Genomic DNA, 57,377 nt, shown 5'->3' on the forward strand with positions numbered 1-57,377 from the left:
GGGGGGTTTTTTTCTCTTTTGGCGGGGGGGCCGGGGAAATCCCCCGACCCCGCGTCGGGCCACGGCCGGGGGGCGTGCCGGGCCCCCCCCCGGGCCGTCGGTCGTCGATCGTCAGGGGCGGCCCATGCCGCGGTACTCCCAGCCGGCCTGCGTCCACAGTGCCGAATCCAGGCAGTTGCGGCCGTCGACCACCTTGCGTCCGGCGGCCAGCTCGCCGAGGGCCACCGGGTCGGCGTTGCGGAAGTCGGCCCACTCGGTGAGTACGCAGACCAGGTCCGCCCCGGTCACGGCCTCGTTGATGCCGGGCTCGTAGACCAGCTCGGGTGCCACGGCGCGCGCCCGCTCCATGCCCTGCGGGTCGTAGACGTGCACGTCGGCGCCCGCCTTGCGCAGCAGCGAGGCGACGGAGAGCGCCGGCGCGTCGCGTACGTCGTCGGTGTTGGGCTTGAAGGTCGCGCCGAGCACGGCCACGCGCGTGCCGGAGAGGTCCGGACCGGCGGGCCCGGAGCGGCGGCCGAGCAGCTCGGCGGCGAGCTGGACCACCCGGGTCCGGCGGCGCAGGTTGATCAGGTCGACCTCGTGCAAAAAGCGCAGCGCCTCCCCGGCGCCCAGCTCCTGGGCGCGGGCCTGGAACGCGCGGATGTCCTTGGGCAGGCAGGCGCCGCCGAAGCCGAGCCCGGCCTGGAGGAACCGGTTGCCGATGCGCGGGTCGAAGCCGATGGCCCGGGCGAGGTGGGTGACGTCGCCGCCGGAGGCCTCGCAGACCTCGGCCATCGCGTTGATGAAGGAGATCTTGGTGGCGAGGAAGGCGTTCGCGGCGACCTTGACCAGCTCGGCGGTGGCGAAGTCGGTGACCACCAGCGGCACCTCGCGGTCCTCGGTGGCGGCCAGGTCGAAGACGCCCTTGTGGGCGGCGTAGAGCATGCCGTTGGCCCACTCGCTCTTGACGCCGACGACGATCCGGTTGGGCCGCAGCACGTCGTCGACGGCGAAGCCCTCCTGGAGGAACTCGGGGCTCCACGCCACCTCGACGCCCAGGTCGGCGGGGCTGTGCTTGCTGACCAGCTGCTCCACCCACTCGGCGGTGCCGACCGGCACTGTCGACTTGCCGACGATCAGCGCCTTGCGGGTCAGGTGCTGGGCCAGGCTGGTGACCGACGCCTCGACGTACGACAGGTCGGCGCCCATCCCGTCGGCGCGCTGCGGCGTGCCGACGCAGATGAAGTGCACGTCACCGAAGTCGGCGACCTCGGAGATGTCCGTGCTGAACCGCAGCCGCCCGGCCGCCAGGTTGCGCTTGAGCAGCTCGTCGAGCCCGGGCTCGTGGATCGGCACCTCGCCCGCGTTGAGCATGGCGATCTTGTCGGCGTCGACGTCGAAGCCGAGGACCTCGTAGCCGAGTTCCGCGTAGCAGATGGCGTAGGTCGCGCCGAGATAGCCGGTGCCCAGGAAGGTCACCCGCGGTCGCTGCGCGCCGGAGGGGGGCGTCACCGCGGCGATGGCGGGCATCGGCTGGGTGTTGGGGTACGGGATCGTCACGCCTGTCTTCTCCGCTCGCGCTGGCGTCGCGTCGTCGCGTCGCGTTCTGCTGCGGCGCCTGGGCGGGCACCGGAGGGACTCTAACGTCTGCCTGTTCCTTCGTCGCTGGGCGGCGTCGGCGCTCCGCCACGTCCAAGGCTACGCGGCGGTAACATGACCCCGAACCGGGCCGCTATCCTTCAGTCTGCGCCGTCGGCGGTCAGGAGACGCTACAGACTGCGCATGATAGCGGTGAAGGGGAGGGGCCGACATGGCCGCAGAGCAGTCGTTCGACGTCTACCGGTTGCCCGAGGAACACGAGGCGATCCGGGAGGCGGTCCGTGAGGTCTGTGCGGCCAAGGTGGCGCCGCACGCCGCCGAGGCGGACGAGACCGGCGAGTTCCCGAAGGCGTCATACGACGCGCTGCGGGCCGCCGACTTCCACGCACCGCACGTCCCCGTCGAGTACGGCGGCGCGGGCGCGGACGCCCTGGCCACGGCCATCGTGATCGAGGAGGTGGCGCGGGCCTGCGCCTCGTCCTCGCTGATCCCGGCGGTCAACAAGCTCGGCACCATGCCGCTGCTGCTGGCCGGTTCCGAGGAGCTCAAGCAGCGCTACCTGACCCCGGTGGCGGCGGGCGAGGCGATGTTCTCGTACTGCCTCTCCGAGCCGGAGGCCGGCAGCGACGCGGCGTCGATGACCACCCGCGCGGTGCGTGACGGCGATCACTGGGTGCTCAACGGCGTGAAGCGCTGGATCACCAACGCCGGGGTGTCGGAGTTCTACACCGTCTTCGCGGTCACCGATCCGTCGGCCCGCTCCCGGGGCATCTCCGCCTTCGTGGTCGAGAAGTCCGACGCCGGGGTCAGCTTCGGCGCACCGGAGAAGAAGCTCGGCGTCAAGGGCTCGCCGACCCGCGAGGTCTACCTGGACAACGTCCGGATCCCCGCGGACCGCATGATCGGCGCCGAGGGCACCGGCTTCGGCACCGCGATGAAGACCCTGGACCACACCCGGGTCACCATCGCCGCGCAGGCCATCGGCATCGCCCAGGGCGCGCTCGACTACGCCAAGGGGTACGTCCAGGAGCGCAAGCAGTTCGGCAAGGCGGTCGCCGAGTTCCAGGGCGTGCAGTTCATGCTCGCCGACATGGGTATGAAGCTGGAGGCGGCCCGGCAGTTGACGTACGCCGCGGCCGGCAAGTCCGAGCGGGGCGACGCCGACCTGACCTACTTCGGCGCGGCGGCCAAGTGCTTCGCCTCGGACGCGGCCATGGAGATCACCACCGACGCCGTGCAGCTGCTCGGCGGCTACGGCTACACGCGGGACTACCCGGTCGAGCGGATGATGCGGGACGCCAAGATCACGCAGATCTACGAGGGCACCAACCAGGTGCAGCGCATCGTGATGGCCCGTCAGCTCCTGAAGGGCCTGGCCTAGCGGGTCAGTACACCTAGCGGAGCTTCCACAGCGTGTAGCGGAACTCGACCCGGGCCGAGGCGGCGGACGGGGATCGCTGCACGGTGAGCATTGCCAGGTTCTCCTCCTGGGTGCGTACGCACACGTCGCGGCCCTGGCTGAGCAGCTCGCGCAGGTTGGTGTAGAGGCCGTCGACGTACTCCTCGGAGGCGAGGCAGCGGTCGACGGCGGCCTCGCCGGGCGTGTCGAGCACCGCCACCCGGGCCGGCCCCAGCGCGATCAGGCGGCTGGCGTCGTGGGAGAGGGCGAGGTCCATGCCCGGTAGGTTGCCCACGCCGTCGATGTCGTAGTCGGCGGTGTCCCCGGTCTCCAGGTCCAGGGTGCGCCAGTCCGCCAGCCGGACGCCGCTCCCGCTGCGGGCCGGCGCCCAGGTGCCGGTGCTCGTGTCGACCGGTTCGTCGGGTCCGTCGCCGCGCCGCACGACGGTGCTGACGCCCAGGTAGAGCAGGATCGCCACCGCAGCCACGGCCGCGGCGGAGAGGAACTGCGGGAGCCGGCGGGCGCGCTCCGGCCGCGAGGTGCCGGGGGCGCGCGCCGTGGACAGCGCCTGCTCGGTGGACGGGGCCCGCTCGGTGGACGCCGGGGCAGTGGTCCGCGTGTCTCCCTGGCCGTCGGCGACCCGGGGCGTACCGCCGACGGCCCGCGCCAGTGCCACCGCGAAGCCGGCGGCGTTCGCGGCGGCCCGGTGCTGCCAGCCCGCCGTGTCGGCGCGGCGCTTGCCGCCGTCGGCGGCGTCGCTGACGCCGCGGATCGTGATGACCTGGTGGAAGTCCGAGCGGTGGGCGGCCTCGGCCACGCCGGCGCTCTCCATGTCGATGGCGGTCGCGTCGCTGTAGTGCCGGGCGATCAGCCGGGCGACCGGGGCCTCCCGCGAGTCGAGCACCACGTCGCCGGAGACGATCGGCTTGAAGTGCACCCGGGGTGCGGGCGCGTCGCCGCACCACCCGCCGTCCCGGGCCACGGCGCGGGCGAGCTGTTCCAGGCCGTGCGAGACCGGCCAGCCCCGTGGCCGGGGCCGGAACCGCCTGGCCTCCTGCCGGCCGCCCTGGTAGGCATGGATCCGGGTGGCGACGACCACGTCGCCGAGCACCGCGTCGGAGGTGAGCCCACCGGCGACGCCGACGAGCAGGAGCGCCCGGGGCCGGAACCCGCGGATCGCCCGGCCGGCGAGCGCGGCCGCCGCGAGGTTTCCCTCGCCGACCAGCGCCAGCGCGACTGTCGTACGCGGCGCGGGGCCCCGTCCGGGCAGGTCGCCGAGGGTGTAGTGGGTGCCGTCGGAGTCGACGCGCGGCCGGGCGTCAACCAGGTGGGCGAGGAGCGCGTCGTGTTCGAGGCCGAGGGCCGTGAGGAACACCACGTCCACGCCGTGCCCGCCGGGGGAGTCGGGGCGCGACGGCATGACCCTGAAGATACAAGCTAGTCGCTGTCTGTGGTGATCCTCGCCCGGAGCATCGGCGGGTAGAGGGCCGTCGCGGGGCCACGCCGGTACACCGCCGCCGGTCGACCCGTCGCTGGCTGCCGCTTCTGGCCGGTCGGCACGACGAAGCCCTCGGTGCCGGTGACCTTCCGGTTGAAGTTGCGCGGGTCGAGGGGCATCCCCCACACCGTCTCGTAGACCCGGCGCAGCTCGCCGATTGTGAAGGTCTCCCCGCACAGGGCAGTGGCCAGGGTCGTGTACTCCAGCTTGCCGCGGACCCGTTCGAGCCCCGCCCGGAGGATCTCGTCGTGGTCGAAGGCGAGCTGTGCCGGCGTGACCGTGACCACGTCGACCGGTTCCCACCGGGCGTGCCGGGCGTCGGTGCCGGCGACCGGTGCCGGCAGGCTGGGCGCGATGGCCAGGTAGGCGACGGTGACCACCCGGCCGCGCGGGTCCCGGTCCGGCTCGCTGTAGGTGCCGAGCTGTTCGAGGTGCAGGCGGTCCGCGTCCAGGCCGGTCTCCTCCAGCAGCTCCCGTCTGGCGGCGTCGCGCAGGCTCTCCCGGTCGCGCAGGAAGCCGCCGGGTAGCGCCAGCCGCCCCCGGTGCGGCTCGTTTCCCCGCTCCACCAGCAGGACGTGCAGGGCGCCGTGGCGAACGGTCATGATCACCAGGTCGACGGTGATCTGGAGGGTCGCGTGCCGACGGTCGACGCGGGGCGCGATGTCCGGGCCGGCGGGTGCCATGGCCGCAGCCTAGCAAGAAAATGTCAGATTGACGCGAACTGTCGCCTCGCTTATCGTCGGTCTGACATGAAGTCACCCTTCGGTGAGCGGAGGCGGACGTGGAGATCCGGCTGCTCGGCCCGGTGGAGGCGTGCTGCGGCGGCGTCCGGCTCGAACTCGGGCCCCGCCAACAGCGTTTCCTGCTCGCGGTGCTCGCCCTGGAGACGAACCGGCTGGTCCCGACGGACCGGCTGATCGACCTCACCTGGCCCGCCGGGCCGCCGCGAACCGCCCGGCACGCGGTGCAGGTGAGCGTCTCCCGCCTGCGCGCGACGCTGCGCGCGGCCCCGACCGGCGGATCGGTCGAGGTGCTGAGCCGCGCGGACGGCTACCTGCTCGCCGCGCACCCGCACCTCGTCGACGCCCACCTGTTCCGGGCCCTGGTGCGGCAGGCGCACACCACCCCCGGCGGCGAGGCCCGGGCCCGGCTCCTGCGCCGGGCGCTGTCGCTGTGGCGGGGCCCGGCGCTGGCCGGAACGGGGCCGCCGGAGACGGTCGACGGGCTGGTGCGCGGGCTGACCGAGGAACGGCTGACCGCCCAGGAGGAACGCATGGACGCGGAGCTGGACGCCGGCAACCACATCCAGGTGCTGGGTGGCCTGCTGGAACTGGTGGCACGACACCCGTACCGGCAGCGCTTCGTGGCGCAACTGATGATCGCCCAGCACCGATGCGGGCTCACGGCGGACGCGCTGGCCACGTACCGGCGGACCCGGTCGGCGCTGGCGCGCGAGATGGGGCTCGACCCCGGTGTCCGGCTGCGCCGGCTCGAACAGGCCATCCTGCGCGGCGACCCGGAACTGGAACCCGCCACCCGCACAGCCGCCGTGCGGTAGGCCCTTCCTTACACCACCGCCCCCAACTCGTCGCGCTGGTACAGCCGGCGCGCCTCGGCCCGCCGCAGCTTGCCCGAGGTGGTCTTCGGCAGCCGACGCGGCGGCACGGCGCACACGTCCGCCGGGGTGACGCCGACCCGGTCGACGACGGCGGCCCGCACCGCGTGGCACAGCACCTCCGGCCGGGCGTCCGTGGTCTCCACCGCCACGACCAGGCGCTCGCCGCCCGGGGACGGTACGCCGAACGCGGCCACCCCGCCGGCCCGGACACCCGGCACCACCGCCGCCGCGGCCTCCACGTCGGCGGGATGGACGTTGCGTCCGGCCACGATGACCAGGTCCTTCTCCCGCCCACAGACCACCAGCTCGCCGTCGACGAGATAGCCCAGGTCACCGGTGCGCAGCCAGTCGCCGGGAGCCGCCGCCGGCTCACCCCAGTACCGCCCGACCACCGACGGCCCGGCGACCTCGACGTGGCCCACCCGGCGCTCGCCGAGCTCGGCGCCCGTACGCCGGTCCACGATCCGCACCGACGCCCCCGGAACCGGGCGGCCGAGGCGGACCAGCGCCCGCTGCCGGCCGCCCCCGGGCGCGGGCACGGCGACTCCCTGCTCCGCCAGCACGTCCGGATCCACCCGGTCCACCCGCAGCCCTCGCCCCCGGGGCGGGCAGGTCACGGCGAGGGTGGACTCGGCCAGCCCGTAAGCGGGCGTGAACACGCGCGGATCGAGACCGTGCAGCGCGGCCTCGTCCAGGAACGCGGCCACGGTCGACGCGTCGACCGGTTCGCCCCCCGACACCAGGTGCCGCAGCGAACCGAGATCCGTCTCCGGCGACCGGCGCAGCAGCCGGGTCAGTAGTCCGTACGCGAAGTTCGGTCCGCCGGACCAGGTCGGCCGGTAGGTCCGTACGGCGGCCAGCCACACCGCCGGCTGGCGGACGAACGCCGCCGGTGAGATCAGCACCGCGGCGCAGCCACACGTCATCGTCATCGTCAGCGCGCCGACCAGACCCATGTCGTGGTAGAGCGGCAACCAGCTCAGCAGCGGCCCCGGGTGGTCCCGCTCGTGGCCGGTGGCGTGCCGGATGGCCGTCAGGTTGGCCGCCAGGTGCGCGTGGCTGACGGGCACGCCGCGCGGCTGCCGGGTGGAGCCGCTCGTGTACTGCACGACGGCCAGATCGGCGGGGTCCGGACGGGTCACGGCCGCCGGTGCCGCGTCGGCCGCCCGGCGGATCAGGGTCGCCAGCGAGACCAGCGGCGTACCGGGTGGGACGGCTCCGGGAGGCAGCTCGTCGGCGGCCACCACGAGATGGAACCCGGCGTCCGCCGCCACGGCCCGGGTCAGCTCGTGCCGGCCGGGCCCGCCCCTCGGTGGCAGGGGCAGCACGGTCACCGCGCCGCCGATCAGCCACACCGCCTGGAGCGCCGCGACCAGCTCGACCCCGGTGTCCGCCAGCAGTCCCACCCGGCAGCCCGCGCCCAGCCCGTCCCGGCGCAGCACCCCGGCGATCCGGCGAGCCGACAGGTGCACCTCCGCCCAGGTCCGCCGCGTCGTCTCCCCGTTCGCGGCGAGCACGGTCAGGGTGCCGTCGCCGGGGCGGTCCACGATCGAGTCGACCACAGTCCTCATGCCCCGCACGCTGCCCGAGGCCGGTCAGCGGCGGATCAGAGGCGGCTCTGACAGTGGTGTGAGGCGGCGCTGACCGGCCGGGGCCAGCGTCTGCGGTGCACTCCGGGAGAAGGGACGCAGCAGATGACGGTCGACACCCTCGTTACCAACCGCCGGGAGGCGTACCGCGAACAGCTCGCTGACCTGCTCGACCGCGACGTCGCGGAACTCGCCGACGGCGCCCGACTGGCCGACCAGCTGCACCTCGACAGCCTGGCGATGATGAGCCTGCTGGCCTGGCTCGACGAACACGGCGTGGCGCTCGACGCCGGCCACCCGCCGGCCAGCGTGGGGGACGTGCTCACCCTGGTCGAGCGGGCCACCGGCTTTCCCGGCCTGTCGATCCAGGTCGTTGACGCGCGGGCGGCCGCCGCTGTCGGCGCGACGGCACCGGGACCGCCGCGCCCGCGACCGGCGGCCGACCCGCTGGTGCCGGTGCTCGCGGACCGGCTCGTCCGGCTGACCGCTGTCGTACCCGACGACATCGGCTTCCTCTACTCGCTGGCGACGACGCCGGAGACCTGCTTCCGGTGGCGTTACCGGGGCGCGCCGCCGTCGCTCGACCGGTTCGTCGAGGACCTGTGGCGGCAGGTGCTCGTGCAGTTCGTCGCGCGCCGCGCCGAGGACGGCCAGCCGATCGGCCAGGTCGTCGCCTACGCCGCCGACCCGGCCATGCGTCACCTCTACGTCGGTGCCGTCTTCCACCCGGGGCACACCGGGGCGGGGCTGGCCGCCCGGTCAGTCGAGCGTTTCGTGCGCTACCTGTTCCACACGTTCCCGCTGCACAAGATCTATTTCGAGGTTCCCGGCTTCAACTGGCCTCAGGTGAGCAGCGGCCAGGACCGGTTCTTCCGGGTGGAGGGCATGCTGCGCGACCACGACTACCACGCGGGCCGTCACTGGGACCAGTACCTCTGCGCCGTCTACCGCGACGAGCCCGGCGCCCCGGGCTCGTGACCGTGTCACCGGCAACACCGCACCACGCATAGCCCGGCACCATCCGTCAACAGATCGGAGCCCACCATGCACACCCAGTCCCGCCGTCGGACCCTGCTCGCCCTGGCCGGGGCGACCACCGGCCTCGCCGCCCTGCTCGCCCCGACGGCCGCGCACGCCGCACCCGCCCCCGAGCCGGTCGCCCCCGAGCGGACCGCGCCCGAGCGGGTCGCCCCGCAGCCCGGAGCGGCCGACGGTGACCTGGTGGCCACCGCCGCCGTCTGCCAGAGCTGGACGGACTACGTCACCGGGCCCGGCACCCCGTTCAACGTCGCCATCCCGAGCACCACCCGCAACGGCAACCAGCCGGGCTGCATCCTGGCCCAGGGCCACTCCACCGACGGCGTCTACAAACTCCAGGACGCGTTGATCCGCTGCTACGGCCAGAGCATCGGCAAGGACGGCATCTACGGCGCGCAGACCGCCGCAGCCGTACGGAACGCGCAGCGCATCCACGGGCTCAGCGCGGACGGCGTCTACGGGCCGAACACCCGGGCCGCGATGATCTGGCCGAAGTACTACAACGGGAACTTCAACCACTGCTGACGGGGGTAGGCCTCGGGCCCCCGCCCCGCCAGGGCGGGGGCCCGAGGTCCGTGCGGTCAACGCAGGTCGGTGGTGGTCTCCTCCGGTCGGTTGGTGCCACGCGGCGGCGCCGACCACGGCGATTCGCCAGCGGTGCGGCGCGGCAGCGGCTCCGTCGGCGTCGGGTCCGGGTAGCCGAGGCTCGGCGGGGCGGTGTCCCGGTCGGTCGGCTCGGCCGGCGGCCAGTCCGTCAGCGTGAAGTCGTTGCGCTCCGGCCCCTCGGCGGGCGCCGGCGTCGGCTCGACCGCCGGTCGGGGCCAGCGCCGCCAGCGCTGCCCGCTGAAGGTGGCCACGACCAGCAGCAGGCCGATCAGGAAGAGCGTGCCGTTCTCCACCGGCAGGTGCAGCGGCAGGGGGTCGCCGAAGACCTTCCAGCCGTCCGGGATGCGGTCCCGCACCTCGAAGGGCGCGACGAACATCGCCACGTACGGGGTGGCGAGCAGCAGCCCGGCCACGAGCGGGCCGAGCGGTGACGTGCGCAGCGTGCCGAGCAGGCCGAGCAGGACCCCGCCGACGGCGAGGTAGACGGCGGGCTCGATGAGATTGGCCGAGTTCGACGTGCCGATCTCGACCCAACGGTCGACGGTGCCCGCCGACCCGTCCTGCCCGAGGGTGACCAGCACCCACGTGACGGGCGCCACCACCAACCCCGCGAGGAAGCTCCAGAGATGTCGCATCCGCGCACCGTACCGTTTCCGACATGACCGAGCACCCCTCCACCGCGCCGGCCGGCAAGCCGACCTCCTACTCCCGGGTCACCCTGAGCCGGATCATGACCGCGGTCGACGTCAACCTCTACGGCACCGTGCACGGCGGGGTGCTCATGAAGTTCATCGACGACGTGGCGGGGGCCGCCGCGGCCCGGCACAGCGGCGGTACGGCGGTCACCGCGGCGATCGACGAGATCGTCTTCACCGAGGCGGTCCGGGTCGGTGACCTGCTGCACGCGCACGCCCAGGTGAACTGGACGGGGCAGACCTCGATGGAGGTCGGCGTCCGGGTGGTGGCCGAGCGGTGGGACTCGGCCGAGGACGAGCCGGTGCGGGTGGCCACGGCGTACCTCGTCTTCGTGGGCGTCGACCTCGGCGGCGCGCCACGGGCGGTCCGGCCGGTGCTGCCGGAGGGCCCGGAGGACGAGCGCCGGTTCCGGGAGGCGGAGATCCGCCGCGCCCACCGGCTGGCCCGCCGTCGCGCCATCCAGGCCCACCGCGCCGGCTGACCGGGTGTCAGGAAGGGCACCTTCCGCTACGAAAAACGTCAGGAAGGTGCCCTTCCTGACGCGGCACACACAGCACGGCGGTAGGGCATGTGGGCTCGGCACGTGCGCCGACGGAGGTCGGGTGCGGAGAATGGCGCTCTGAGGTAGGGCAAGATGGCGCCACGGCCCACTTCACAGTGTCGTGCGGGGCCAGGGAAGGGTGGAGCTGTGGGTGACGTGCTGTGGACGCCGCCGGCGGACGTACGCGAGCGGTCCCGGATCGGAAGCTACCTGCGCTGGCTGCGTGAGCACCGGGGGCTGGACTTCGCCGACTACGACGAGTTGTGGCGCTGGTCGGTCACGGACCTGGACGCGTTCTGGCGGTCGGTCTGGGACCACTTCGAGGTGGTCGCGCACACCCCGCCGACCGCCACGCTGAGCGGCCGGGGGATGCCCGGGACCAGGTGGTTCCCCGGCGCCACCCTCAACTACGCCGAGAACGTGCTGCGGATGCCGGGCCTGGCCGACGACGACCCGGTGGTCATCGCGCACGGCCAGACGCGGGCGCCGGTCACCCTCACCGCCGCCGAGCTGCGCGAGCAGGTCCGCCGGGTGGCCGCCGGGCTGCGCCGGCTCGGCGTCACCGCCGGCGACCGGGTCGCCGCCTACGCGCCCAACATCCCCGAGACGTACGTGCTGCTGCTCGCCACGAGCAGCCTGGGCGCGATCTTCTCCTCCTGCGCGCCGGAGTTCGGCACCCGCAGCGTCACCGACCGGTGGCAGCAGATCGAGCCGAAGGTCCTCGTCGCGGTGGACGGCTACCGCTACGGCGACAAGCCGGTCGACCGGCGCGGCGAGGTGGCCGCGATCCGGGCCGCCCTGCCGTCGGTGAAGCACACCGTCGGCATCGCCTACCTCGACCCGGCCGGGGACCCGGCCACCGCGCCGTCCGGCGACGCTCCGGACCGGCCGGCGGGCGCGTTCGAGGGCGCGCTGGCCTGGTCGGAGCTGGCCGCCGACACCGACGAGCCGCTGACCTTCACGCCGGTCCCCTTCGACCACCCGCTCTACGTGCTCTACTCCTCCGGCACCACGGGGCTGCCGAAGCCGATCGTGCACGGCCACGGCGGCATCCTGCTGGAGCACCTGAAGATGCTCGCCCTGCACCACGACCTGGGCCCGGCGGACCGGTTCTTCTGGTTCACCACCACCGGCTGGATGATGTGGAACTTCCTGGTCTCCGGGCCGGCGGTGGGTGCGGCGATCGTGCTCTTCGACGGCAACCCGGGCCACCCCGACCTGGGCGCCCTGTGGCGGCTGGCCGGGGAGACCGGCACCACGTACTTCGGCACGTCCGCGCCGTTCCTGCTGGCCTGCCGCAAGGCCGGGCTGGTGCCGAAGGAGACCGCCGACCTCTCCGCGCTGCGCGGGGTCGGCTCGACCGGCGCGCCGCTGCCCGCCGAGGGCTTCACCTGGGTGTACGAGACGGTCGGCGACGACCTCCAACTCCAGTCGCTCTCCGGCGGCACGGACGTCTGCACCGGCTTCGTCGGCGGCGTGCCGCTGCTGGCGGTGCACGCGGGTGAGATCACCTGCCGGGCGCTCGGCGCCAAGGTGGAGGCCCGTTCGGCCGACGGCACGCCAGTCGTCGGCGAGCTGGGCGAGCTGGTGATCACCGAGCCGATGCCGAGCATGCCGGTCGGCTTCTGGAACGACGCGGACGGCACCCGCTACCGCGAGGCGTACTTCGACCTCTACCCGGGCGTCTGGCGGCACGGCGACTGGATCACCATCAACGACCGGGGCGGCTGCGTGATCACGGGCCGCTCCGACGCCACCCTGAACCGGGGCGGCGTGCGGCTCGGCACCGCCGAGTTCTACTCGGTGGTCGAGGGGCTCGACGAGGTCGTCGACTCGGTGGTCGTGCACCTGGAGGACGACGAGGGCGGCGCCGGTGAGCTGCTGCTGTTCGTGGTGCTCGCCGAGGGCCTGGAGCTGGACGACGCGATGCGGAAGAAGATCTGCCGCGAGCTGCGTACGGCGCTGTCGCCCCGGCACGTCCCGGACGAGATCCACCAGGTGCGGGCCGTGCCGCGCACCCTGTCGGCCAAGAAGCTGGAGGTGCCGGTGAAGAAGATCCTCACGGGCACCCCGGTGGACTCGGCGGCGGCCAGGGGCGCCCTGGCCAACCCGGAGTCCCTCACGGCCTTCGCCACCCTCGCCCAGACCCGCACCCCCCGCCCCTGACCCGCACCCCTCCCACCCACTCCTCCCGCCCCTGACCGGCCGCGCGTGGCCGTCAGGGGAGGGGGCGGGTCACCCGTTCCGTGGTGGTGCGGGTGGGGAGGGTGGACGGGTCCAGGTTGGCGCAGAGGACCGTGGTGGCGGTGGCCGTCAACGGGGCGAGCAGCCAGTCGACCGGATCGGGATACCTCCCCGTGTCGATCAGGACCCGGTCGCCGGACGCGATGCCCAGTTCCGTGGCGCGGGCGGTCGCGCGGCCCAGCAGCGCCGCCTCGCCCGGGCCGCCGGGGGCGTACGGGCTGAAGTGGTCGCCGTGGGCGCGTACCTCCGACACGTAGTCGGCGAAGCCGGGCGGCACCTGGCGCATCGGCAGGGCGAACGGGTCGAGGGCGAGGACGTACCGCTCGCCCGCCGACCAGGCGTCCGCCTCGGCCACCCGGGTCGCGGCGGTGAAGAGCACGTCCACGTCGCCCGGCGTGTCGGCGACGGTCAGCCCCGCCGACCAGCAGCCGAGCAGCACCGCGGCGGTCTGCCAGTGCGGGGGCAGCGACACCCCGGCGACGTCGCCGGGGCCCACGGCCACCTCGTCGACGAGCAGGTTGGCCGTCTTGGCCACCCAGTTCGCCAGCGTGGCTCCGGAGAGCTCGGTCCGTTCGCCCGTGGCGTCGTCGTACCAGGTCAGCAGCGGTCGGGTCGGGTCGGTCGCGATCGCGTCGGCGAAGACCCGGGCAATGTTGTCGGCCATCGGCGCGAACGATACGCCCCCGGTGGCCGTAGTCGATGACAGCGAGAAGTCGGCGTACCGTCGGGTCGCAGTCAGCGTCCGCGCCGGGCTCCGGCGTAGGCTTGCCGGAGTGTTGTTCCCCACAGTTCCGTCAGTTCAAGGAGTCGCCCCGTGACCGCCGGCCGCCCGCCCCGCGTGCTCATCGACGCCACGAGTGTCCCCGTCGACCGTGGTGGTGTCGGTCGATACGTCGACGGCCTGCTCGGCGCCCTCGGCAAGGTGTGCGGATCGGGGGTGGAGTTGGCCGTCGTCTGCCTGCGTACCGACCTGGAGCGCTACACTCGGATGCTGCCCGGTGCGGAGATCGTCCCGGCCCCGGCGGCCGTCGCGCACCGCCCCGCCCGGCTCGCCTGGGAGCAGACCGGCCTGCCGCTGCTCGCCCAGCAGGTGGGCGCGCAGGTGCTGCACTCGCCCTTCTACACCTGTCCGCTGCGCGCCGGCTGCCCCGTCACGGTGACCGTGCACGACGCGACGTTCTTCACCGAGCCGGAGCACTACGACAAGTCGCGGCGCACCTTCTTCCGCAGCGCGATCAAGACGTCGCTGCGCCGCGCCAACCGGGTGATCGTGCCGAGCAAGGCCACCCGGGACGAGCTGATCCGGCTGCTCGACGCGGACCCCACCCGGATCGACGTGGCCTACCACGGCGTCGACCACGCGGCCTTCCACGCGCCCAGCGACGAGGAGAAGGCCCGGGTCCGGGCCCGGCTGGGGCTCGGCGGCACCAATTACGTGGCCTTCCTCGGGGCCAAGGAGCCGCGCAAGAACGTGCCGAACCTGATCCGCGGCTGGGCCCGCGCGGTGGCCGAGCGGGCGGATCCGCCGGCCCTGGTGATCGCCGGCGGCCAGGGGCACGACGACGACATCGACCGTGCGGTGGCGGAGGTCCCGTCGCACCTGCGGCTGCTCCGCCCCGGCTATCTCCGCTACGCGGACCTGCCCGGCTTCCTCGGCGGGGCGCTGGTGGCCGCCTACCCGTCCTACGGGGAGGGTTTCGGCCTGCCGATCCTGGAGGCGATGGCGTGCGCCGCCCCGGTGCTCACCACGCCCCGGCTGTCGCTGCCGGAGGTGGGCGGCGACGCGGTCGCGTACACCAGCGAGGCGCCCGACCAGATCGCCACGGACCTGGCCGCGCTGCTCGACGACGAGCAGCGGCGGTTGTCCCTGGCCAAGGCCGGGTTCGACCGGGCCAAGGAGTTCACCTGGGAGTCCAGCGCCGAGGTGCACATCGCCGCCTGGAGCCGGGCCCGGGCCTGACCGCCCTGGCGGGCGGCGCGAGAATGCGTCCCCGGTCAGGCGAATCGGGCATGATGTGCGGGTGATCTACGCCGTGATCCCGGCGGGTGGCAGTGGCACGAGATTGTGGCCACTGTCCCGCGCCGGCCATCCCAAGTTCCTCCACCCGCTGACCGGCTCCGCCGCCTCGCTGCTCCAGGCGACGGTGGACCGGCTGGGTCCGCTGACCACCGCCGAACGCACCCTGGTGGTCACCGGGACCGCGCACGTGACGGCGGTGGCGCGCCAGCTCGCCGGGCTGCCGGAAGAGAACATCCTGGTCGAGCCCTCGCCCCGGGACTCGTGCGCGGCGATCGCCCTGGCCGCCGCGGTCATCGCGCGGCGCGACCCGGAGGCGGTGATGGGTTCCTTCGCCGCGGACCACCTGATCGGTGACCCGGAGCGCTGGCGGGAGGTCGTCCGGGAGGCGGTACGCGGCGCCGAGCAGGGCCTGCTGATGACGGTCGGCATCACCCCGACCCGGGCCGAGACCGGCTACGGCTACCTCCAGACCGGCGACCCGGTCGACGGTGGCCCGCTGCGGCCGGTGGCCGAGTTCAAGGAGAAGCCGAGCGCCGAGGTGGCCGAGGCGTACCTCCGCTCCGGGCGGCACCTCTGGAACGCCAGCATGTTCGTCTGGCGGGTCGACGTGTTCCTCGCCGAGCTGGCCCGCCAGCAGCCCGCCCTGCACGCCGGGATCGTTGCGATCGCCGAGGCGTGGGGCACCGAGGAGCAGGACGACGTGCTCGGCACGGTCTGGCCGACGCTGCCGAAGATCTCCGTCGACTACGCGGTGATGGAGGGCGCGGCGACCGCCGGCCGGGTGGCGACCGTGCCGGGCGACTTCGGCTGGAACGACGTCGGCGACTTCCACACCCTGGGCGAGGTGCTGCCCGCCGACGCGGACGGCAACGTGGTGCTCGGTGCCGACGCCAAGCCGGGGGTGCTGCTGCGGGACAGCGCCGGACTGGTGGTGGTGCCCCACTCCGGGCGGCTGGTGGCTGCCGTCGGCGTGCGCGACCTGGTCATCGTCGACACCCCGGACGCGCTGCTGGTCTGCCCCCGCGACCGGGCGCAGGACGTGAAGAAGGTCGTCGACGAGCTCAAGGAACGGGGCGAAGAGGGGCTCGTCTGAGCGTCGCCAGGGCTGGGGCGACCAGGTGCGCCGTCCCGCCGGCCAGCGGCTCCGGCAGCCGGTCCGGCGGGAACCAGCCCAGCGCCTCGGACTCCTCGCTGACCCGCTCCACGGCCCCGGCCGGGGCGAGCACGGCGAAGCGCACGTCGTAATGCAGCGAGCCGCCCTGGCAGCTCACGGGGTGGATGTCGACGTCGATCGGGACGGGGTCGATCCGCAGGCCGGCGATGCCGGACTCCTCGCCGGCCTCGCGCAGGGCGGCGGCGGCGAGGGTCCGGTCGGCCGGCTCGCAGTGGCCGCCGAGCTGCACCCACCGCCGGAACTTGCCGTGCAGGCAGAGCAGCACCCGCGACCCGGTGGCGTCGAGCACCAGCGCGCTCGCCGTGACGTGCCCGGGCCGGTGCGCCCGGCTCATCGCCACCGGCCCGGCGGCCAGCAGCGCGACCGTACGGTCGCGGGCTTCGGCGGCGGCCGGGCCGGTCGGCTCCCACCGGCTCAGCGTCGCGACGGCGTCGGCGTGCAGGGCCGCGTACACCTCGGCGTGCCGCGCCTCGTCCGGCTCGGCGGGCGCGGCCGCGTGCGGCTCCGCGTCCGACGGTCGGGAGGCGGCGGTGGGGAAGTCGGCCATGTCGACACTGTACGAGCCGACGCTTCGTACCCTGGCGCGGTGACCCTGCGACTGTTGGAGTTCGTCGTGGCCGGCAACGAGGCCAGCGACCTGCTGCCGGTTCGCTCCGTGCCGCTGCTGCGGGCGCACGGTGCCCGGCGGGGCTTCTGGACCGTGCTCGACGAGGGGCCGGTGGAGCACTGCCTGGCCCTGCTGCTGGAGCTGGACGACGGCCGCTGGGTCGCCCACCACGTGGCCGCCGACGCCGGGGCCGAGAACGGCCGCACGGAGGACGGCGAGGCGCTCGCCCACCACGACGGCTGGGTGTACGTCTTCGGGTCCCACTTCGGTTCGAAGGCGGGGCCGCTGCGCCCGCGACGCGCCTTCGTGGCCCGGTTCCGCGAGGACGACGCGGCGGCGGGCCCCCTGCCGGTGCAGGTGGTCCGCAACCGGTTCCGGCTGCACCGGGCGGTCAACGACGCCCTGCTCGCGGCGGCGTTCACCCCGTTGCCGCCGGGCGAGCGGGTGCGGGCCCGGTTCATCGGGGAGACCGTCGCCCGGGGCACCGCCCGGTCGAAGGGCTGGGTCAGCCGGCTCGTCCCCGACGACCTGCCGCTGAACGTGGAGGCGGCGGCCTTCACGCCGGCCGGCGGGGTCCTGCTCGGACTGCGGTTCCCGGTCACCGCCGACGGCGAGCCGATCCTGGTCGAGCTGACCGGTGTGCCGGAGATGTTCGACCCGGCGCCCAGCTGGCCACGGGCGGCAGGGGCGTACGTCCTGACGGGGGTGACGCCGCCCGGCGCGCTGGCCGGCTTCCGGGCGATCACGCCCACGGACGACGGCGGCTACGCGGCGATCGTCGGGTCGATCGACGCGCTGGGCAAGGGTTCGGTGCTGCTCGACGACCATCCGGCCGGCGGCGAGGTCACCTCCCGGCACGTGCGGTTTCCCGCACCCGGCGACAAGCATCTGGTCCCCGGCGAGCTGGTGGCGGACCTGGCGCCGTTCCACCACGTGGAGGGGGTGGCCGAGTGGGACGGGCAGAGCTTCTACGTCACCGACGAGGACCATCGGGTGGCGCTCTGGGTCGCCTGAGCTGTGGTGGACCGGCGGCCGGACGACACCTCCGCGGAACACGGCCGCAGACCCTCGTGGTGCCGCCCGGTCGCCGGTCTCTCCCCGTCCCCCGGGTGCCCGTTTCCAGGCGCGTCGGGTGACGTGCCCGCCCCCGTGTACGGGCAGTGAGAGCATGCCGAACGGCCCCCGGAGGCGTCGAGGTCTTTCAGTCCACGCTTAAAGACGGAGATAAGTGCCGGCCAGGTACAGTGCAAACGGTTGCCAGGCATCCCCTCTGCCGGGCGACGCGGGAGCCGTCCATGCTGAAGATCTACTTTTCCGCCGAGGACATCCTCCGGACCCGGGTGGCTCCGGCGGCGGATCCGGTGTGGGAGCTGGTTCTCAGCCTGCACCTGCTGCCCGGCCGTGGCCGGGATCCGCTGCTGGCGGGCTGGCGGCGTAGCGTCACGCAGGGGCTGCGCGAGGTCAGTGACTCGGCGGGGCTGCGCCTCCTGCTGACGCTCAACCCGCCCCGCGGCTACTTCCCCGACTTCCTCACCCCGTACGAGAGCGTGTCGGGGTTCGACGCCGGCATGGAGGCGGTCCGCAGCACCCCCACGGCCCTGCTGCAACGCGACCTGGCGCTGCTCGCCGCCAACAGTGCCCTGCCCGTCGGCGCCGGGGCGCTGGCCCGGGGGGAGCCGGACATCCTGCGCGGTCTGACCGGCGCCATGGAGCGCTACCGGGGCCTGGCGATCGACCCGTACTGGACCCGGATCCAGGCCGCGGTGGAGGCCGACCGGGCCCGGCGGGCCCGCGCCCTGCTCGACGGCGGGGTGGAGGGGCTGCTGGCCAGCATGCGGCCCGCCATGCGCTGGGAGGACGGCGTGCTGGAGATCCGCGACTACCCGCACAGCCGGGAGCTGCACCTGGGCGGGCGCGGCCTGCTGCTGGTGCCGTCGTTCTTCTGCGCGGCCACGCCGGTCGCCCTCCTCGATCCGGCGCTGCGCCCGGTCCTCGTCTATCCGGTGGACCGGCTCGGCGGCCTGCTGACGGCCTCCGGCGAGGGCGGCGGCCCCGGTGCGTCGGATCCGGGGCGGGAGGCGTTGGCGGCGCTGCTCGGCCGGACCCGGGCCGCAGTGCTGGCGGCCAGCGACGACGGCTGCACCACCGGCGAGGTGGCCCGCCGGCTCAACATCTCGGCCGCCGCCGCGAGCCAGCACACCACCGTGCTGCGCAACGCCGGCCTGCTGGTCAGCCAGCGCGACCGCAACACCGTCCTGCACACCCTGACCCCGTTGGGGCGGGCGATGCTCAACTCCTGAGCGCGCCCGGTGCCGTCAGCCGGGTCCCGGTCGAGGGACGGCTTCCTGTCCGCCGGGGTGCCCTCAGAGGGCGAGCGCGGCGCTGGCGGTGGTGCCCGGGGGCGGGGGGAGCAGCAGGGAGGCGACACCCTCGGCCGCCAGGGCGGCGCGGAGGCGTTGCAGGTCGGCGCCGAAGCGGACCAGGTCGACCGGGCCGGCCGGGGTGGCCGGGGAACCGAGCACCAGCGTCGTCGCCTCCGCCGGCCAGCCGGGCACCCGGGAGGTCAGCCCGGCGCGGGCCTCCTCGTCGGAGACCAGGCTGAAGACCGTCCCGGGCGCGACCACGCCCGCGACCGTGCCGATCGCCCGGCGTACGGCCTCCGGGTCGGGCGGGCTCGGGTTGGGGCCGTCCGGCAGGGTGGCGGCGGCGGCCAGCCCGGCGGCCCTCGCCTCGGCGGTGCCCAGCGAGAAGAGGTCCATCGACGCGTCCCGGACCAGCGCCGACGCGCCGACGCCGTCGTCGGGCCGGGGCGCGGTGAGGTAGCCGCGCACCACCGCGACGGGCATCTGGTCACACTTGCCCTTGATCAGCTCGCCCGCGCCGGCCAGCTCGTCCACCACCGCCATCTGGGTGAGCTGGAGCTCGTTGCCGTACGGGTCGACCTCGCCCCGGTGGTCGCGGATCGCGTCCATCCCGGCGACGCCGAGCGCCACGTCGGTGAGCCCGTTGCGCCAGGGCCGGCCCATCGTGTCGCTGACGATCACCGCGACGTCCACGCCGTGGCGCTCGTGCAGGGCGGCGCGCAGCGCCCGGGCGGAGGCGTCCGGGTCCTCGGGGAGCAGCACCAGCCGGGTCTTGTCGACGTTCGAGGCGTCGATGCCGGCCGACGCCATCACGAAGCCGTGGTGGGTCTGCACGATCCGGGTCGCGCCCCGGGTGGCCACCACCCGCGCCGTCTCGGCGGCCAGCACCTCGTCCCGCGCGGCGAGCCGCTCGGGCCCGTCCGCCGGGACGTCGACGAGGCGCCCCTCCGCCTTCGAGACGATCTTGCTGGTCACCACCAGCACGTCGCCGTCGCGCAACCAGGGCGCGGCGGTGGCGATCAGGGCCGCCAGGTCGTCGCCCTCGGACACGTGGCCGATGCCCGGCACCGGCAGGATCTCAAGCCTCACGTCAGCTCCAGCGCGGCGCGGACCATGGCCGCCGTCGCCGCCTCGTCGGTCATCCGCAGCGGTGCCGCGCGGACCGTCACCTCCGGCACCACCGTGCCGGCGTCCTCCTCGGCGACCAGCCAGCCGTCGAGCAGCCCGCCGGCCGACCGGCCGCCGTAGAGCCGGCCCACGCCGGCCGCGCTGCACTCCACCCCGAGCACCGCCAGGCAGCGGTCGGCCATGCCGCGCACCGGCGCGCCGCCGATGATCGGCGACACGCCGACCACCGGCACGGGGCCGTCGGAGACCGCCTCGCGCAGCCCGGGCACGGCCAGGATCGGGGCGACGCTCACGACCGGGTTGCTCGGCGCGATCAGCACCACGTCGGCCCCGGCGACGGCCTCCAGCACGCCGGGCGCCGGCCGGGCGGCCTCCGCGCCGACGAAGACGAACCGGTGGGTGGGGACGTCGCCGCGGTGGCGTACCCACCACTCCTGGAAGTGGATCGCCCGCTGGCCGCCGTCGAGATCCACCACCACGTGCGTCTCCAGCCGGTCGTCGGTCGCCGGCAGCATGCGTACGCCGGGCTGCCAGCGGGCGGCGAGCGCCTCGGTGACGGCGTGCAGCGGGTAGCCGGCGTTGACCATCGTGGTCCGCACCAGGTGGGTGGCGATGTCCTTGTCGCCGAGCCCGAACCAGCTCGGCTCGGCGCCGTACGCGGCCAGTTCCTGCTTGACCGTCCAGCTCTCGCCGACGCGCCCCCAGCCCCGCTCCGGATCCGCGCCGCCACCCAGCGTGTACATCACGCTGTCCAGGTCGGGGCAGACCTTGAGCCCGTGCAGGAGCAGATCGTCGCCGACGTTGACCACGGCGGTCACCTCGGCACCGACCTCGCGGGCGTACGCCCGCACGCCGACCAGGAAGCGAGCACCTCCGATGCCGCCCGTCAGAACCACGATGCGCATGCGCCCATCCTCGCGTACGGGCCGCCTCCGGTCCGCGCGTGGGCCGGGAGACTAGGCTCACGTCGGCAACTGTCCGCATTCGCCCCGAGGGGGATCCCGTGACCAGCCCCGCCGAGCCCGCGTCCACCGACGCGACGCAGGCCAGCCAACTGACCAAGCCGCTGCGTGAACTCGCCGCGTTCGTGCTCCTCGGCGCGAACGCCGTGTTCCTCTTCGTCGGCCTGATCCGGCTGGTGACGCCCACCGAGTACAGCACGATCGGCGGGCGGGCGGGCAGCGCCTTCTTCGCCTTCGTCGGCGTGGAGTCGGTGTTCCTGCCGCTGCTGGCCGTGCTGCTCGCCACGCACGTGAAGCCCCCGGTGCCGAAGGCGAAGCTGATCACCCAGGTCGCCCTGGGCGAGTACGCCGTCAGCGCGCTGTTCGGCGGGCTGACCTTCCTCTTCTGGACGGTCGACCGGCTGGCCGAGGGCGAGATCCTCGACGCCTTCCTGGGCCTGCTGAGCCGCGTGGCCTGGCTGGCGCTGTTCGCCGTCGCCGCGTACGTCGTGTTCAAGGTCTGGCGCACCCTCTACTACGTGCCGAAGCCGAAGCCGCAGCCCGGCGTGTACGGCCAGCCGCAGCCCGGCTGGCCCCAGCAGCAGGGCGGCTACCCCGCCCCGGGCCAGCAGGCCCCGGGTCAGCAGGTTCCCGGTCAGCAGGTTCCCGGTCAGCAGGTTCCCGGGCAGCAGGGCGGCTGGCAGGCGCCGGGCCCCTACGGCGCCCCGTACGGTCAGCAGCCCGCGCCGTACGCCGGCGGCCCGCAGCCGGGCTCGCCGTTCGCCCCGGCCCCGCAGTCGGCGCCCCCGGCCCCGCAGTCCGCGCCCCCGTTCGGCCAGCCGCAGAGCGCCCCGCCGTTCGGCCAGCCGCCCTCGGCCGACCCCACGCAGGCGATCCCGCGCCAGCCCGTCGAGCCGGCGGAGCCCACCCAGGCGATTCCGCGTCCCGCCGCCGACGAGACCGACCGGACCCAGCACATCAACCCCGGCGAGAGCCCCGACGCCCCGCGCTGACCGCGACCCCGCCCCACCCGAGAGCCCCGACGCCCCGCACGGCTCCCCGTGCGGGGCGCTCGCCGTCCCACCCCGACTGCCCCCTCCCACCCCAACTGGGCGTGGGTAGGAGTGCGCTGGGTCACCGTGTGGGCCGGGTGGGTGAGGTGGGACGGGGCGGATGAGCGCCTAGGCTGGGCGGATGGTTGATCGCACCGTGCCCGGCCCGACCGATGCGAGCGTGCGGCGGGCACTGCACCGGGCCGCGAGTGGGCGGGCGCTCGACGTCGACGAGGCCGCCGCGCTGCTGGCCGCCCGGGGCGGGGCGCTGGACGAACTGCTCGACGTGGCGGGCGCCGTGCGCGACGCCGGGCTGCGCGAGGCCGGGCGGCCGGGCGTGGTCACGTACTCGAAGAAGGTCTTCATTCCTCTCACCCGGCTGTGCCGGGACCGGTGCCACTACTGCACCTTCGCGACCGTGCCGCACCGGCTGCCGGCGGCCTTCCTCGACCGGGACGAGGTCCTCGCCATCGCGCGGGCGGGCGCGGCGCAGGGCTGCAAGGAGGCCCTGTTCACGCTCGGCGACCGGCCGGAGGAGCGCTGGCCGGCGGCCCGGCAGTGGCTGGACGAGCGCGGCTACGACTCGACCCTCGACTACCTGCGCGCCTGCGCGGTGGCGGTGCTGGAGGAGACCGGGCTGCTGCCGCACCTGAACCCGGGCGTGCTCTCCTGGTCGGAGTTGCAGCGGCTCAAGCCCGTCGCGCCCAGCATGGGGATGATGCTGGAGACCACGGCGACGCGGCTGTGGTCGGAGCCGGGCGGCCCGCACTTCGGCTCCCCGGACAAGGAGCCGGCGGTACGGCTGCGGGTGCTCGACGACGCGGGCCGGGTCGGCGTGCCGTTCACCACCGGCATCCTGATCGGCATCGGCGAGACGCCCGCCGAGCGGGTCGACGCGATCTTCGCGATCCGCCGGGCGCACCGCGAGTACGGCCACCTCCAGGAGGTGATCGTGCAGAACTTCCGCGCGAAGCCGGACACGGCGATGCGCGGGATGCCCGACGCGGAGCTGCACGACCTGGCCGCCACGGTGGCGGTGGCCCGGGTGCTGCTCGGGCCGAAGGCCCGGATCCAGGCCCCGCCGAACCTCATCGCGGGCGAGTACGACCTGCTGCTGCGCGCCGGCATCGACGACTGGGGCGGGGTCTCGCCGCTGACGCCGGACCACGTGAACCCGGAGCGTCCCTGGCCGCAGATCGACGAGCTGGCCCGGCACACGGAGAAGTCCGGCTTCACCCTGCGCGAGCGGCTGACGATCTACCCCGAGTACGTGCGGGCCGGCGACCCGTGGCTGGATCCGCGCCTGCTGCCGCACGTCGGCGCGCTGGCCGACCCGGCGACGGGGCTGGCCGTGGAGGAGGCCCGACCGGTGGGCCGGCCCTGGCAGGAGCCCGACGAGACGTACGGCGGCCGGACCGACCTGCACGCCACCATCGACACCACCGGGCGCACCGGCGACCGGCGCGGCGACTTCGACCACGTCTACGGCGACTGGTCGGAGGTGGCCGGCAAGGTCACCGCCGGGGTCGGGGGCGGGACCGACGGCGACCTGCGGGCGGGGCTGCGGCTGGCGGCCGACGACCCGGCGGCGCTGCTGGAGCCCCGGCACGCCGACGCCGCGCTGGCGCTGTTCGCCGCCGACGGGCCGGCGCTCGACGAGCTGTGCCGGCTCGCCGACGACGTCCGCCGGGCGGCGGTCGGCGACGACGTGACGTACGTGGTCAACCGCAACATCAACTTCAGCAACGTCTGCTACGTCGGCTGCCGCTTCTGCGCCTTCGCCCAGCGGGAGCGCGACGCCGACGCGTACCGCCTCTCCGTCGACCAGGTCGCCGACCGGGCCGAGGAGGCGTGGGCGGCCGGCGCCAGCGAGGTCTGCCTCCAGGGCGGGATCGACCCGAAGCTGCCGGTGACCGTCTACGCCGACCTGGTCCGGGCGATCAAGGCGCGGGTGCCGGGGATGCACGTGCACGCATTCTCGCCGATGGAGATCGTCACCGCCGCCGCAAAGGCCGGCGTGTCGGTGCGGGAGTGGCTGACCGGGCTGCGTGAGGCCGGGCTGGACACCATCCCGGGCACCGCCGCCGAGATCCTCGACGACGACGTGCGCTGGGTGCTCACCAAGGGCAAACTGCCGGCCGCCGCCTGGGTCGACGTGGTCGGCACGGCCCACGAGCTCGGCATCCGGTCCAGCTCCACCATGATGTACGGCCACGTGGACCACCCCGGACAGTGGCTCGCGCACTTCCGGGTGCTGGCCGGGCTGCAGGACCGTACGGGCGGGTTCACCGAGTTCGTGGCGCTGCCGTTCGTGCACACGAACGCGCCGATCTACCTGGCCGGCATCGCCCGCCCGGGGCCGACGTGGCGGGAGAACCGGGTCGTGCACGCGATGGCCCGGCTGCTGCTGCACGGCCGGATCGACAACATCCAGTGCTCGTGGGTGAAGCTCGGCGACGAGGGCACGGCGGCGATGCTGCGGGGCGGCTGCAACGACCTGGGCGGCACGCTGATGGAGGAGACGATCTCCCGGATGGCCGGCTCCGGCAACGGCTCGGCCCGTACCGAGGAGCAGTTGATCGCCATCGCGACGGCCGCCGGACGGCCGGCCCGCAGGCGCACGACGGCGTACGGCAGCCCTCGTCCATAGCGGACGTCGTGCGGCACGCCGCCGGCCTGACTCGTCCGCCTCGCCTGTACCGCCTGGTGGGACGAACGGCCATCGGTGGGTGGGATTTCTGTCGCAAGTGGAGGGACGGCCGGATCCGTCCGGCACAGCAGCGTGTCGGCGGCCCGCCGCGATCCGCGGTACGCGGTCGCCCCGCCGCGCCGCGTCCACATCGTGGGCTCAGCGCCGTCGACGTTCCCGGCTCGACGGGCGGTCCGGGCCAACTCGGGTTAACCTGTGCCCCACCAAGATCAACGAATCGTGGTTGGTCACTTCCGAGGGTCCTCATCGGCCTTCCCAGTCGGGTCGGCGGGGAGGCGCCACGGGAGAAAACTCGGGCAACTCGCCGGAGAGGGCGTTACTCGGCCGGGGTCTGAATCGATAGGGCAGGTTGCGAGGCCGGGTGGCCGGGTGGCCGTCCGGAGTGTTGTCGGGAGGACGACTCCATTATCAAGTTCGGCTTGACGGCGCACGCATTACACGCGTGTAATTTGAATGGGGTTGTTCGCACGGAACGCAACAAATCGGGACCGTACGGACAAGCACGCCTTCCGCGTGGGGGGTTGCAGCGGCGATGACGCCGGTGCGCGACAAGGAGGCATCTGATGGACGGCCAGCTTGAGGTGGCCGACCTGCTCGGAAACGCGCCGGAGTGGCAGGAGCGGGCGCTTTGCTCCCAGACCGATCCGGAGGCGTTCTTTCCCGAGAAGGGCGGCTCGACCCGCGAGGCGAAGCGGATCTGCTCGCGCTGCGAGGTGAAGACGGAGTGCCTCGAATACGCTCTCGGCCACGACGAGCGGTTCGGGATCTGGGGCGGGCTCTCCGAGCGGGAGCGGCGCAAGCTCAAGCGGCGGGTCGCCTGAGCGTTGCCGGGCCGGGGCGGTGGGGGCCGCCCGGCTCAGGCCAACTCGTCGGGGTCCACCCCGAGCAGATTGGCCACCTGTTCGATGATCACGTCGTGCACGAGATCCGCGAGGTCCTCGCGATCCATTGCACGGAACTCCAGCGGCCGGCGGTAGAGCACGATCCGCGGGGGCACCTCCTGCCGGCCGGGGCGACCCGGCAGCAGCCGGGCGAGCGGCACCTCGCCGTCCTCCAGCACATCGGAGTCGTAGACGTTGAGGTCCGGCGGAACGTCCTCCACAGCGAACTCGACCCCGGCCAGTTCCTTGGCGAACCGCCGTTCGAGGGTCTCGACCGTGTCCAGCACCAGGTCGTCGAAGATCTCCGCCTTCGTACGCGCCAACGGCACCGTCGCCGGCACCAGCCGCCCGCGCAGGCCGCGCCCGTGCCGGTCGCGGTGGGCGCGCCGGCCGGGGCCGGGGCGGCGGTGTTCCGGGCTCGTCATGAGGAAAGGTTAGCGCCCGCACCGACCTGGCCTGCGGCAGCGCCGCTGGCGCGGCGCGGCGCGGTCGACATCCACCGGGTGGCGCCCGCCCGCCCGGCGGCCGGCCGGGGCGCAACCGGCCGAATTGTGATCACCGTGACGGGCGTGTCGCAACGCGAAGCAGTGCGCCGGACCCGGTAATGGAGATACCCTGCCGCCGTGAGGTCACCACGGCGCTGCTCCCGTAACGGCTGCCCCCGGCAAGCGGTCGCCACGCTGACCTATGTCTACAACGAGTCGACAGCGGTGGTCGGCCCCCTGGCGGCGTTCGCCGAGCCGCACACGTACGACCTCTGTGAACCGCACGCCCGGAGCCTGACGGCGCCGCGCGGCTGGGACGTGGTCCGGCACGAGGGTGAGTTCGAGCCCCCGCCGCCCACCACCGACGATCTGGTCGCCCTCGCCGAGGCCGTCCGCGAGGCCGCCCGCCCGGTGGCTCCGCGCCCGCCCGAGGACGACCAGACGGTCAACTCGACCCCCCAGACGGGCCGCCGGGGCCACCTCCGCGTCATCCCCCCGAACCACTGACCCGCCGCTCGGCACCCACCTCCTCCGCCTCGATGCGTCCGGCCGCAGCCGGAGATCGCGGCGGAAGCCGTGGGCGCCGGGGAGGGAACTCCGTGGACCTAGCGGTTTGCCCGGGGCCCGAGGGGCACGCCGGGCACTGTCGAGCTGAATCGTCTACGACATCGCGGCGCTCCGCTGAGGGCTGAGTCGTTCGCGACATCAGTTCGACAGCGCAGGCGAGGTGGTCGGGCGCGGCCGGCACGCGGCCCATCCGAGGTGCGATCCCGCTCGGTCTGGTGCCTGGCCCGACGCTGCGGCGGGGCATGTCCAGGGCCTTTTCCGGGCGGTCGTCGGCCACCTCGGATGCGCGAAACAGATCCCGCCGCGACACGCCGGCAGCGCCACGACAAGGGCACGCAGCGTGGCTACCGTGCGCCCCAGTGTGATCGCGGGCGCGGGAGGTCGGACGGTGAACGAGGTACTTCGGGTGGCGATGGCCGAGAAGGGCGAGACCGCCGAGTCGCTGGCGGAGAAGGTGGGCGTCGACCCGAAGACGGCGGGGCGGTGGCTCGCCTCGGGGCGGATCCCGCACCCCAGGACCCGGATCGCCGTCGCCGAGGTCCTCGGGCGCGACGCCGCCGAGCTGTGGCCCGAGCCGTTCCGCCGCCGCGACCTGCCATGGTTCCGTCCGTGGGCCGAGCTGGAGCAGGACGCCGTCTCGATCAGGTCCTACCAGCCATCGCTGGTGCCGGGCCTGCTCCAGACCGAGGGGTATCCCCGCCGGGACGCCGTGGCACACCGGTCTCGCCGGGCCGTTCGTGCTGATCCGCCTCCCCGACGGTGCCGAGACGGCCTATGTGGACAACCAGCTTCGCGGTCAGGTGGTGACCGAGAGTGCCGACGTTGCTAGCCTGGGCGCGAGATGGGAGAGCGTCGCGGGCGAGGCGCTGCCGCGACGGCAGTCGATCGAGCTGATCGGGGAAGTGGCGACGACATGGACATGACCGACGCCCGCTGGCGCACCGCGACCCGCAGCAGCAACAACGGTGGCGACTGCGTCGAGGTGGCCGACAACCTGCCCGGTCGGGTGCTCGTGCGGGACAGCAAGGACCGCGCCGGGGGCGTGCTCGCCTTCGCGCCGGACGCCTGGCGGGCGTTCGTCGGGTCGGCCGGCCGGCGCGGGCGCGCCGGCTGATCGGGGCGGTGCCCCAGGCGTACGCCTGCCGGCGCAGCGTGCGGCGGACGGACGCCGCACCGGCGGGACAGGGCCGCCACCGCGACGGTCCGCACCGCTGCCGCGACGGTCCGCACCGCTGCCGCGGTCGAGCGGGATGTGGTCGCGTCATCGCCCTTCGCGCACGCTGACACCCGCCGTCCGTCGTCGCCGTCGGCCCATGCCAATATCTGTCGTTCACCGCACCTGACGTTCCGTCGGCGCGCCACTCCCACCTGCCCGCCGACGATGACCCAGAGGAGTCGTCACATGCGAACTCCCCTCCGGCCCCTCACCCGGCGTGGGCTGCTGACCGGCGCCCTCGGCTCGGCGGCACTGCTGGCGGCGGGCGGCTCCCTGGCCGGCTGCGGCACCACGGCCGCCACCCAGACGGAGGCCGGCTGCGTCAGCGAGGACCTGTCCGGCACCGAGAAGACGCTCACGTTCTCCAACTGGCCGCAGTACATGGACGTGGACGACGCCGACACCGCCAAGCGGCCCACCCTGGACGCGTTCGTCAAGAAGAGCGGCATCCGGGTCACCTACACCGAGGACATCAACGACAACAGGGAGTTCTTCGGCAAGGTGCAGCACCAGCTCGCGGGGTGCCAGCCCACCGGGCGGGACATCATGGTCCTCAGCGACTGGCTCGCGGCGCGGATGGTCCGGCTCGGCTGGGTCCAGAAGCTGGACAAGTCGAAGCTGCCCAACGTCCAGGCCAACCTGCTGCCCTCGCTGCGCAACCGGCCCTTCGACCCCGCGGACCACGTCGCCGTCCCGTGGCAGTCCGGCCTGGCCGGCCTCGCCTACAACGGCCGGGTCGCCAAGGAGATCCGTACGGTCGACGAGCTGCTCACCCGCCCCGACCTCCGGGGCAGGGTGACCGCGCTGGCCGAGATGAACGACACCATGGGCCTGCTGCTCCAGTCGAACGGCCACGATCCGGCGTACTTCAGCGACGCCCAGTTCGACGAAGCGCTCGCCAAGCTGAAGAAGGCCGTGGACTCGGGCCAGATCCGCCGGTTCACCGGCAACGACTACGCACCGGCACTCGCCAAGGGCGACATCGCCGCCTGCATCGGCTGGTCCGGCGACGTCATCCAGCTCGGCTTGGAGGATGACAAGATCAAATTTGTGGTGCCCGAGTCCGGGGCGATGCTCTTTTCGGACAACATGCTGGTGCCGAACAGGGCCACCCACAAGGGCAACGCCGAGCAACTTATCGACTACTACTACCAACCGGCGGTGGCCGCCCGGCTCGCGGCGTACGTCAACTACATCTGCCCCGTCCAGGGCGCGCAGGCCGAGATGGAGAAGATCGACCCAGAGCTGGCCGCCAACCCGCTCATCTTCCCCGATGACGCCATGTTCGCCAGGACGGCGGTCTTCATGGCGCTGGACGAGAAGCAGGAACGCGAGTACGAGAGCAAGTTCCAGCGGGTCATCGGGGCGTGAGCGGGATGGGTGCGACGACTGCGGGACGCGGGACCCCGGCCGGCGACCTGCGGCTGGCGCACCTCACCAAGCGGTTCGGCGGCGTCACCGCGGTGGACGACCTCAGCCTGACCGTCCCGCAGGGCTCGTTCTTCGCACTGCTCGGCCCGTCCGGCTGCGGCAAGACCACCACGCTGCGGATGATCGCCGGCCTGGAGGAGCCAACCGGCGGGCAGGTGCTGCTGGGCGAACGGGACGTCACCCGGCTGCGCCCGTACAAGCGGCCGGTGAACACCGTCTTCCAGAGCTACGCGCTCTTCCCGCACCTGGACGTCTTCGAGAACGTGGCGTTCGGCCTGCGCCGGCGGGGCATCCGCTCCGTCGACGACGAGGTCATGGGCATGCTCGCGCTGGTGCAGCTCGACGACCACGGCCACCGCCGGCCCGCCGAGCTCTCCGGCGGGCAGCAGCAGCGGGTCGCGCTGGCCCGCGCCCTCGTCAACCGCCCGCAGGTGCTGCTGCTGGACGAGCCGCTCGGCGCCCTCGACCTGAAGCTGCGCCGGCGGATGCAGCTCGAACTCAAGCGGATCCAGACCGAGGTCGGCATCACGTTCGTGCACGTCACCCACGACCAGGAGGAGGCCATGACGATGGCCGACACCGTCGCGGTGCTGAACGCCGGGCGGATCGAGCAGCTCGGCGCCCCCGCCGACCTCTACGAGTACCCGGCCACGGCGTTCGTGGCGAACTTCCTCGGCCAGTCCAACCTGCTCGCCGGCGAGGCGGCCGGCGCGGCCGGGGACGAGGTGGCGGTGTCGGCGCACGGCCGTCGCTTCTCGGTGCCCGCCGGCCGTGCGCGGGTCGACCGGGGGCCGGTCCACCTGGGCGTACGCCCGGAAAAGCTGCACCTGGTCGACTCCGTCGACCAGGTCCCCGCCGGATGCCAGCACGTCACCGGGATCGTCACCGACGCCTCCTACGTGGGGGTGAGCACCCAGTACCTGCTGCGCACCGGCTGGGGCGGCGAGCTGACCGCGTTCGTGGCCAACAGCGGCACGGCCCGTCCGCTGCCGGTGGGCGCGGAGGCGGCGGCGTACTGGGAGCCACGGCACGCCTTCCTGCTGCCCCGGGAAGCCGGTGGGCAGGACCGGAGCGCTCCGGCGCGGGACGAGCCGGTCGGCGCACCCTCGTGAGCGCTCCCGCGCGCCTGCCCGCCGGTGCCGCCCAGCCGGCGGCTCCCGGGCCACCCCGCCCGCCCGGGCGGCACCCGCTCCTGCCCTACCTGCTGCTGCTGCCCGCGGCGGCGTGGCTGCTCGTCTTCTTCGCGGTGCCGCTGCTCCAACTCGCCGCCGCCAGCCTCTACGACCCCGCCGGCTCGCTCGCCACCGGGTACGCCATGACGTGGGCCTTCGGCAACTACCCGGACGCGCTCGCCGCGTACTGGCCGCAGTTCGGGCGGTCCTTCGGCTACGCGGGCGCCGCGCTGGTGCTGGCGCTGCTGGCCGGCTACCCCCTCGCGTACGCCATCGCGCGCAAGGCCGGTCGGTGGAGGAACCTGCTGCTGGTCTGCGTGGTCGCGCCGATGTTCACCAGCTTCCTGGTGCGCACGCTGGCGTGGAAGACCATCCTGTCGGACAACGGCTGGCTCGTCGGGCTGCTGCGCGACGTGCACCTGCTCGCCCCCGACGGCCGGCTGCTGGCCACCCCCGTCGCGGTGGTGCTCGGCCTGACGTACAACTTCCTGCCCTTCCTGGTGCTGCCCCTCTACGCGAGCCTGGAGCGGCTGGACCCCCGGCTGCTGGAGGCGGCCGGCGACCTCTACGCCGGCCCGCTGCGGACCTTCCACCGGGTCACCCTGCCGCTGTCCATGCCCGGCCTGGTCGCCGGCACGCTGCTGTTCTTCATCCCGGCCAGCGGCGACTACATCAACGCCGAACTGCTCGGCACCCCCAACGAGTACATGATCGGCAACGTCATCGACTCGGCGTTCCTGGTCCGGCTGGACTACCCGCAGGGCGCGGCGCTGTCGTTCCTCCTGATGGCGGCGATCCTCGCGGTGGTCTTCGGCTACCTGCGCCGGACGGGTCCGGAGACGGTCCTGTGAGTGCGAGGAGTGCAGCGCAGCGGAGCCCCGCAGTCGCGAACGAGAGGTTGGCACTGTGAGTGCGCGGATCTCCCGCTGGCTGGCCGATCGTTGGGTGGCGGGCGTGGCGCTGCTGGTGCTCGGCTACCTGCTCCTGCCGATCGCCGTGGTCGCCGCGCTCTCCTTCAACCGCCCCTCCAGCCGCCTGTCGTACGACTTCGACGAGTTCACCCTCGACAACTGGCGCAACCCGTGCGCCACCTCCGACATGTGCGACGCGGTGGTGCGCAGCGTCCAGATCGGCTTCATCGCGACCGTGGTCGCCACGGTGCTCGGCACCCTGATGGCGTTCGCGCTGGCGCGGCACCGCTTCCGTGGCCGTTCCGCGATCGACGTGCTGATCTTCCTGCCGATGGCCACCCCCGAACTGGTGATGGGCACCTCGCTGCTGGCCCTCTTCGTCTCCGCCGGGGTGCCGCAGGGCTTCTGGACCGTCGTCGTCGCGCACGTCATGTTCTGCCTGTCGTTCGTGGTGGTCACCGTCAGGGCGCGGCTGGCCGGAATGGACCCCCGGCTGGAGGAGGCCGCGATGGACCTCTACGCGAGCGAGTGGCAGACCTTCCGGCGGGTCACCCTGCCGCTGGCGCTGCCCGGCATCGTGGCCGCCGCGCTGCTCGCGTTCTCGCTCTCCTTCGACGACTTCATCGTCACGAACTTCAACGCCGGCACCACCGTCACGTTCCCCATGTACGTCTGGGGCGCCGCCCAGCGGGGCATCCCGCCGCAGGTCAACGTCATCGGCACCGCCATGTTCCTGCTCGCGCTGCTCCTGGTGCTCCCCGGCACCCTACGAACGCGGAGAGCCCCTCGCCGCCCGTGAACGGTGGCGAGGGGCCCTTCGGTGCGGCCGTGCCTGGAGCTGACGGTCCCTAGAGGGTCAGGGTCCAGCCGTCGATGTAGCCGGTGTCGCCGGAGGCGGCGTCCTGGACGCGCAGGTTCCAGGTGCCGTTACGGGTCTCCGTGGAGAGGTTGACCGTGTAGGTCTGGTTGATGTTGTCGGCGGAGCCGCCGGTGCGGTTGTGCAGGGTGTAGGCGCTGCCGTCGGGGGCGACCAGGCTGACGACGAGGTCACCGACGTAGGTGTGCACGATCTGCACGGCGACCTTGCTGGTCGACGAGGCGGTACCGGTGCAGCCGGCGATCGCGATGCTGCTGGTGACCGTCGCGTTGTCGTTGACGGTGACGTTGTTGGCGTTGGTGCCGGTGCAGTTCGTCGTGCCGGAGCCGCCCAGGTTGAGCGTCCAGCTGTTCACGTAGCCGGTGTCGCCGCTGGCGGCGTCCTGGACCCGCAGCTTCCAGGTGCCGTTGGCGACCTCGGAGGAGAGGTTGACCGTGTAGGTCTGGTTGATGTTGTCGGCGGATCCGCCGGTGCGGTTGTGCAGGGTGTAGGCGCTGCCGTCGGGGGCGACGAGGCTGACGGCGAGGTCACCGATGTAGGTGTGCACGATCTGCACGGCGACGGTGCTGGCGGAGCCTGCGGTGCCGGTGCAGCCCGCGATGGTGATGGTGCTCTCCACCGTGGCGTTGTCGCTGATCGTCACGTCGGTGCCGTTGGTCTGGGTGCAGCCGGTGGGCGGCGGGGGCGGCGGGGGCGTGGTGCCGCCGTCGCCGACGTACAGCAGCTTGTTGGGCGAGCCGGTGCCGGGGCTGGTCACCGCGTTGCTGGTGGCGTCGGCGACGAGCTTGTCGCGTACCTGCTGCGGGGTGAACGTCGGGTTGGCGGCGAGCACGAGCGCGGCGGCGCCGACCACGTGCGGGGTCGCCATCGAGGTGCCGCTGATGCTGTTCGTGGCCGTGTTGCTGGTGTGCCAGGCCGAGGTGATCGAGCTGCCGGGCGCGAAGATGTCCAGGCAGGTGCCGATGTTGGAGAACGACGAGCGGGCGTCGGTGTTGGTGGTCGAGCCGACGGTGATGCCGGCGAGGAGGCTGGCCGGCGAGCTGTTGCAGGCGTTCGCGCCGTAGTCGTTGCCGGCCGCCAGGCCGTAGGTGACGCCGTCGGCGATGGAGCGGGCCACCGCGTCGTTGAGGGCCTGGCTGAAGCCGCCGCCGAGGCTCATGTTCGCCACCGCGAGCTGGCCGGCGGCGTGGTCGCCGGTCACCCAGTCGACGCCCTGGATGACGCCGGCGTCGGTGCCGCTGCCCTCGCAGTCGAGCACCCGGACACCGACCAGCGTGACGCCCTTGGCCACCCCGTAGGCGGTGCCGCCGACCGTGCCGGCCACGTGCGTGCCGTGCCCGTTGCAGTCGTCCGCGCTGCCGCCATCGATGGAGTCGAAGCCGGTGACGGCACGACCGCCGAAGTCGCTGTGGCCGAACCGGATGCCGGTGTCGATGATGTACGCCTTCACGCCCGAGCCGGTGTTCGGGTAGGTGTACGAGTTGTTCAGCGGCAGTGCGCGCTGGTCGAGCCGGTCCAGGCCCCAGGACGGGGTGGGGCTCTGCGTACCGCTGATCCGCATGGTGTGGTTCTGCTGGACGTAGCGCACCGAGGGGTCGGCGGCGAGCCGCTTGGCCTCCGCCTCGGACATCCGGGCCTCGAACCCGCGCAGCGCGTTCTGGTACGTCCGGTTGACCGCGCCCCGGTGCCGGCCGGCGAGGTCACGCGCCTTCTTGGTGACGTCGGTCCGGCCCACCGAGGTGTCCTTGAAGACCACGATGTACGAGTCGTCGACGGCGGTGGCGCCGCCCGCCATGAGGATCTGTCCCTCGGCGGGGGCAGCCGTCGCGGGGGCGCCGAACGCCACGGCGGTGGCGACGGCGGCGGTCAACACGCCGACGCGCCAGCGGCGCGCGGCGGGGTAGGGGAGTGTCATCCCTCGGGTGTTCCTCTCGTTACACGACGGCGGGTCCCGCCATCGATCGCAATTGATCAAAGTGAGCAAGAGCGTAGGGCCTCCACGGCGAAAAGTGGAGACGTGAGAGCACCTTGTGTTTAGAGGTCGAACTGCGGTAATGCATCGACGCGTCGCGAAGTTCCGGCCGTCGCCCGCTCGTGCGGATCAGCTCCCGGTGGAGGGGCTACGTTGCTGCGTGTGGACCCGGTCGCCTTTCATGTCGCCTCCCGCCCCGCCCACGGCGAGGGCGAGCTGACTGTCCACCACCCGTACGACGGGCGCGCCGTCGGTCGTACCACCCTCGCCACCGCCGGCCAGGTCGAAGCGGCCGTCGCGGCAGCCGCCGGGGTGGCCGCGGAGGTCGCGGCACTGCCCGCGCACGCCCGCGCGGCGGCCCTGGACCACGTGTCCCGGCGGCTCGCCGAGCGGGCCGAGGAGTTCGCGCGGCTCATCACCGCCGAGAACGGCAAGCCGCTGAAGTGGGCCCGCGCCGAGGTCGGGCGGGCCGTCTCGACCTTCCGCTGGGCCGCCGAGGAGGCCCGGCGCTTCTCGGGCGAGCTGCAACGCCTCGACACCGACCCCGCCGCCACCGGGCGGATCGCCCTGGTCCGGCGGGCGCCGAAGGGGCCGGTGCTCGGCATCGCGCCGTTCAACTTCCCGCTGAACCTCGTCGCGCACAAGGTCGCCCCGGCCATCGCGGTCGGCGCCCCGATCATCGTCAAGCCCGCCCCCGCAACCCCGCTGTCGGCGCTGCTGCTGGGCGAGCTGCTCGCCGAGACCGACCTGCCGGAGGGGGCGTTCTCGGTCCTGCCACTACCGAACGAGCGCGCCGCCGAGCTGGTCGCCGACCCCCGGCTGCCGGTGGTCTCGTTCACCGGCTCCGGGCCGGTAGGCGCGGCGATCCGCCGCTCGGTGCCCGAGAAGCACGTCACCCTGGAGCTGGGCGGCAACGCCGCCGCCGTGATCTGCGAGGACTGGAACACCGCCGAGGACCTGACCTTCGCCGCGCACCGCATCGCGACGTTCTCCAACTACCAGGCCGGCCAGTCGTGCATCGCCGTGCAGCGGGTCTACGCGCACGAATGGCTCTACGACGCGTTCCTGCCCCGCCTCGTCGCGGCGGTGCAGGAACTGCGGGTCGGCGACCCGTCCGACCCCCTCACCGACGTCGGGCCGCTGATCTCCGCCGACGCCGCCCGCCGGGTCGAGGCGTGGGTGGACGAGGCCGTCACCGCCGGCGCCACCATCGAGCTGGGCGGCCGGCGCGACGGCGCGACGTACCCGCCGACCGTGCTCTCCGGCGTGCCGGCGGACGCCAGGGTCTGCGCCGAGGAGGTCTTCGGGCCCGTGCTGGTGGTCGCCCGCGTCGCGCACGACCAGGCCGCGTTCGCCGCCGTCAACGACTCGGCGTACGGGTTGCAGGCGGGGGTCTTCACCCACCGCCTCGACACGGCCTTCGCGGCGCACCGCGCCTTGGAGGTGGGCGGGGTGATCGTCGGCGACGTGCCGTCGTACCGGGCCGACCAGATGCCGTACGGCGGGGTGAAGGGCAGCGGCGTCGGGCGGGAGGGTGTGCGCAGCGCCATGGAGGACTACACGGAGCCCCGGGTCATGGTGCTGACCGGCCTGTCGCTGTAGCGCCGCCCGCTCACCAGGTGCCGTCGTCGCGTACGCGGGCCGGCGCCCGGCCGAGCAGCAGGGTGGTCAGCGCGGCGTCGATGTCCTCGCCGAGGAACCACTCGCCGGCCTGATCCAACGCGAAGACCCGCCCCCGCTCGTCGACGGCGAGGATGCTGTCACCGTGCTCGGACCCGACGGGAAAGAGCCGCGTACGGAGCACGGCGGCGACGTCGGCGAGCGTGTCGGCCGAGTGTGCGCTCCGGAGCGGGTTGGTCGTGAACCGACTGATCCAGACCTGCTCGCCGGGGCCCCGGCGGCTGCTCACGATCGCGGGGAAGGCGGTCAGCGCCCGCTCGGCCGCAGGGAAGGGCTCGTGGCGGTGTCGCTGGCCGGCGACCTCGCACGTCTCCCGGATCGCCCCGGCGGCCAGGGCGGGGTTGAACTCGCTGTCCTCCCAGCCTCCCTCCATGAGCGCGTCGGCTACGGCAGCCGGGAAGCGGCCCGGATGGTGCGGGTGCTGCGACTGCGGGTGCCACTCGGAGGTGAAGGCCAGGTCTGCCCAGGACAGCGCGTTGAAGTGGACCAGGAAGTTGACGCACGAATCGCAGGCTCTCTCCGCCCTGCCGCCATAAGCGTCGCCCGCCTCACGTACCCGGAAGACCTCGAGGCGGGCACCGCCCAGCAGCATCTCCGCGTCGGCCATGCCGAGCGGCGCGATGCCCTCGGTGGCGCGGTGGTGGTCGTAGTGATGCAGGACGTCGGAGACGACGATCAGCTCGGCGTGCCGGTCGCCGCCGCGTACGAGGTGGCCGGCGGGTTGCTCGTCCAGGTAGGAGCGCACGAGTGGGTGGTGGTTGAGGGTGACGTCGCCCTTGGCGCCCTGGGCGCGGAAGAGTCGTCCCCCGACCGTGAGGTGGGCCGCCGTGTTGGGGGTCGGTAGGCGGCGGATCTCGCGGAGCAGTTGGCTGGCGGGATCGACGGTGCGGGGCACGCCGGGGCCCTGCGGGCGGCTGCGGCGGTACATCTGCGCGACCGCGTCGGTCGGCACGCGCGGCCAGGTGGTCGTCTCGCCGGTGACCTTGTCGATGACGGTGGTGGGCAGGTCGCCGGGCATCGTCCTCGCCTCGATGGGCACGGTGGACGTGATGACGTAGCCGAGTTCGAACTCGTCGACATGGGGGTGGCAGTCGTGTCCCAGTCGTTGTGACTCGCGGCGGGCCCACACGGCGGCGAGTTGCTCGGCCTGCTGGCGATCGATCACGGCTTGAAAGTACCGGACCCCACGGATTCGTGGCGCCCGGTATGGTTCGCCCTACCGACGGTAACCGGGGGGAGGGTGGCGTTGGCCGAGAGTGTGGACCGGGACGCCAATCGCGCGCTGCGGGCGCGGTTCGACGAGGTGTACGGGGACTACCAGCGACTGAGGTCCGGTCTGGACGAGCTGCAGGGCCGGCTCGCCGAGCTGCGGGTGACCGAGCGCTCCGAGGACGGTCAGGTGACCGCCACCGCCGGTGCCCGTGGCGAGCTGATCTCGGTCGAGCTGCACCCCGCCGTCTTTCAGGACCGGGACGCGAAGGCGTTGAGCCGGAAGATCACGGCCACCGTCCACCAGGCCGGCGCTGCGGCGGTCGCCGCCACCCAGGAACTCGTGGCCGGCTACCTGCCCGCCGGCTCCGGGGCGACGGACTTCCTGCGTACGGGTGACTTCGGTTCCTTACTGGGCCGGGCCGACGCCGTACTGCGCCGGGGCGAGTGATGGACGGTCAGCTCTGGCTCGACCCGCAGCGCGCCCGACGCGGGGGCGTCGACCTCGCGCTGTCCGGCGAGGCCGTCACGGCACGCCGTCGCCAGCTGGGCGGCGCCATCGCGGCGGCGAGCGACCGCTCGCCGTGGGGCAAGGACGACATCGGGGCCGCGTTCGAGCAGAAGTACCGCAGCTTCGAGGAGCTGGTCCTGCGCGCGTGGGAGGGCGTGGGTCGGCACCTGGAGGGCCTCGGCGCCGATGTGGTCCGGTCGGTGGACGCCAACCTGCGGACGGATGCGGCGAGTGCGGGGCGGCTCGGCCGCGTCGGCGACCGGCACCAGCAGCGCTGATCCGCTGAGGAGACCCGGATGAGCGTGTTGCCGAGCCCCATCCCGCACCCGCTGGACTACTCGCCCTGGCAGTTGCCTGGCTGGGTCTACGAGGCCCTCGACTGGGTGATCGGTGTCGAGTGGCCGGAGGGCAACGAGCGGGCGGTCTGGGAGCTGGCGGATCAGTGGTATGCGGTGGCCGCCGCGTTGGCGGGGCCGCGTGCCGACGCCGTTGCCGCCGCTGGTGAGGTGCGAGGCGGGTACGGCGGCGTCGGGGCGGTCGCGGCGGCCTTCGACGCCGCCTGGCGTCGGGTGGCGGAGGGCGACGAGGCGCCGCTGCCGGTGCTGCTGGCTGTCAGCACGGAGCTGGGTCGGTTGGTGGAGGAGTGCGGCTGCGACATCGAGGGCGCGAAGCTCGAGGTGTGGATCGAGCTGGGCATCCTGGTGGTCGAGTTGCTGTCGCTGGCGGTGGCGACGGTGCTCACCGCCGGTGCGGCCTCGCCCGCCGCCGGGGCAGCGATCGCGGCCACCAGGACGGTCGTGCAGCAGATCTTCAAGCGGCTGATGGCGCAGCTCGCCCGCAAGTCGATCAAGCAGGGGCTCAAGGAGGCCGGTGAGCGGGCGGCGAAGGAGGTCACCAAGGGCGGCATGCGGGGGTTCAGCCGTCGGGCGGCGCTGAGTGGTGTGTCGGAGGCGGCCGAGGAGGGCGGCATCAACCTCGCCACGCAGGCGTACCAGAACTCGACGGGCCGCCGGCACGGGCTGGACGTGACGGAGTTGGGGACCACGGCGCTCGGCGGTATGGCCGGCGGGGCGGTGGCGCCGCTGGCGGGTCTGGGGCGGCACGCCACCGGCCGGGGTGCCCGAGTCGGGGAGCACTTCGGCCGTGAGATGGCCGGCGAGGTGATGGCCGACCAGGCCGCGCGCCTGGCCACCGGCCAGGGGTTGACCTCGGTGGAGGACGCGGCCCGCGCGGCGGCGTCCGGTGCCCGTGGTTCCGCCACCGCGCAGGCCGACGCGGCCTTGCAGGCACGGCTGAACGGCCAGATGAGTGCCCTGGCCGGGATGCCTTCCATCTCGGTGGACAGTGGGGCTCCCACGCAGCCCTCGACCTCCAATGCAGGTTCGATGCCGGGTGTGGAGGCGTCCCGCCACGCGCTCTCGACGCCGGACGCGGAGACGCCCCGATCAGTGCCTGCCGTCGGGGTCGACACGCCAGTCAAGGCGAGTGCGGCGACCGCGACGCCAGCGTCTCCGGATGCCCGTGCACCCGAGTCCGACTGCCGGATTCCCGAGCAGCGCGTGGCCTCGTCCAGTACGCCGTCTCAGGTTTCCGACTCGGTCTCCGCCGCCCACGAGGTCAGGCCAGCGGTTGAGGGTGTGCCAGCGGAGGTACGGACCGCTCCACCGCCCCCACCCGACGTCGATTCCGGGGATCGGTCCGTACTCCCGGCGTCCCAAGCCGAGGCGCCCAGGGCTCCGCTCAACCCGACGCTCTCCTCAGTCGCGTCTGCCGCACCTTCGACAAGTACTCATGCCCAGTCGGTAATCCCTGGTCCCGTCAACGAATCGGTGCCCGGTTCCGGGCCGGCCGCGCAGAACGCCGGTGTCGCGGCAACCAACCCGCCGACGACCGGGGGCCCAGCGCTCCACGGCTCAGCAGCGAACTCACCGCTCGCCGGCATCCCGGCGCAGGCATCCCCGGTCGCCGCCACGGGGCCGGCAGCGTCCGGTGAGACGACGGCGAGAACCGCAGGGCCGAAGGTGGGCTCATCGCGCGTCCCAGACGTGGGGTCCGGGACGCCCGTGGTCCCGTCACCGACAGACCGAACGCCTGAGGCGGTGCCACACCCGTCAAGAGCCGCAGGGCAGCCACCTCCGCGTCCGCGCACGCCGGAGTGGTACGCCGCCAGATGGGCCGCGGACCAGGACGCGTTCGAGCGGCGCCGCTACCGGGGGCACTTCGAGTTCCAGCGCAGGACTCATGAGGAGAACCGCCGCCTGGACAGCGCGGCGCGACTGCGTCAGGCCGCAGATCGGAGCTACGACGAAGCCCGGTGGCTAGTCAGCGAGGGCCGTCGCCTGGCGCAGGCCGGGCATCGCGCTGCCGCCGAGCGCTACTTTCTGGGGGCGCGTGACCGGGAGCGCTGGTGTCACCAGCAGAGGGATCTGGCAGAAGCGGTCCTCGCCGGAGCAGCCGCCCCAGGCGTCGTCGCCGTCGATGGTGCGGACTTCCGCCGGATCAACGACGACGTCGGGGACCTGGCGTACGGCGCCGTGGAGACCGTCGACCGTTCGGCGTTGACGGGCGACGACTACCCGCCGCCGATCGACCGGTCACGCGACTACGGCCGGCCCGGCGGTCTGCGTCCGCCGCTGGCCCTGCACCAGACCGACATCGAGCGGCAGGTGCCCCGAGAACCCGACGGAAGCGTCCGCCGCAATGCCGACCCCCGGCAGGGCGGCTGGTTCGGGCTGGTCAACGACGGCGGACCGCAGGCCGACCCGACCCGCGGCATCAACTGCATCGACTGCACCCTGTCGATGTTCGACACCTGGATGCACGGCCGCCCCCGGGTCGCCGCCCCCCGCACCTTCGACGCCTACGTGGCAGGCGACGTCACACGCCCCATCAACGGCGAACGAGACGGCATCGGACGGGTGGAGGACATCACCGGAGGCCGCTTCCAACGCCTCTGCCAGCCCACCCAGGACATCCAGGGCACCCAGCGACAGCACGCCATCGACACCGGATACCGCAACCTCCACGCCCAACTACGCCTCGGCGGCCCCGGCAGCTTCGCCTTCGTCATCAACAACTGGGAACAGGGCGGCGCCCACATCTGGGTCGCCCTCAACCAGAACGGCACCATCCTCTACCTCGACCCACAGACCGGCGCCGTGTCGACCACACCCCTCTACCGGCACCACGGCGTCGCGCACCCCGACAACGCCGTCGACACCGAAGTCCTGATACTCGGCTCCGACGGCAGACCCATGCCACTGGGCGGACTACGACGAGGACGATTCAGCCAACGACCAGACCTACCGCAGTACCCACCCGCCGACACCGACCAGGGATACGGCGAACTGCACCTCAACCGCATGTATCTCCTGGACGGACCGGGCTCGGCTCCGTCCGACAGGTCGACGTCACCGGGGCTCCCGCGAGAGCCCGACGAGGCGGCGCCGGCCCTCGGACGCAGCGACACGCCGCCCGAGGACCTACGGACGGCGCGGGAACGCGCGCAGGCGGAACGGTCAGGAAACCGAATTGCCGTCGGCGCGATCCTGGCTGCGGAGCCCGACCTGGAACGGGTCTTCGCCGCAGGCGTGACGCCGGCCGAGGTGGCGGCCGGAGTGGACGCGCCGGCACTCCGGCGACTCGTACCGCAACTTGACGACGCAGGCGCCGGAGACGTGGCACGGCTGTTTGCGGATCCACGCGTGCAGCGGATGCTGGATGAGACGTGGCGGCAGCCGCCCAGGGACGAGCCGATGTTGGCCGAGAGCCTCGTCCGGCAGTTGGCGCAGCGACCTGACCTGGCGCGTATGGTCCTCGCTACGCCTGAGTTGGCCACTTCGCTGACGGCCAGGCCGTTGACGATGCTCCATCTGGCTGCACAGCAGCAGGCGATCGACGCCCTCGGCTCCGTACTTGATGACATCGGTCGGCGAGGTGTAGCGGCTGTCATCGGAGAAGGCGTTGCCTCCCCACGACCTGCGGAACTCACCAGCGCACAGCGGCTGCTGAGTGAACGTGTGGCAGCTCGAGGACGATCGCCGGTGCAACTGGGCTTCGACGCGACGAGGCGTCACGACGACGACTATCGGTCGGCTTTCGTGCAGCGTCTCTTTGCTGAGTCCGAGGACGCTCAGCGAGAGTTGAACCGGATGGCGACTAGTCTGGCCAGCGGCGTGGGCAGGCCAGGCTGGCGCGCCAAGCCGAAGGGTATAGATCGGGTGAAGGACAAGCTTGTCGAGTACGAGAACGATGCCTCTCGACTCAAGGACCTGGCGGCGGCAAAAGTCGAATTCCAGCGGCTCGAAGATCTCTACAATGCCCTGGGCGAGCTGGATCAAGATCCCGAAGTAGTGATCGTTGGCATCAAGGACCGCTTCCTCAGGCCGCAGCGCAGTGGTTATCGTGACATCCTTGTGAACCTCCGGATGTCGAACGGACACGTCGCTGAGCTCCGCTTACACCTTGCGGCCATCGACGAGGTTGCCAGCTGGGAACATCCTCTGTACGAGGTCCGACGTGATATCGAGGCGCTCGCCGAAGCGCAGGACCGACCACTCACCCCAATGGAGCAAGCCGTGCGGTATGGATTGAGCCGCGAAGGGCAGGAAGCCTACTGGCAGGCGATGAGCGATAGACGGAGCGAGGCGTGACTGTGGTGGAAATACCTCCTGGACTCGTTTTCCCGGCCTTCTACAGTTACTACGAAGCTCCCGTCAAGCTCGTCGAAACGGGCGGTGGAAGTGTCGCTGCCTGGCGGCTGTCGAAGGATTCGGGAGGCTGGCTTCAGGCGAATCACCTCATGGGCAAGCTGTTTGCTGCCGAAGGCGATGAGGTGGAGGAATTGACCCGTGAAGAGTTCATCCAACGTACTGAGCATGACCGTGGGTACTACCTTCGAGGCGAAGGCCCTGTCTTCGCTCTCTACGAAACGGTTCGGGCGATCCAGGACGGGGTGGCTCGCGAGAGGCGGTACCCGAATCCCACCGAACTCGCCCTGATCGCCGGAATTCAACGCAGGACTTTCGTCATGTTCGAGGAACAACTCCAGCAGTCGGGCGATCCGGCCGCAGACCCAAGCCTGGGTTCGGGAGAGCAGGCGTAGGGCAACTGTTGAAGGGCAGTCGCACCAGAGTGTTCGCCAGAACCCCGACGCCGTTGTGGCTCTGGCTGGTCGGTAGTCCACCCAGGTGGGACGCCAGTTTCCGGCGGACGGTCACCGGCCGGGACGTGCCGAGGCGCTACCGCTCGGAGTCCGGCCAGTAGGCGTCCGCCGCCTGGAGGTCGCGGGTTCGGGGGCGGGTTGTCGGGCCGGAATACCATGGCGAAATGGCTGAATCGGACAATGGGCAGAAGTCGCCCGGCCCTGGTGGGTGGCAGTCCAACGCCTGGGCGTGGCCGGTCGGCCTCATGCTCGGTCTGGTCATCGGCCTGGCCGCGCTGGACGGAGCCGCCGGTGGGGGCGTCGGCATCGGGATGGGGGTGGCCTTCGCCGTCGCCCTCGGAGCCGGCAGCACCCGGGACACCGACAGCGAGGACGCCGACAGCGAGGACACCGACGGCGAGGACACCGACAGTGCGGGCGACGACATGAAGGACGACGACGGGCGGGACGCTCACGAGCAGGGCGCCGAGCGGCAGACGGTCGGCCCGGAGGGCGCCGGGACGCCGGGTGCCGACGGGCAGGGCGTCGACAGGCCGCGCACCGACGGGCCGTCATGACGCCGGGCAAACCCGGAGCCGCGCGGGTGGAGACGACCGGGACGTCGGACCCCCGGATCGACAGGCCGGGCAGCGTGGCGGAGGCGCTGGCCGTACAGGAGCGGTTGCGGCCGCTGGTGGACCTGGTCGGGCCCGGTCCGGCCGAGCCCGCGACGGTGGCCGGGCTGGACGTGGCGTACGCCGAGAGCGGTGACCGGCTGGCGGCGGCCGTGACCGTGCTGGACGCCCGGACCCTCGCGGTGGTCGACTCGGCGGTGAGCGTGGGCCGGCCCGCGTTCAGGTACGTCCCGGGGCTCTTCGCCTTCCGCGAGCTGCCCGCGCTGCTCGACGCGCTCGACCGGCTGACCGTGCTTCCCGAGCTGCTGGTCTGTGACGGGCACGGGCTGGCCCACCCGCGCCGGTTCGGGCTCGCCTGCCACCTGGGCGTGGTGACCGGCCTGCCCGCCGTCGGGGTGGGCAAGACGCCCCTGCTGGGGGAGTGGACGCCGCCGGCCCAGCGTCGGGGCGCGTGGACGCCGTTGCGCGACGGGGGCGAGACCGTGGGTCGGGTGCTGCGTACCCGGGACGGCGTGAAGCCGGTCTTCGTCAGCGTCGGCCACCGGATGAGCCTCGACGACGCGACCGCGCGGGTGCTGGCGTTGACGCCGCGCTACCGGCTGCCGGAGACCACCCGTACCGCCGACCGGCTCTGCCGCGACGCCCTGGCCGCTGCCGAGGCGACCGCCCGCGCCACCTGAGGCCGCCGCCGAGGCGACCGCCCGCGCCACCTGACGCGGCCGCCGAGGCGACGGCCCGCGCGATCTGGGGCCGCCGCCGGGTTCGGCAGGCCCGGACCGACGGACGCGCGAGCGTCCCGCCGCCGGCCAGGGTGCGCGGACCCGGTCGCGGGGTAATACGGCGCACATCCGGAGCGCTCAATGACCGGGCCCCGACGGGGCCCGGTAGTAGCCTGACCGGCGGACCCCCGTCGGGGGAGGAACGGCGAGGTGATCATGGCGGTACGTCGGCACGCGGCGCGGCTCGCGACGGTCTGCGCGTTGCTGGGCGGCCTGGTGGCGCTCGGCGCGACGCCGGCGCTCGCCGCAGGCGACTCGGTCCGGGTGCGTTCGGCCGGCAGCTTCACCGCCGGCGGTTCCGCCGGGGGCGTCTCGATCGAGGTGCGCAAGCGCAGCGATGGCTGCGTGCTGCTGCGTACCGCACTGGGGTTGCGCCTGGCCGGCCTGCGCGCCGACCAGGTCAGCGCGCAGGTCAACGTGGGCGGACGCTGGTTCCCGGTGCCGCTCTCCGGAAACGGTGGCAGCGCGGCCACGTCGGCCACCTCGCCCCTGAAGCCGAGGCTCTGCAAGGGCAAGACCATCACGGTGCGCTACCGGGTGGCGTTCGACGCGGAGGTGCCGGGCGGCCGGCTGACCGTCAGCGGCGCGGCCAGCGACGCGCTCGGGCGGGCCCTGGGCCGGGGCGCGGTGGCGTCCCGGGTGGTCGGCGACCGGGCCACGCCCTCGCCGACGCCGAAGCCGTCGAAGAAGCCGTCGCCCACCCCGAGCGCGGTCGCCACCGAGGTGCGGGCCGGCGCGGCGGATCCGAGCCTGGCCGCCGGCCAGGGCGCGGGCGCCGTCAGCAACGCGGCTGAGGAGGAATCCTCCGGCGGCTCGGTGGTCATGTTCTTCGGCATCGCCATGGTCGCCGTCGGGATCCTGCTCATCGTCCTGCTGTTCCGCCGCTCGCGGGCGGACAAGGAGCCGGCCGACCCGGGCCACGTCCCGCTGCCCCGCAACCCCGGCGGCACCACCTACCGCTCCGGGCAGGGCCCGGCCGCCGCCCCCGGCCCACCCGGCCAGGTGTACGGGCAGCAGCCGCCCGCCCCCGGCCTGTACGGTGGCGCGCCCGCCCCGCGCCCGGCCGGCGGCGCCCCCGCCCCGCGCCCCGCCGGCGGCGTGTACGGCAGCCGTCCGGCACCGGCCCCGGAGGCCACGCAGGTGGTGCCCGGCGCGCCGGCCGCCCCGCCCGTGTCGGCCCCGCCGGCGCCCCCGGTGCCGGGGCAGTACGGGGCGCCGCCGCCCGTGCCGCCCGCCCAGGGCAAGCCCGGTGACCCGCCGCCGGAGACCGGCGGTGGCGACCACACGGTGTTCATGCCCCGGCTCCCCGGCTGAGCCGGGCCGCGCCGCGCCGCTCCGATACGCTCAGGCCGTTGAGGACCTGCGGCGCGAGGAGCGAGACCGGTGTCTGATCTGTCCCAGATCGTGAAGGCCTACGACGTCCGTGGGACGGTGCCGGACCAGTGGGACGAGCAGGCCGCCGAGGCCCTCGGCACGGCCTTCGCGCAGGTGCTGGACGGCTTCGGCGAGCGGGACGGGGCGGCGCTCGTCGCGCACGACATGCGGGCCACCGGTCCTGCTCTGGCCGCCGCCTTCGCCGCCGGCGTGCGCGCCGAGGGGCGCGCCGTCATCGAGCTGGGCCTCGCCTCCACCGACATGCTCTACTACGCCTCCGGCGCGCTGGGGCTGCCCGGCGCGATGTTCACCGCCAGCCACAACCCGGCGCAGTACAACGGCATCAAGATGTGCCGCTCCGGCGCTCGCCCGATCGGGCAGGACAGCGGGTTGGCCGAGATCCGCGAGCGGGCGCAGGCCCTGCTGGACAAGGGCGAGCGCCCGACCGCCACGCCGGCCGCGCCGGCCGAGCGCCGCGACCTGCTGGCCGACTACGCGGCGTACCTGCGGCAGCTGGTCGACCTCTCGGACATCCGTCCGCTGAAGGTGGTCGTCGACGCCGGCAACGGCATGGCCGGCTACACCGTCCCGGCCGTGCTCGGCGACGCCGTCCTGCCGGCCCTGCCGCTGGAGATCGTGCCGCTCTACTTCGAACTCGACGGCACCTTCCCCAACCACGAGGCCAACCCGCTGGACCCGGCCAACCTGCTCGACCTCCAGCGCGCGGTGATCGAGCACGGCGCCGAGATCGGCCTGGCGTTCGACGGCGACGCCGACCGCTGCTTCGTGGTCGACGAGCGCGGCGAGCCGGTCTCGCCGTCGGCGGTCACGGCCCTGGTGGCGGCCCGCGAGCTGGCCAAGCACCCCGGCTCGACGGTGATCCACGGTCTGATCACCTCCCGGGCGGTGCCGGAGATCATCCGCGAGCACGGCGGCGAGCCGGTCGTCGCCCGGGTCGGGCACTCCTTCATCAAGGCGGAGATGGCCCGGACGAACGCGATCTTCGGCGGCGAGCACTCGGCCCACTACTACTTCCGCGACTTCTGGTTCGCCGACACCGGCATGCTCGCCGCGCTGCACACCCTGGCCGCCCTGGGTGAGCAGTCGCTGCCGCTGTCCGTGCTGGCCGGCGAGTACGAGCGGTACGTGGCCTCCGGCGAGATCAACTCGACGGTGGCCGACCAGGCCGCCAAGGTGGCCGAGGTGCGGGCCGCGTACCCGCAGGCCGACGTCGACGAGATGGACGGGCTGACCCTGCGCTTCCCGGACGGCGCGTGGTTCAATCTGCGCGCCTCCAACACCGAGCCGCTGCTGCGGCTCAACGTCGAGGCCCCGACGCGGGAGCGGATGACCGCCCTCCGTGACGAGGTGCTCGACCGCGTTCGCCGATAAGATCGCCTGCGCCGGTCGGCACCGTCGATCGGTGAGACCGCATACGTGGAAGGAGCCGCGCCGTGGCCCTGGACCCGCAGTTGCTGGAAATCCTCGCCTGTCCGGACACGCATCACGCCCCGCTCGACTACGACGCGCAGGCGCAGACGCTGACCTGCACCGAGTGCGGCCGGATCTTCGAGGTCCGCGACGACGTGCCGGTGCTGCTGCTGGACGAGGCGCGCGGCCCCGCGGAGCAGTCGTGATCGACGGCACGGCCGGGGTCAGCGGCCGGCGCGAGCCCGACGAGGCACTGCTCGACGACCCGGCCGCGCTGGCCGAGCACGACCCGGGCGGCATGCTGCGGCACACCGCCTCCGCCGGGGCGCAGGTCCGCGAGACGGCCGCGCTGGCCGCCGAGGCCAACCTCCAGGTGCTCGCCGACGAGGGCCGCCCCCGGGCGGTCGTCATCGCCGGCATCGGCACCGCCGGGCGTACCGGTGACGTGCTGGCCACCGTCGCCGGGCCGCGCTGTCCGGTGCCGGTCATCCCGCACCGCAGCGCCGGCGTGCCCGGCTGGGTGGGCGCCGCCGACGTGGTCATCGCCGTCAGCGCGTCCGGCCGCAGCCCCGAGGCGCTGGGCGCCGCCGAGGCCGCGCACCGGCGGGGCGCCCGGCTGGTCGCCGTCGGCGCGCCCGACTCGCAGTTGCAGTCCGTGGCCGAGCGGGCCCGGGCGCCGTTCATCCCGGTGCCCCGGCGCGCCCCGGCCCGGGCCAGCCTCTGGGCGCTCACCGTGCCGGTCCTGCTCGCCGCCCGTACGCTCGGGCTCGTGAAGGTCAACGAGGCGGATCTGGCGGAGACCGCGGCCCGGCTGGACGCGGACGCCGACCGCTGCCGCCCGACGGCCGAGTCCTTCGTCAACCCCGCGAAGTCGCTGGCCCTGGGCCTCGCCGGCTCGGTGCCGATCGTCTGGGGCTCGTCGCCGCTGGCGACGGTCGCGGCCCGTCGGTTCGGCGACACCCTGTCCGCCAACGCCCGCTACCCCGTGGTCAGCGGGGCGCTCGGCGAGGCGGGGCGCGGTCGGGTCGGCCTGCTCGACGGCGTGTTCGGCGGTCTGGCCGAGGGGGAGCGCGACATCTTCGCCGATCCCGACGCGGAGGCGCCGTCGGGCACCCGGCTGCGGTTGGTCCTGCTGCGCGACGGCGGGCTGAACCCGGAGGACGACGCCGACGAGCCGCTCGACGTCGAGGAGCGCCGCGCGGACGCCGTGCAGACCCTCGCCGAGCGGCGCGGCGTGCGCTGCGACGTGGTGACCGCCGAGGGCGGCTCCGCGCTGGAGCGGCTCGCCTCGCTGGTCGCCGTGCCGGACTTCGCCTCGATCTACCTCGCCCTGGCACACGGACTGGACCCGATGGCCGTGCCGGCCATCACCGAAATGAAGGAGCTGGCAAACCAGTGAGCGATAGCAGGGAACGGGTCGAGCGGCGCGTCGCGCCGATGCCCGGCGGTGCCGCGCGACACGACGGAGCGACCGCGTGAGCGCCAACGGTGGTACGAAGGCGATCGTCGCCGCCCTGCTGGCCAACGCCGGCATCGCCGTCACCAAGTTCGTCGCGTTCCTGCTGACCGGGTCGTCGTCGATGCTGGCCGAGTCGATCCACTCGGTCGCCGACTCCGGCAACCAGGCCCTGCTGCTGCTCGGCGGGCGGCGGGCCAAGCGTGCGGCCACCCCGCAGCACCCGTTCGGCTACGGCCGGGAGCGCTACATCTACGCGTTCATCGTCTCCATCGTGCTGTTCAGCGTCGGTGGTCTGTTCGCCCTCTACGAGGCGTACCACAAGTGGTCGCACGAGGAGGGCATCACCTCGTGGCACTGGGTGCCGGTCGTGGTGCTGGTGGCCGCGATCATCATGGAGACGTTCTCCTTCCGTACCGCGATCGTCGAGTCCAACCTCGTCCGGGGCAACCAGTCGTGGGTCAAGTTCGTCCGGCGCGCCAAGGCGCCCGAGCTGCCCGTGGTGCTGCTGGAGGACCTGGGCGCGCTGGTCGGCCTGGTCTTCGCGCTCTTCGGCGTGGGCATGACGCTGATCACCGGCAACGGCCGGTGGGACGCGGTGGGCACCGCGATGATCGGTGTGCTGCTGGTGGTCATCGCGATCATCCTGGCCATCGAGACCAAGAGCCTGCTGCTCGGTGAGGGTGCCGAGGCGCACGACGTCGCCGCGCTGGAGAGGGCGGTCACCGACGGCCCCGAGTTCGAGCGGATCATCCACATGAAGACGCTCTACCTCGGGCCCGAGGAGTTGATGGTGGCCGCCAAGGTCGCCGTGCCGGCCGGCGTCACCGCCGAGGTGCTGGCGCGGAGCATCAACACCGTCGAGGGTCGGATCCGCGCCGCCGTGCCGACCGCCCGGGTGATCTACCTGGAGCCGGACATCTACCGCGCCACCGCCGATCAGGCGGTCGCCGGGAGCGCGTCGCCCGCCGAGCCGGGTGAGGTCGCCGGGCGGCCCGGGAGCTGACCGGTGGAACTGCTGCACGGACCGATCCGCGACTACGCCTGGGGGTCCCGCTCGGCGATCGCCGAGTTGCAGGGGCGGCCGGCGCCGAGCGACGGCCCGGAGGCCGAACTGTGGCTGGGCGCCCACCCGGGCGGCCCGGCCCTGGTCGACCGCGACGGCGGCCGGGTGAGCCTGACCCACCTGCTGCTCGCCGAGCCGCACCACTGGCTCGGCGAGCGGCTGGTCGGCCGGTTCGGCACCCGGCTGCCGTTCCTGCTCAAGGTGCTCGCCGCGGATGCCCCGCTGAGCCTCCAGGCGCACCCGGACGCCGAGCAGGCCCGCGCCGGGCACGCCGCCGACGCCGCCCGCCCCGACGGGCAGCGCAACTACGTCGATCCGTACCACAAGCCGGAGCTGCTGGTCGCGCTCTCGCCGATGGAGGCGCTCTGCGGTTTCCGGGACCCGGCGGCCTCGGCGGCGGCGCTGGCCGGCTTCGGCGTACCCGCGCTGGAGCCGGTGCTGGCGGCGCTGCGGACCGGGCCGGTGGGCCTGCGTGACGCCGTACGACTGCTGCTGACCTGGCCCGCCGACGGGCGCGACGCGCTGGTGGCGGCCGTGGCGTCGGCGCCGGTCGCGGGGCCGGACGCGGAGCTGGCCCGGGACCTGGCCGCCGCCTACCCGGGCGACCCCGGGGTGCTGGTGGCGATGCTGCTCAACAGGGTGCGGCTGGCCCCCGGCGAGGCGATCTGGATGCCGGCGGGCAACCTGCACGCCTACCTGCGTGGCACCGGCGTGGAGATCATGGCGGCCAGCGACAACGTGCTGCGCGGCGGGCTGACGCCGAAGCGGGTGGACGTCGAGGAGCTGCTGCGGGTGCTGCGCTTCGAGGTGCTGCGCGACCCGGTGGTGCCGCCGCTGGAGATCGCCCCGGGCGTGGTCACGTGGCCGGTGCCGGTGGAGGACTTCGCGCTGCACCGGGTGACGGTGGGCGCGGGACTGCCGGCGGTGTCGGTCGAGGTGCCCGGGCCCCGGGTGGTGCTCTGCCGCTCCGGCGAGGTCTCGGTCGACGACGGGGCCGGCGCGGTGACGCTGGCGCCCGGGCGGGCGGCCGTCGGCAGCGCCGCCGCCGGGCCGCTGCGCCTGGGCGGCGCCGGGGAGGCGTACGTCGCGAGCTGCGGCCTGCGCTGAAAGGCGGGCCGGCGGGCGTGCAGGTGGGGCGCCTGGCGGCGCGCAAGTCCGACTTTTCCGGAATAGCTTGACGCGGCCCTGGCCGAGTGTGACTCTATGAGTACGCAGCGTTATCGCGACGAAGGTCCGAGAACGCGCGGGGGAACCAAACCGGGGGGATGCACGGGGCGGGCGGCCGAGGGACGGGACACCGTTCACGACCGACCGCCCCGTGCGCTGTCCGCTGATGTCTTCGTGCTCACTTCACCCGACCGGTCCTCCCGTCGGCGGCTCGCGCGCGTAAGGTGAATGGTCGCGCAGCACATCGTCCGACAGGAGATTTCATGACCAGCACCCTCCCGGCGTCCGCCAGCGGCACGCCGTCCGAGGCCCGGCCGAGCACTCTCGCCGAGGGCGACTACAAGGTGGCGGATCTGTCGCTCGCCGAGTTCGGGCGTAAGGAGATCCAGCTCGCCGAGCACGAGATGCCCGGCCTGATGGCGATCCGTCGTGAGTTCGCCGACGCCCAGCCGCTCGCCGGTGCCCGGATCACCGGGTCGCTGCACATGACCATCCAGACCGCCGTCCTCATCGAGACCCTGGTCGCGCTCGGCGCGCAGGTCCGCTGGGCGTCCTGCAACATCTTCTCCACCCAGGACCACGCCGCCGCCGCGATCGTCGTCGGCGCCGAGGGCACCCCCGAGGCCCCGGCCGGCGTCCCGGTCTACGCCTGGAAGGGCGAGAGCCTGGAGGAGTACTGGTGGTGCACCGAGCAGGTGCTCGCCTGGCCCGACGGGCAGGGCCCCAACATGATCCTCGACGACGGCGGCGACGCCACCCTGCTGGTGCACAAGGGCGCCGAGTTCGAGAAGGCCGGCGCCGTGCCGCCGGTCGAGTCCGCCGACTCCGAGGAGTACGCGGTCATCCTCGGCGTGCTGCACCGTTCGCTCGCCGAGGACAACCAGCGGTGGACCCGGATCGCCGCCGGCATCAAGGGCGTGACCGAGGAGACCACCACCGGCGTGCACCGGCTCTACGAGATGCACCGCGCCGGCACCCTGCTCTTCCCCGCCATCAACGTCAACGACTCGGTGACGAAGAGCAAGTTCGACAACAAGTACGGCTGCCGCCACTCGCTGATCGACGGCATCAACCGGGCCACCGACGTGCTGATCGGCGGCAAGATGGCGGTCGTGCTCGGCTACGGCGACGTCGGCAAGGGCTGCGCCGAGTCGCTGCGCGGCCAGGGCGCCCGGGTCGTGGTGACCGAGGTCGACCCGATCTGCGCGCTCCAGGCCGCGATGGACGGCTACCAGGTCGCCACCCTGGAGGACGTGGTCGAGCAGGCCGACATCTTCATCACCGCCACCGGCTGCTTCGACGTCATCACCAACGAGCACATGGCCCGGATGAAGCACCAGGCCATCGTCGGCAACATCGGCCACTTCGACAACGAGATCGACATGGCCGGCCTGGCGAAGCGTTCCGACGTCGAGCGGGTCAACATCAAGCCGCAGGTCGACCTCTGGAAGTTCGCCGACGGGCACGCCATCATCGTGCTGTCGGAGGGCCGCCTGCTCAACCTGGGCAACGCCACCGGCCACCCGAGCTTCGTGATGTCGAACTCGTTCGCCAACCAGACGATCGCCCAGATCGAGCTGTTCACGAAGACCGAGGAATACCCGATCGGCGTCTACGTGCTGCCCAAGCACCTCGACGAGAAGGTCGCCCGGCTGCACCTGGAGGCGCTCGGCGCCAAGCTGAGCACCCTGACCAAGGAGCAGGCGTCCTACCTCGGCATCTCCGTGGAGGGCCCGTTCAAGCCGGAGCACTACCGCTACTGACACCGACCGCGCCGACCGGGCCGACCGCTCCCTCCCGAGCGGCCGGCCCGGTCGGCGTTTCCGGGTCGGGCGCGCCGCCACGGGTCGAGCCGGCCGGCGCCAGCGCGGGCGGTCGCCTGCCGCCGGGCGGTCAGTCCCGGCGGGAGCGGCGACGGGCGGGGCGGACCCAGCTCCACACGCACCAGACGAGCCACGCCACCGAGACCACGGCGGCCAGCGCGCGCAGCCGCAGCGCGTCGAGCAGCAGCACCAGGGCGAGGACGGCCAGCCACGGCCCGAACGCCCTCACGACCGCCACCGGCCGAGCACCATCCGGCGGACCAGCGGCGGAGCGATCCACGACCAGACGCAGAAGAGCATCCAGGCCACGGCGAACAGGCCGGCGAGCACGTCCAGACCGACGACGTTCAGCAGCACGATGACGCCGACCGCGAGCAGCCAGGTGCGGAAGATCCCCAGCCGGTGCAGCGGGCGTAGCGGCAGCAGCAGCGGGTGCGCGTGCACCTGCGCCTCCCAGGCCGCCTCGGCGTAGTCGGCATCGGTCGGGTCGTGCGCCACCGCCTGGCCGAACGCGCGGCGCGCGGCACCCAACCGGCCACGCCGGGCCGAGGTGGCGCCGTGCAGGGCGAGCGCCGCCGGATTGTCCGGCCACGCCCCGAGGAACTCCCTGGCGATCCGGTCGGCCTCCCGGTCGTCCCCCCGGGCGTACGCGAGCTGGACGCGGCACGCGAAGACGGCCGGTTCCTGCGGGCTGATCGCGGCGGCCCGGGCGACCAGGCGTTCCGCCTTGTCGAGCTGCCCCACGGCCGAGCAGAGCTGCGCGTACTGGCACAGCAGCCACGGGTCCTCCGGCTCGATGGCGAGCGCGTCGAGCAGTGCCCGCTCGGCGGCGGGGTACTCGCGGCGGTGGCGCAGCGCGACGCCGAGCCGGCCGAGCAGTTCGGGGTCCGGGCCGGCCTCGGCTAGCCCTCGACGGGCGACGGCGGCCAGGTCGTCCCAGCGGCTCAGCGAGGTCAGCGCGTACGCCCGCAGCCGGAACGCCGCCGGGCTGAGGGCCAGGGCGGCCGGGAGCCGGTCGACCTCGTCGAGGGCCTGCTCCGCGCGGTTCAGCTCCAGCAGGTGCGCCACCCGGGCGAGCTGGGCCTCCGGGGCGGTCATACGGCGGCCACCAGCAGGAACAGCAGGGCCTCGACGACCCCGAACAGGAGCACCGCGCCGAGGCCGGGCAGCCACAGCGACGCCGGCTCGTCGCCACGCAGCTCGTAGGCCCGGAACGGACGTTTCTGCGTGGTGGAGGCGGCGAGCCAGACCCCGGCGCCGGCCAGCGCCGCGATCAGCCGGACGGGACGGTCCCCCCAGTCGTCGAGGAAGGCGAGCGTGAGCGCCAACCGGGCCGTCAGCGCGGCCAGCCCGACGCCGAGCACCATCAGGTTCGTCCGACGGGGCAGGCCCAGCCGGTGCCCGTTGACCAGGGCCAGCACGGTGGCGGCCAGCGGACCGGCGAAGACGGCGGGGAAGATCAGCGACTGCGGTCGCCACGGCCGGCGTCGCGTCCCGTACGCCGCCGGCGCGATGGTGGGGGTGAACAGATCGTCGGCCACGATGTTCCCGTCTCGGTAGGGGCGAGCGAGCCGGATCCTGCCACAGCCGGGTGACCGACGGCGCTCCCGGAGGGAGTGGATTCCAGGTCGCGACGTGTGCGCGGCCCCCGCCCGCCGGTCAGGTGCCGGCGTCGGGCACGGGCACGCCGCCCGCCGGTGCCGCCGGGGCGACCGCCGGCCGTACCCCCGGAACGGGCTGGGCCGGCACGGCGGCCGGCGCCCCGACGGGCACCGCCGGACGGACCGTGCCGGGCGGCACGGCGCCCGCAGGCCCGGCGGTGCCTTCAGACGTGGCGACGCCCGCGGGCCCGGCGGTGAGGTCGGGTCCGGCGGCGCCTTCAGACGTGGCGACGCCTGCGGGCCCGGCAGCGGACGGGGCCGCGCGGGGTGGTGCGGGCGGGTGGAGAGTCAGCTCCGGCCAGAGCGTCGCGGCGGCCGACCGGCCGAGCCCCAGCCGGTACCTCGCCCGCCGGTGCCGCTCGCCGAGGACCGCGGCCAGGTAGACCGACTCGGGCATGCCCGGAGGCGGGGGCGGCGTGATCACCGCCGAGACCTCGGTCCACAATCCGTGCCCCAACCGCCCCCGCGCCGGCTCCGCCAGCTGGTGCACCCGGGCCAGGTACTGGCGGGCGGCCAACGCCAGGCCGTCGTCGAGCCGGCTCAGGTCCGCCGCGCCCGCCCAACCGGCCAGTGCGGGAACCGCCGTGGGGACGGGCCGCCAGGCGGTCGCCGTGCGGGTGTGCACGACCAGCGTGCCCGCCACCAGGTCGCCCAGCCGACGCCCGCGCCGGTCGGTCACCATCACCGTCACCCCGGCCACCCAGCTCACCAGCGGCAGCACCAGGCCGGGCCACTCCACAGCCACGCCGACCAGCGCCCGGATCAGCGACTGCCGCGCCGCGACCGGAGCACCGTCGGCGCTGACCACGCGCAGCCCGACCGCCATCTTGCCCAGCGTCCGGCCGTGGTTGAACCGCTCGCACAGCACCGGGTAGCCGACCAGCACCAGGATCAGGCCCACCGTGGCGATCCCGCCGGCCAGGGCGCCGTCGACCAGCCCGTCCGGCAGGTTGAGCAGCGCGACGCCGACGCTCATGGACAGCACCAGCATGAGGGCCGCCTGCGCCAGGACGTCGAGCAGCAGCGCGAGCACCCGGGAACCGATCCGGGCGGCCCGGACGTCCAGCTCCACGGCCTCCCCGCTGACCAGCCCGGCGTCACCCCACGGGGCGGGTCGGGCCGGCGGTCGAGGTTGTGCTCTCACCCCGACAGTGAACACTATGATCGCCGGACGGGGGTGACGGTGGATCTCGACGCGTACGTCGCGGAACACGGCGGGCAGTGGCAACGGCTGGAGGAACTCTCCGGGCGCGGCCGGCTCGACGCCGCCGAGGTCGACGAGCTGGTCGCCCTCTACCAGCGGGCGACCACCCAGCTGTCGGTGCTGCGCAGCCGCTCACCCGACCCGGCGCTGGTCAGCCAGCTCTCCCAGGTGGTGCTGCGCGCCCGGGCCCGGCTCACCGGGCGCCCGCGCCCGTCGTGGGCGGCGGTCGGGCGGTTCTTCGTGGCCGGCTTCCCCGCCGCGGTCTACCGCGCCTGGCCCTGGTGGTGCGGGGTGGCGACCGGGTTCAGCCTGCTCAGCCTCTTCCTCATCTGGTTCGTCGCGGGCAACCCGCAGACGGCGGCGGCCTTCATCGGCGAGGCGGCGGCCGCCGACCTGGTCGAGTCCGGCTTCGCCGGCTACTACACCGAGTTCTCCGCGCCGACGTTCGCCTTCCACCTGTGGACGCACAACGCCTGGCTCGCCGCCCAGTGCCTCGCCGCCGGGGTGCTGATCGTCCCGGTGCTCTACCTGCTCTGGCAGAACGCGCTCAACATCGGCGTGGTCGGCGGGGTGATGGTCGCCTACGGCCGCGCGGACGTCTTCTTCGGCCTGATCACCCCGCACGGGCTGCTGGAACTCACCGGCGTCTTCGTGGCCGCCGGGGTGGGCCTGCGCATCGGGTGGGCGTGGATCGCGCCGCCCACGCAGCTCACCCGGGGCCAGTCGGTGGCCCGGGCGGGACGCGAGGGCGTCCTGGTCGCCGTCGGGCTGGTGGGGCTCTTCGCGGTCTCCGCCGTCATCGAGGCGTTCGTGACCCCCGCGCCCGTGCCCATTCCGCTCCGCGTGGCCGTCGGCGCCGCCGTCTGGCTCGCCTTCCTGGCGTACGTGGTGCTCCTCGGCCGCCGCGCCACCCACCCAGATCCCGTTGATCATGAAGTTGTTGCCGTGACACGCCGAGCGGACGGGCAATAACTTCATGATCAACGGGATCTGGCGGTGGGGCGCCGGACGAACCCGGTCAGAGGTGGCCCAGGGCCTTTAGGCGGAGGTAGGTGTCGGCCAGGGTGGGGGCCAGGCGGCCGGCCGGGGCGTCCACTACCGTCACGCCGTGGCGGGCCAGGGCGACGCGGACCCGGTCGCGTTCTGCGAGCGTGCGCCAGGCCGCCGCTGCGGCGTAGGCGTCCGCCGGGCGCTGCGGGACGGTGGTGGTGAGGGCGGTCAGCACCGGGTCGTGCGTCGCCGCGATCACCACCCTGTGCCGGGCGGCCAGCCGGGGGAGCACCGGCAGCAGCCCCTCGCCGAGGGCGCCGGCCTCCAACGCGGTGAAGAGCACCACCAGGCTGCGCTGGCGCTGCCAGCGCAGCAGCTCGCCCGCGATCAGGTCGAAGTCCGTCTCCACAAGCGTCGGCTGGAGCGGGGCGAGGGCGTGCACCACCCGGGGGAGCAGGGCCGGGCCGCCGGTGCCGGTGACCGTGGCCCGTACCGCCGCGTCGGCCGCGAGCAGGTCGACCCGGTCGCCTGCGCGGGCGGCGAGGGCGGTGAGCAGCAGCGCGGCGTCGATCGCGGTGTCCAGCCGGGGTTCGTCGCCGACCCGCACCGCCGACGTCCGCCCGGTGTCGAGCACGCACAGCAGCCGGCGGTCCCGCTCCGGCCGCCACGTGCGCACCAGCACGTCGGCGCGGCGCGCGCTCGCCCGCCAGTCGATCGAGCGCACGTCGTCGCCGACCACGTACTCGCGGAGGGTGTCGAACTCGGTGCCCTGCCCCCGCCCCCGGCTCACCTGGGTGCCGTCGATGACCCGCAGCCGGGACAGCTTCTCCGGCAGGTGCCGGCGGGAGTCGAATCGGGGTAGCACGCGCAGCGTCCACGGTGGGGTCGCCGGCCGCCCGGAGCGCTGCCGGAACCCGAGCCCCAGCGGCCCGAA

The 57,377-nt window shown here is 73.5% G+C and carries 51 protein-coding genes and 1 pseudogene (1 of these 52 running past the window's edge); 35 read left to right on the forward strand and 17 right to left on the reverse strand.

The features are described 5' to 3' along the window. Positions 1-111: 111 nt before the first annotated feature. The gene (locus AB0B83_RS01050) at positions 112-1,539 is read right to left on the reverse strand and encodes a UDP-glucose/GDP-mannose dehydrogenase family protein (RefSeq protein ID WP_151457237.1); all 1,428 of its coding nucleotides are present in this window, start codon (positions 1,537-1,539) and stop codon (positions 112-114) included. Between the two features lie 250 nt (positions 1,540-1,789). Between AB0B83_RS01050 and AB0B83_RS01055 the strand changes: the two genes are divergently transcribed. Then, the gene (locus AB0B83_RS01055; protein ID WP_357576412.1) at positions 1,790-2,959 is read left to right on the forward strand and encodes an acyl-CoA dehydrogenase family protein; all 1,170 of its coding nucleotides are present in this window, start codon (positions 1,790-1,792) and stop codon (positions 2,957-2,959) included. Between the two features lie 13 nt (positions 2,960-2,972). On the opposite strand, the gene AB0B83_RS01060 is transcribed toward AB0B83_RS01055, so the two are convergent. Together AB0B83_RS01060 and AB0B83_RS01065 are read right to left on the reverse strand one after the other, a co-directional pair. Next, positions 2,973-4,397: a 5'-methylthioadenosine/S-adenosylhomocysteine nucleosidase gene (locus AB0B83_RS01060; protein WP_357576413.1), complete on the reverse strand. Its 1,425-nt coding sequence runs from the start codon at positions 4,395-4,397 to the stop codon at positions 2,973-2,975. A 17-nt stretch (positions 4,398-4,414) separates the two neighbouring features. Continuing rightward, positions 4,415-5,158, reverse strand: a complete 744-nt coding sequence (locus AB0B83_RS01065) for an NUDIX domain-containing protein (RefSeq protein ID WP_357576414.1) — start codon at positions 5,156-5,158, stop codon at positions 4,415-4,417. A 98-nt stretch (positions 5,159-5,256) separates the two neighbouring features. On the opposite strand from AB0B83_RS01065, the gene AB0B83_RS01070 reads away from it, so the two are divergent. Beyond that, complete coding sequence (locus tag AB0B83_RS01070) at positions 5,257-6,033, forward strand: AfsR/SARP family transcriptional regulator (RefSeq protein ID WP_357576415.1); 777 nt, start codon at positions 5,257-5,259, stop codon at positions 6,031-6,033. A gap of 8 nt (positions 6,034-6,041) precedes the next feature. Here the strand turns inward: AB0B83_RS01070 and AB0B83_RS01075 are convergent, their stop codons facing one another. Continuing rightward, entirely contained in the window at positions 6,042-7,664 is a 1,623-nt protein-coding gene (locus tag AB0B83_RS01075; protein WP_357576416.1) for an AMP-binding protein, read from the reverse strand. A 123-nt stretch (positions 7,665-7,787) separates the two neighbouring features. Between AB0B83_RS01075 and AB0B83_RS01080 the strand changes: the two genes are divergently transcribed. Both AB0B83_RS01080 and AB0B83_RS01085 read left to right on the forward strand, forming a co-directional pair. Next, positions 7,788-8,660: a GNAT family N-acetyltransferase gene (locus AB0B83_RS01080; protein WP_357576417.1), complete on the forward strand. Its 873-nt coding sequence runs from the start codon at positions 7,788-7,790 to the stop codon at positions 8,658-8,660. 66 nt (positions 8,661-8,726) lie between these two features. After that, entirely contained in the window at positions 8,727-9,245 is a 519-nt protein-coding gene (locus tag AB0B83_RS01085; RefSeq protein WP_357576418.1) for a peptidoglycan-binding domain-containing protein, read from the forward strand. A gap of 56 nt (positions 9,246-9,301) precedes the next feature. On the opposite strand, the gene AB0B83_RS01090 is transcribed toward AB0B83_RS01085, so the two are convergent. After that, entirely contained in the window at positions 9,302-9,961 is a 660-nt protein-coding gene (locus AB0B83_RS01090; RefSeq protein WP_357576419.1) for a hypothetical protein, read from the reverse strand. A gap of 23 nt (positions 9,962-9,984) precedes the next feature. Here AB0B83_RS01090 and AB0B83_RS01095 point away from each other — a divergent pair, with 23 nt between their 5' ends. Both AB0B83_RS01095 and AB0B83_RS01100 read left to right on the forward strand, forming a co-directional pair. Further along, a complete protein-coding gene (locus tag AB0B83_RS01095; RefSeq protein ID WP_132233514.1) occupies positions 9,985-10,503 on the forward strand; it encodes an acyl-CoA thioesterase in 519 nt (172 codons plus the stop codon). A gap of 207 nt (positions 10,504-10,710) precedes the next feature. Then, on the forward strand, positions 10,711-12,729 hold the full coding sequence (locus tag AB0B83_RS01100) for an acetoacetate--CoA ligase (protein ID WP_357576420.1): 2,019 nt from the start codon (positions 10,711-10,713) through the stop codon (positions 12,727-12,729). 52 nt (positions 12,730-12,781) lie between these two features. Here the strand turns inward: AB0B83_RS01100 and AB0B83_RS01105 are convergent, their stop codons facing one another. Beyond that, the gene (locus tag AB0B83_RS01105) at positions 12,782-13,471 is read right to left on the reverse strand and encodes a TIGR03089 family protein (protein WP_357576421.1); all 690 of its coding nucleotides are present in this window, start codon (positions 13,469-13,471) and stop codon (positions 12,782-12,784) included. Positions 13,472-13,621: 150 nt separating this feature from the next. Here AB0B83_RS01105 and AB0B83_RS01110 point away from each other — a divergent pair, with 150 nt between their 5' ends. Next, the gene (locus AB0B83_RS01110; RefSeq protein ID WP_311414325.1) at positions 13,622-14,767 is read left to right on the forward strand and encodes a glycosyltransferase family 1 protein; all 1,146 of its coding nucleotides are present in this window, start codon (positions 13,622-13,624) and stop codon (positions 14,765-14,767) included. 61 nt (positions 14,768-14,828) lie between these two features. Next, positions 14,829-15,920, forward strand: a complete 1,092-nt coding sequence (locus tag AB0B83_RS01115; protein WP_151456825.1) for a sugar phosphate nucleotidyltransferase — start codon at positions 14,829-14,831, stop codon at positions 15,918-15,920. Here AB0B83_RS01115 and AB0B83_RS01120 read toward each other — a convergent pair. Further along, positions 15,889-16,548: an NUDIX hydrolase gene (locus tag AB0B83_RS01120; RefSeq protein ID WP_357576422.1), complete on the reverse strand. Its 660-nt coding sequence runs from the start codon at positions 16,546-16,548 to the stop codon at positions 15,889-15,891. The two genes, AB0B83_RS01115 and AB0B83_RS01120, sit on opposite strands and share 32 nt — an antisense overlap. Before the next feature lie 39 nt (positions 16,549-16,587). Between AB0B83_RS01120 and AB0B83_RS01125 the strand changes: the two genes are divergently transcribed. Both AB0B83_RS01125 and AB0B83_RS01130 read left to right on the forward strand, forming a co-directional pair. Next, positions 16,588-17,622 (forward strand): hypothetical protein, encoded by a 1,035-nt coding sequence (locus AB0B83_RS01125; RefSeq protein ID WP_357576423.1) that lies wholly within the window; start codon positions 16,588-16,590, stop codon positions 17,620-17,622. A 281-nt stretch (positions 17,623-17,903) separates the two neighbouring features. After that, a complete protein-coding gene (locus AB0B83_RS01130; RefSeq protein WP_357576424.1) occupies positions 17,904-18,908 on the forward strand; it encodes a winged helix-turn-helix domain-containing protein in 1,005 nt (334 codons plus the stop codon). Between the two features lie 63 nt (positions 18,909-18,971). Here the strand turns inward: AB0B83_RS01130 and AB0B83_RS01135 are convergent, their stop codons facing one another. Both AB0B83_RS01135 and cofD read right to left on the reverse strand, forming a co-directional pair. Beyond that, positions 18,972-20,060: a coenzyme F420-0:L-glutamate ligase gene (locus AB0B83_RS01135; protein WP_357576425.1), complete on the reverse strand. Its 1,089-nt coding sequence runs from the start codon at positions 20,058-20,060 to the stop codon at positions 18,972-18,974. After that, positions 20,057-21,004, reverse strand: a complete 948-nt coding sequence (cofD, locus tag AB0B83_RS01140; protein ID WP_357576426.1) for a 2-phospho-L-lactate transferase — start codon at positions 21,002-21,004, stop codon at positions 20,057-20,059. Before cofD ends, AB0B83_RS01135 begins: the two co-directional genes overlap by 4 nt. A gap of 98 nt (positions 21,005-21,102) precedes the next feature. Here cofD and AB0B83_RS01145 point away from each other — a divergent pair, with 98 nt between their 5' ends. From AB0B83_RS01145 to AB0B83_RS01155, 3 genes are all read left to right on the forward strand, one after another. Then, entirely contained in the window at positions 21,103-22,053 is a 951-nt protein-coding gene (locus tag AB0B83_RS01145) for a hypothetical protein (protein ID WP_357576427.1), read from the forward strand. 181 nt (positions 22,054-22,234) lie between these two features. Beyond that, entirely contained in the window at positions 22,235-24,742 is a 2,508-nt protein-coding gene (locus AB0B83_RS01150; protein WP_357576428.1) for a bifunctional FO biosynthesis protein CofGH, read from the forward strand. Between the two features lie 623 nt (positions 24,743-25,365). Next, a complete protein-coding gene (locus tag AB0B83_RS01155) occupies positions 25,366-25,623 on the forward strand; it encodes a WhiB family transcriptional regulator (RefSeq protein WP_088980572.1) in 258 nt (85 codons plus the stop codon). 35 nt (positions 25,624-25,658) lie between these two features. Here the strand turns inward: AB0B83_RS01155 and AB0B83_RS01160 are convergent, their stop codons facing one another. After that, positions 25,659-26,108, reverse strand: coding sequence for a metallopeptidase family protein (locus AB0B83_RS01160; protein ID WP_089001916.1), 450 nt, complete (start codon positions 26,106-26,108; stop codon positions 25,659-25,661). A 198-nt stretch (positions 26,109-26,306) separates the two neighbouring features. On the opposite strand from AB0B83_RS01160, the gene AB0B83_RS01165 reads away from it, so the two are divergent. The 7 genes and pseudogenes from AB0B83_RS01165 (at position 26,307) to AB0B83_RS01195 (ending at position 32,264) form a co-directional block, all read left to right on the forward strand. Further along, positions 26,307-26,675 (forward strand): DUF3499 domain-containing protein, encoded by a 369-nt coding sequence (locus tag AB0B83_RS01165; RefSeq protein ID WP_132233538.1) that lies wholly within the window; start codon positions 26,307-26,309, stop codon positions 26,673-26,675. A gap of 448 nt (positions 26,676-27,123) precedes the next feature. Continuing rightward, positions 27,124-27,658 (forward strand): annotated as a pseudogene (locus AB0B83_RS01170) (Scr1 family TA system antitoxin-like transcriptional regulator). Beyond that, on the forward strand, positions 27,649-27,849 hold the full coding sequence (locus tag AB0B83_RS01175; protein WP_357576429.1) for a DUF397 domain-containing protein: 201 nt from the start codon (positions 27,649-27,651) through the stop codon (positions 27,847-27,849). The pseudogene AB0B83_RS01170 and the gene AB0B83_RS01175 overlap by 10 nt, the downstream one beginning before the upstream one ends. A gap of 288 nt (positions 27,850-28,137) precedes the next feature. Continuing rightward, positions 28,138-29,322, forward strand: coding sequence for a spermidine/putrescine ABC transporter substrate-binding protein (locus AB0B83_RS01180; protein WP_357576430.1), 1,185 nt, complete (start codon positions 28,138-28,140; stop codon positions 29,320-29,322). A gap of 5 nt (positions 29,323-29,327) precedes the next feature. Further along, positions 29,328-30,494, forward strand: a complete 1,167-nt coding sequence (locus AB0B83_RS01185; RefSeq protein WP_357576431.1) for an ABC transporter ATP-binding protein — start codon at positions 29,328-29,330, stop codon at positions 30,492-30,494. Next, positions 30,491-31,405, forward strand: a complete 915-nt coding sequence (locus AB0B83_RS01190) for an ABC transporter permease (RefSeq protein ID WP_357576432.1) — start codon at positions 30,491-30,493, stop codon at positions 31,403-31,405. Before AB0B83_RS01185 ends, AB0B83_RS01190 begins: the two co-directional genes overlap by 4 nt. Positions 31,406-31,460: 55 nt before the next feature. Continuing rightward, positions 31,461-32,264 carry an ABC transporter permease gene (locus AB0B83_RS01195; protein ID WP_357576433.1) on the forward strand — a complete coding sequence of 268 codons (804 nt, stop codon included), beginning with the start codon at positions 31,461-31,463 and terminating at the stop codon, positions 32,262-32,264. Between the two features lie 49 nt (positions 32,265-32,313). Here the strand turns inward: AB0B83_RS01195 and AB0B83_RS01200 are convergent, their stop codons facing one another. Beyond that, positions 32,314-34,257, reverse strand: a complete 1,944-nt coding sequence (locus tag AB0B83_RS01200; RefSeq protein ID WP_357576434.1) for a proprotein convertase P-domain-containing protein — start codon at positions 34,255-34,257, stop codon at positions 32,314-32,316. 219 nt (positions 34,258-34,476) lie between these two features. On the opposite strand from AB0B83_RS01200, the gene AB0B83_RS01205 reads away from it, so the two are divergent. Next, the gene (locus AB0B83_RS01205) at positions 34,477-35,916 is read left to right on the forward strand and encodes an aldehyde dehydrogenase family protein (RefSeq protein ID WP_357576435.1); all 1,440 of its coding nucleotides are present in this window, start codon (positions 34,477-34,479) and stop codon (positions 35,914-35,916) included. A 10-nt stretch (positions 35,917-35,926) separates the two neighbouring features. Here AB0B83_RS01205 and AB0B83_RS01210 read toward each other — a convergent pair whose 3' ends face one another. After that, positions 35,927-37,159, reverse strand: coding sequence for an SUKH-3 domain-containing protein (locus AB0B83_RS01210; RefSeq protein WP_357576436.1), 1,233 nt, complete (start codon positions 37,157-37,159; stop codon positions 35,927-35,929). Between the two features lie 75 nt (positions 37,160-37,234). Here AB0B83_RS01210 and AB0B83_RS01215 point away from each other — a divergent pair, with 75 nt between their 5' ends. The 13 genes from AB0B83_RS01215 to ahcY all read left to right on the forward strand — a co-directional run bounded on the left by AB0B83_RS01215 (position 37,235) and on the right by ahcY (position 52,528). Then, on the forward strand, positions 37,235-37,654 hold the full coding sequence (locus tag AB0B83_RS01215) for a YbaB/EbfC family nucleoid-associated protein (protein ID WP_357576437.1): 420 nt from the start codon (positions 37,235-37,237) through the stop codon (positions 37,652-37,654). Next, positions 37,654-37,992 (forward strand): hypothetical protein, encoded by a 339-nt coding sequence (locus AB0B83_RS01220; protein WP_357576438.1) that lies wholly within the window; start codon positions 37,654-37,656, stop codon positions 37,990-37,992. Before AB0B83_RS01215 ends, AB0B83_RS01220 begins: the two co-directional genes overlap by 1 nt. An 18-nt stretch (positions 37,993-38,010) precedes the next feature. Then, the gene (locus AB0B83_RS01225) at positions 38,011-42,366 is read left to right on the forward strand and encodes a toxin glutamine deamidase domain-containing protein (protein ID WP_357576439.1); all 4,356 of its coding nucleotides are present in this window, start codon (positions 38,011-38,013) and stop codon (positions 42,364-42,366) included. Next, on the forward strand, positions 42,363-42,818 hold the full coding sequence (locus tag AB0B83_RS01230; protein WP_357576440.1) for a hypothetical protein: 456 nt from the start codon (positions 42,363-42,365) through the stop codon (positions 42,816-42,818). Before AB0B83_RS01225 ends, AB0B83_RS01230 begins: the two co-directional genes overlap by 4 nt. 224 nt (positions 42,819-43,042) lie before the next feature. Beyond that, positions 43,043-43,435: a hypothetical protein gene (locus AB0B83_RS01235; protein WP_357576441.1), complete on the forward strand. Its 393-nt coding sequence runs from the start codon at positions 43,043-43,045 to the stop codon at positions 43,433-43,435. A gap of 26 nt (positions 43,436-43,461) precedes the next feature. Beyond that, positions 43,462-44,172 carry an endonuclease V gene (locus tag AB0B83_RS01240; protein ID WP_357576442.1) on the forward strand — a complete coding sequence of 237 codons (711 nt, stop codon included), beginning with the start codon at positions 43,462-43,464 and terminating at the stop codon, positions 44,170-44,172. A gap of 255 nt (positions 44,173-44,427) precedes the next feature. After that, positions 44,428-45,585 carry a hypothetical protein gene (locus AB0B83_RS01245; protein WP_357576443.1) on the forward strand — a complete coding sequence of 386 codons (1,158 nt, stop codon included), beginning with the start codon at positions 44,428-44,430 and terminating at the stop codon, positions 45,583-45,585. Between the two features lie 69 nt (positions 45,586-45,654). Next, a complete protein-coding gene (locus AB0B83_RS01250; RefSeq protein ID WP_357576444.1) occupies positions 45,655-47,037 on the forward strand; it encodes a phosphomannomutase/phosphoglucomutase in 1,383 nt (460 codons plus the stop codon). 62 nt (positions 47,038-47,099) lie between these two features. Then, on the forward strand, positions 47,100-47,282 hold the full coding sequence (locus AB0B83_RS01255) for a Trm112 family protein (RefSeq protein WP_089001904.1): 183 nt from the start codon (positions 47,100-47,102) through the stop codon (positions 47,280-47,282). Then, positions 47,279-48,475 carry an SIS domain-containing protein gene (locus AB0B83_RS01260; RefSeq protein ID WP_311414196.1) on the forward strand — a complete coding sequence of 399 codons (1,197 nt, stop codon included), beginning with the start codon at positions 47,279-47,281 and terminating at the stop codon, positions 48,473-48,475. The genes AB0B83_RS01255 and AB0B83_RS01260 overlap by 4 nt, the downstream gene beginning before the upstream one ends. A gap of 76 nt (positions 48,476-48,551) precedes the next feature. Further along, complete coding sequence (locus AB0B83_RS01265; RefSeq protein WP_357576445.1) at positions 48,552-49,538, forward strand: cation diffusion facilitator family transporter; 987 nt, start codon at positions 48,552-48,554, stop codon at positions 49,536-49,538. A gap of 3 nt (positions 49,539-49,541) precedes the next feature. Continuing rightward, positions 49,542-50,705, forward strand: coding sequence for a mannose-6-phosphate isomerase, class I (manA, locus tag AB0B83_RS01270; RefSeq protein WP_357576446.1), 1,164 nt, complete (start codon positions 49,542-49,544; stop codon positions 50,703-50,705). 323 nt (positions 50,706-51,028) lie between these two features. Next, a complete protein-coding gene (gene ahcY, locus AB0B83_RS01275; protein WP_357576447.1) occupies positions 51,029-52,528 on the forward strand; it encodes an adenosylhomocysteinase in 1,500 nt (499 codons plus the stop codon). Positions 52,529-52,658: 130 nt separating this feature from the next. On the opposite strand, the gene AB0B83_RS01280 is transcribed toward ahcY, so the two are convergent. The 4 genes from AB0B83_RS01280 to AB0B83_RS01295 form a co-directional block, all read right to left on the reverse strand. Beyond that, positions 52,659-52,826 carry a hypothetical protein gene (locus tag AB0B83_RS01280; RefSeq protein ID WP_357576448.1) on the reverse strand — a complete coding sequence of 56 codons (168 nt, stop codon included), beginning with the start codon at positions 52,824-52,826 and terminating at the stop codon, positions 52,659-52,661. After that, complete coding sequence (locus AB0B83_RS01285) at positions 52,814-53,686, reverse strand: tetratricopeptide repeat protein (RefSeq protein WP_357576449.1); 873 nt, start codon at positions 53,684-53,686, stop codon at positions 52,814-52,816. The genes AB0B83_RS01280 and AB0B83_RS01285 overlap by 13 nt, the downstream gene beginning before the upstream one ends. Further along, positions 53,683-54,129, reverse strand: a complete 447-nt coding sequence (locus AB0B83_RS01290) for a hypothetical protein (protein ID WP_357576450.1) — start codon at positions 54,127-54,129, stop codon at positions 53,683-53,685. The genes AB0B83_RS01285 and AB0B83_RS01290 overlap by 4 nt, the downstream gene beginning before the upstream one ends. Positions 54,130-54,247: 118 nt before the next feature. Further along, positions 54,248-55,393: an RDD family protein gene (locus AB0B83_RS01295; RefSeq protein WP_357576451.1), complete on the reverse strand. Its 1,146-nt coding sequence runs from the start codon at positions 55,391-55,393 to the stop codon at positions 54,248-54,250. A gap of 33 nt (positions 55,394-55,426) precedes the next feature. On the opposite strand from AB0B83_RS01295, the gene AB0B83_RS01300 reads away from it, so the two are divergent. After that, entirely contained in the window at positions 55,427-56,425 is a 999-nt protein-coding gene (locus AB0B83_RS01300) for a stage II sporulation protein M (RefSeq protein WP_357576452.1), read from the forward strand. Between the two features lie 46 nt (positions 56,426-56,471). Here AB0B83_RS01300 and AB0B83_RS01305 read toward each other — a convergent pair whose 3' ends face one another. Further along, a protein-coding gene (locus tag AB0B83_RS01305) for a DUF58 domain-containing protein (protein WP_357576453.1) crosses the window boundary here: on the reverse strand, positions 56,472-57,377 show its 3' portion. It continues 405 nt past the right edge of the window; only the last 906 of its 1,311 coding nucleotides appear in the window; its start codon lies beyond the right edge, outside the window; its stop codon occupies positions 56,472-56,474.

It is taken from the genome of Micromonospora sp. NPDC049060 (assembly GCF_040649055.1).
In the GTDB taxonomy this organism is placed as follows: Bacteria; Actinomycetota; Actinomycetes; order Mycobacteriales; family Micromonosporaceae; genus Micromonospora; species Micromonospora reichwaldensis.

Bases quoted from the DNA above. Each gene is read 5' to 3' on its own strand.
- AB0B83_RS01055 (WP_357576412.1), top strand. From the start codon at position 1,790: ATGGCCGCAGAGCAGTCGTTCGACGTCTACCGGTTGCCCGAGGAACAC.
- AB0B83_RS01060 (WP_357576413.1), bottom strand. From the start codon at position 4,397: ATGCCGTCGCGCCCCGACTCCCCCGGCGGGCACGGCGTGGACGTGGTG.
- AB0B83_RS01065 (WP_357576414.1), bottom strand. From the start codon at position 5,158: ATGGCACCCGCCGGCCCGGACATCGCGCCCCGCGTCGACCGTCGGCAC.
- AB0B83_RS01075 (WP_357576416.1), bottom strand. From the start codon at position 7,664: ATGAGGACTGTGGTCGACTCGATCGTGGACCGCCCCGGCGACGGCACC.
- AB0B83_RS01080 (WP_357576417.1), top strand. From the start codon at position 7,788: ATGACGGTCGACACCCTCGTTACCAACCGCCGGGAGGCGTACCGCGAA.
- AB0B83_RS01085 (WP_357576418.1), top strand. From the start codon at position 8,727: ATGCACACCCAGTCCCGCCGTCGGACCCTGCTCGCCCTGGCCGGGGCG.
- AB0B83_RS01090 (WP_357576419.1), bottom strand. From the start codon at position 9,961: ATGCGACATCTCTGGAGCTTCCTCGCGGGGTTGGTGGTGGCGCCCGTC.
- AB0B83_RS01095 (WP_132233514.1), top strand. From the start codon at position 9,985: ATGACCGAGCACCCCTCCACCGCGCCGGCCGGCAAGCCGACCTCCTAC.
- AB0B83_RS01105 (WP_357576421.1), bottom strand. From the start codon at position 13,471: ATGGCCGACAACATTGCCCGGGTCTTCGCCGACGCGATCGCGACCGAC.
- AB0B83_RS01120 (WP_357576422.1), bottom strand. From the start codon at position 16,548: ATGGCCGACTTCCCCACCGCCGCCTCCCGACCGTCGGACGCGGAGCCG.
- AB0B83_RS01130 (WP_357576424.1), top strand. From the start codon at position 17,904: ATGCTGAAGATCTACTTTTCCGCCGAGGACATCCTCCGGACCCGGGTG.
- cofD (WP_357576426.1), bottom strand. From the start codon at position 21,004: ATGCGCATCGTGGTTCTGACGGGCGGCATCGGAGGTGCTCGCTTCCTG.
- AB0B83_RS01150 (WP_357576428.1), top strand. From the start codon at position 22,235: ATGGTTGATCGCACCGTGCCCGGCCCGACCGATGCGAGCGTGCGGCGG.
- AB0B83_RS01155 (WP_088980572.1), top strand. From the start codon at position 25,366: ATGGACGGCCAGCTTGAGGTGGCCGACCTGCTCGGAAACGCGCCGGAG.
- AB0B83_RS01160 (WP_089001916.1), bottom strand. From the start codon at position 26,108: ATGACGAGCCCGGAACACCGCCGCCCCGGCCCCGGCCGGCGCGCCCAC.
- AB0B83_RS01175 (WP_357576429.1), top strand. From the start codon at position 27,649: ATGGACATGACCGACGCCCGCTGGCGCACCGCGACCCGCAGCAGCAAC.
- AB0B83_RS01180 (WP_357576430.1), top strand. From the start codon at position 28,138: ATGCGAACTCCCCTCCGGCCCCTCACCCGGCGTGGGCTGCTGACCGGC.
- AB0B83_RS01185 (WP_357576431.1), top strand. From the start codon at position 29,328: ATGGGTGCGACGACTGCGGGACGCGGGACCCCGGCCGGCGACCTGCGG.
- AB0B83_RS01200 (WP_357576434.1), bottom strand. From the start codon at position 34,257: ATGACACTCCCCTACCCCGCCGCGCGCCGCTGGCGCGTCGGCGTGTTG.
- AB0B83_RS01220 (WP_357576438.1), top strand. From the start codon at position 37,654: ATGGACGGTCAGCTCTGGCTCGACCCGCAGCGCGCCCGACGCGGGGGC.
- AB0B83_RS01225 (WP_357576439.1), top strand. From the start codon at position 38,011: ATGAGCGTGTTGCCGAGCCCCATCCCGCACCCGCTGGACTACTCGCCC.
- AB0B83_RS01235 (WP_357576441.1), top strand. From the start codon at position 43,043: ATGGCTGAATCGGACAATGGGCAGAAGTCGCCCGGCCCTGGTGGGTGG.
- AB0B83_RS01245 (WP_357576443.1), top strand. From the start codon at position 44,428: ATGGCGGTACGTCGGCACGCGGCGCGGCTCGCGACGGTCTGCGCGTTG.
- ahcY (WP_357576447.1), top strand. From the start codon at position 51,029: ATGACCAGCACCCTCCCGGCGTCCGCCAGCGGCACGCCGTCCGAGGCC.
- AB0B83_RS01285 (WP_357576449.1), bottom strand. From the start codon at position 53,686: ATGACCGCCCCGGAGGCCCAGCTCGCCCGGGTGGCGCACCTGCTGGAG.